Annotated in this window: 50 protein-coding genes and 2 pseudogenes (2 of these 52 cut by a window edge); 18 read left to right on the top strand and 34 right to left on the bottom strand. The window is 66.5% G+C overall.

What is annotated here, in order from left to right; all coding sequences use genetic code 11:
* From ACNA0R_RS12870 to ACNA0R_RS12810, 13 genes are all read right to left on the bottom strand, one after another.
* Positions 1 to 133, bottom strand: partial view of a beta-ketoacyl-ACP synthase gene (locus tag ACNA0R_RS12870; protein ID WP_415826384.1) — the beginning only. It extends 1,067 nt beyond the left edge of the window; 133 of the gene's 1,200 nt are visible here — the first part of the coding sequence; it begins with the start codon at positions 131 to 133; its stop codon lies off the left edge, out of view.
* On the bottom strand, positions 130 to 687 hold the full coding sequence (locus tag ACNA0R_RS12865; protein ID WP_415826383.1) for a hypothetical protein: 558 nt from the start codon (positions 685 to 687) through the stop codon (positions 130 to 132). The genes ACNA0R_RS12870 and ACNA0R_RS12865 overlap by 4 nt, the downstream gene beginning before the upstream one ends.
* A 9-nt stretch (positions 688 to 696) precedes the next feature.
* Positions 697 to 1,953, bottom strand: a complete 1,257-nt coding sequence (locus ACNA0R_RS12860; protein WP_415826382.1) for an NAD(P)/FAD-dependent oxidoreductase — start codon at positions 1,951 to 1,953, stop codon at positions 697 to 699.
* Between the two features lie 2,398 nt (positions 1,954 to 4,351).
* The gene (locus ACNA0R_RS12855) at positions 4,352 to 4,972 is read right to left on the bottom strand and encodes an outer membrane lipoprotein carrier protein LolA (RefSeq protein ID WP_415826381.1); all 621 of its coding nucleotides are present in this window, start codon (positions 4,970 to 4,972) and stop codon (positions 4,352 to 4,354) included.
* Positions 4,969 to 5,394 (bottom strand): acyl-CoA thioesterase, encoded by a 426-nt coding sequence (locus ACNA0R_RS12850; RefSeq protein ID WP_415826380.1) that lies wholly within the window; start codon positions 5,392 to 5,394, stop codon positions 4,969 to 4,971. The genes ACNA0R_RS12855 and ACNA0R_RS12850 overlap by 4 nt, the downstream gene beginning before the upstream one ends.
* A complete protein-coding gene (locus ACNA0R_RS12845) occupies positions 5,387 to 6,313 on the bottom strand; it encodes an LpxL/LpxP family acyltransferase (protein ID WP_415826379.1) in 927 nt (308 codons plus the stop codon). Before ACNA0R_RS12845 ends, ACNA0R_RS12850 begins: the two co-directional genes overlap by 8 nt.
* Positions 6,310 to 7,074 carry a glycosyltransferase family 2 protein gene (locus tag ACNA0R_RS12840; protein WP_415826378.1) on the bottom strand — a complete coding sequence of 255 codons (765 nt, stop codon included), beginning with the start codon at positions 7,072 to 7,074 and terminating at the stop codon, positions 6,310 to 6,312. The genes ACNA0R_RS12845 and ACNA0R_RS12840 overlap by 4 nt, the downstream gene beginning before the upstream one ends.
* Positions 7,071 to 8,807, bottom strand: a complete 1,737-nt coding sequence (locus ACNA0R_RS12835) for an AMP-binding protein (RefSeq protein ID WP_415826377.1) — start codon at positions 8,805 to 8,807, stop codon at positions 7,071 to 7,073. Before ACNA0R_RS12835 ends, ACNA0R_RS12840 begins: the two co-directional genes overlap by 4 nt.
* 11 nt (positions 8,808 to 8,818) lie before the next feature.
* Positions 8,819 to 9,427, bottom strand: coding sequence for a COG4648 family protein (locus tag ACNA0R_RS12830; RefSeq protein ID WP_415826376.1), 609 nt, complete (start codon positions 9,425 to 9,427; stop codon positions 8,819 to 8,821).
* Positions 9,424 to 9,699 carry an acyl carrier protein gene (locus tag ACNA0R_RS12825; RefSeq protein WP_415826375.1) on the bottom strand — a complete coding sequence of 92 codons (276 nt, stop codon included), beginning with the start codon at positions 9,697 to 9,699 and terminating at the stop codon, positions 9,424 to 9,426. Before ACNA0R_RS12825 ends, ACNA0R_RS12830 begins: the two co-directional genes overlap by 4 nt.
* 17 nt (positions 9,700 to 9,716) lie before the next feature.
* Positions 9,717 to 9,977, bottom strand: a complete 261-nt coding sequence (locus tag ACNA0R_RS12820; RefSeq protein WP_415826374.1) for a phosphopantetheine-binding protein — start codon at positions 9,975 to 9,977, stop codon at positions 9,717 to 9,719.
* On the bottom strand, positions 9,958 to 10,761 hold the full coding sequence (locus ACNA0R_RS12815) for a lysophospholipid acyltransferase family protein (protein ID WP_415826373.1): 804 nt from the start codon (positions 10,759 to 10,761) through the stop codon (positions 9,958 to 9,960). The genes ACNA0R_RS12820 and ACNA0R_RS12815 overlap by 20 nt, the downstream gene beginning before the upstream one ends.
* A complete protein-coding gene (locus ACNA0R_RS12810; protein WP_415826372.1) occupies positions 10,758 to 11,480 on the bottom strand; it encodes a beta-ketoacyl synthase chain length factor in 723 nt (240 codons plus the stop codon). The genes ACNA0R_RS12815 and ACNA0R_RS12810 overlap by 4 nt, the downstream gene beginning before the upstream one ends.
* 133 nt (positions 11,481 to 11,613) lie before the next feature.
* Here ACNA0R_RS12810 and ACNA0R_RS12805 point away from each other — a divergent pair, with 133 nt between their 5' ends.
* A complete protein-coding gene (locus ACNA0R_RS12805; protein ID WP_415826371.1) occupies positions 11,614 to 12,369 on the top strand; it encodes a 4'-phosphopantetheinyl transferase family protein in 756 nt (251 codons plus the stop codon).
* Here ACNA0R_RS12805 and ACNA0R_RS12800 read toward each other — a convergent pair whose 3' ends face one another.
* The gene (locus ACNA0R_RS12800; RefSeq protein WP_415826370.1) at positions 12,370 to 13,260 is read right to left on the bottom strand and encodes a LysR family transcriptional regulator; all 891 of its coding nucleotides are present in this window, start codon (positions 13,258 to 13,260) and stop codon (positions 12,370 to 12,372) included. It lies immediately after the preceding gene.
* A gap of 283 nt (positions 13,261 to 13,543) precedes the next feature.
* On the opposite strand from ACNA0R_RS12800, the gene ACNA0R_RS12795 reads away from it, so the two are divergent.
* Positions 13,544 to 14,791: a D-amino acid dehydrogenase gene (locus ACNA0R_RS12795; RefSeq protein ID WP_415826369.1), complete on the top strand. Its 1,248-nt coding sequence runs from the start codon at positions 13,544 to 13,546 to the stop codon at positions 14,789 to 14,791.
* A 135-nt stretch (positions 14,792 to 14,926) separates the two neighbouring features.
* Here ACNA0R_RS12795 and ACNA0R_RS12790 read toward each other — a convergent pair whose 3' ends face one another.
* The 4 genes from ACNA0R_RS12790 to imuA form a co-directional block, all read right to left on the bottom strand.
* Complete coding sequence (locus ACNA0R_RS12790; RefSeq protein ID WP_415826368.1) at positions 14,927 to 21,394, bottom strand: hypothetical protein; 6,468 nt, start codon at positions 21,392 to 21,394, stop codon at positions 14,927 to 14,929.
* A gap of 180 nt (positions 21,395 to 21,574) precedes the next feature.
* Positions 21,575 to 24,805 carry an error-prone DNA polymerase gene (locus tag ACNA0R_RS12785; protein ID WP_415826367.1) on the bottom strand — a complete coding sequence of 1,077 codons (3,231 nt, stop codon included), beginning with the start codon at positions 24,803 to 24,805 and terminating at the stop codon, positions 21,575 to 21,577.
* Positions 24,806 to 24,811: 6 nt separating this feature from the next.
* Entirely contained in the window at positions 24,812 to 26,272 is a 1,461-nt protein-coding gene (locus ACNA0R_RS12780) for a Y-family DNA polymerase (RefSeq protein WP_415826415.1), read from the bottom strand.
* A complete protein-coding gene (gene imuA, locus ACNA0R_RS12775; RefSeq protein WP_415826414.1) occupies positions 26,229 to 27,038 on the bottom strand; it encodes a translesion DNA synthesis-associated protein ImuA in 810 nt (269 codons plus the stop codon). Before imuA ends, ACNA0R_RS12780 begins: the two co-directional genes overlap by 44 nt.
* A gap of 219 nt (positions 27,039 to 27,257) precedes the next feature.
* Between imuA and ACNA0R_RS12770 the strand changes: the two genes are divergently transcribed.
* The 3 genes from ACNA0R_RS12770 (at position 27,258) to ACNA0R_RS12760 (ending at position 28,976) form a co-directional block, all read left to right on the top strand.
* Positions 27,258 to 27,548 carry a nucleotidyltransferase family protein gene (locus ACNA0R_RS12770; RefSeq protein WP_415826413.1) on the top strand — a complete coding sequence of 97 codons (291 nt, stop codon included), beginning with the start codon at positions 27,258 to 27,260 and terminating at the stop codon, positions 27,546 to 27,548.
* Between the two features lie 124 nt (positions 27,549 to 27,672).
* Positions 27,673 to 27,915 carry a HepT-like ribonuclease domain-containing protein gene (locus ACNA0R_RS12765; RefSeq protein ID WP_462935915.1) on the top strand — a complete coding sequence of 81 codons (243 nt, stop codon included), beginning with the start codon at positions 27,673 to 27,675 and terminating at the stop codon, positions 27,913 to 27,915.
* 83 nt (positions 27,916 to 27,998) lie between these two features.
* Complete coding sequence (locus ACNA0R_RS12760) at positions 27,999 to 28,976, top strand: tetratricopeptide repeat protein (RefSeq protein WP_415826366.1); 978 nt, start codon at positions 27,999 to 28,001, stop codon at positions 28,974 to 28,976.
* A gap of 48 nt (positions 28,977 to 29,024) precedes the next feature.
* Here the strand turns inward: ACNA0R_RS12760 and ACNA0R_RS12755 are convergent, their stop codons facing one another.
* The gene (locus ACNA0R_RS12755; RefSeq protein WP_415826365.1) at positions 29,025 to 29,261 is read right to left on the bottom strand and encodes a helix-turn-helix domain-containing protein; all 237 of its coding nucleotides are present in this window, start codon (positions 29,259 to 29,261) and stop codon (positions 29,025 to 29,027) included.
* Between ACNA0R_RS12755 and ACNA0R_RS12750 the strand changes: the two are divergent.
* From ACNA0R_RS12750 to ACNA0R_RS12735, 4 genes and pseudogenes are all read left to right on the top strand, one after another.
* Positions 29,260 to 29,391: pseudogene (locus tag ACNA0R_RS12750) on the top strand (aldehyde reductase); the annotation flags it as partial. The gene ACNA0R_RS12755 and the pseudogene ACNA0R_RS12750 overlap by 2 nt on opposite strands.
* Before the next feature lie 83 nt (positions 29,392 to 29,474).
* Entirely contained in the window at positions 29,475 to 30,143 is a 669-nt protein-coding gene (locus tag ACNA0R_RS12745) for a PadR family transcriptional regulator (RefSeq protein WP_415826412.1), read from the top strand.
* 2 nt (positions 30,144 to 30,145) lie between these two features.
* A complete protein-coding gene (locus tag ACNA0R_RS12740; RefSeq protein WP_415826364.1) occupies positions 30,146 to 30,961 on the top strand; it encodes a siderophore-interacting protein in 816 nt (271 codons plus the stop codon).
* A gap of 71 nt (positions 30,962 to 31,032) precedes the next feature.
* A complete protein-coding gene (locus tag ACNA0R_RS12735; RefSeq protein ID WP_415826363.1) occupies positions 31,033 to 31,881 on the top strand; it encodes a hypothetical protein in 849 nt (282 codons plus the stop codon).
* Positions 31,882 to 31,923: 42 nt separating this feature from the next.
* Here ACNA0R_RS12735 and ACNA0R_RS12730 read toward each other — a convergent pair whose 3' ends face one another.
* The 3 genes from ACNA0R_RS12730 to ACNA0R_RS12720 all read right to left on the bottom strand — a co-directional run bounded on the left by ACNA0R_RS12730 (position 31,924) and on the right by ACNA0R_RS12720 (position 34,335).
* The gene (locus tag ACNA0R_RS12730) at positions 31,924 to 32,901 is read right to left on the bottom strand and encodes a Bug family tripartite tricarboxylate transporter substrate binding protein (RefSeq protein ID WP_415826362.1); all 978 of its coding nucleotides are present in this window, start codon (positions 32,899 to 32,901) and stop codon (positions 31,924 to 31,926) included.
* Between the two features lie 118 nt (positions 32,902 to 33,019).
* Positions 33,020 to 33,880, bottom strand: a complete 861-nt coding sequence (locus ACNA0R_RS12725) for an amidohydrolase family protein (protein ID WP_415826361.1) — start codon at positions 33,878 to 33,880, stop codon at positions 33,020 to 33,022.
* 11 nt (positions 33,881 to 33,891) lie between these two features.
* Positions 33,892 to 34,335, bottom strand: coding sequence for a carboxymuconolactone decarboxylase family protein (locus ACNA0R_RS12720; protein ID WP_415826360.1), 444 nt, complete (start codon positions 34,333 to 34,335; stop codon positions 33,892 to 33,894).
* A 163-nt stretch (positions 34,336 to 34,498) separates the two neighbouring features.
* On the opposite strand from ACNA0R_RS12720, the gene ACNA0R_RS12715 reads away from it, so the two are divergent.
* Entirely contained in the window at positions 34,499 to 35,218 is a 720-nt protein-coding gene (locus ACNA0R_RS12715) for a GntR family transcriptional regulator (protein ID WP_415826359.1), read from the top strand.
* Between the two features lie 25 nt (positions 35,219 to 35,243).
* On the opposite strand, the gene ACNA0R_RS12710 is transcribed toward ACNA0R_RS12715, so the two are convergent.
* The 3 genes from ACNA0R_RS12710 to ACNA0R_RS12700 form a co-directional block, all read right to left on the bottom strand.
* Positions 35,244 to 36,188 carry a LysR family transcriptional regulator gene (locus ACNA0R_RS12710; RefSeq protein ID WP_415826358.1) on the bottom strand — a complete coding sequence of 315 codons (945 nt, stop codon included), beginning with the start codon at positions 36,186 to 36,188 and terminating at the stop codon, positions 35,244 to 35,246.
* Between the two features lie 129 nt (positions 36,189 to 36,317).
* Positions 36,318 to 37,757 (bottom strand): MFS transporter, encoded by a 1,440-nt coding sequence (locus ACNA0R_RS12705; RefSeq protein WP_415826357.1) that lies wholly within the window; start codon positions 37,755 to 37,757, stop codon positions 36,318 to 36,320.
* Between the two features lie 4 nt (positions 37,758 to 37,761).
* Complete coding sequence (locus ACNA0R_RS12700) at positions 37,762 to 38,820, bottom strand: succinylglutamate desuccinylase/aspartoacylase family protein (protein WP_415826356.1); 1,059 nt, start codon at positions 38,818 to 38,820, stop codon at positions 37,762 to 37,764.
* A gap of 184 nt (positions 38,821 to 39,004) precedes the next feature.
* Here ACNA0R_RS12700 and ACNA0R_RS12695 point away from each other — a divergent pair.
* The 4 genes and pseudogenes from ACNA0R_RS12695 to ACNA0R_RS12680 form a co-directional block, all read left to right on the top strand.
* Positions 39,005 to 39,385: pseudogene (locus ACNA0R_RS12695) on the top strand (TonB-dependent receptor domain-containing protein); the annotation flags it as partial.
* A gap of 97 nt (positions 39,386 to 39,482) precedes the next feature.
* Positions 39,483 to 42,536, top strand: coding sequence for a hypothetical protein (locus tag ACNA0R_RS12690; protein ID WP_415826355.1), 3,054 nt, complete (start codon positions 39,483 to 39,485; stop codon positions 42,534 to 42,536).
* A 189-nt stretch (positions 42,537 to 42,725) separates the two neighbouring features.
* Positions 42,726 to 43,058 (top strand): thioredoxin family protein, encoded by a 333-nt coding sequence (locus tag ACNA0R_RS12685; RefSeq protein WP_415826354.1) that lies wholly within the window; start codon positions 42,726 to 42,728, stop codon positions 43,056 to 43,058.
* Between the two features lie 106 nt (positions 43,059 to 43,164).
* Positions 43,165 to 43,860, top strand: coding sequence for a potassium channel family protein (locus ACNA0R_RS12680; protein WP_415826353.1), 696 nt, complete (start codon positions 43,165 to 43,167; stop codon positions 43,858 to 43,860).
* Positions 43,861 to 43,947: 87 nt separating this feature from the next.
* Here the strand turns inward: ACNA0R_RS12680 and ACNA0R_RS12675 are convergent, their stop codons facing one another.
* From ACNA0R_RS12675 to ACNA0R_RS12645, 7 genes are all read right to left on the bottom strand, one after another.
* On the bottom strand, positions 43,948 to 44,649 hold the full coding sequence (locus ACNA0R_RS12675; RefSeq protein ID WP_415826352.1) for an isochorismatase family protein: 702 nt from the start codon (positions 44,647 to 44,649) through the stop codon (positions 43,948 to 43,950).
* Between the two features lie 4 nt (positions 44,650 to 44,653).
* A complete protein-coding gene (locus ACNA0R_RS12670; RefSeq protein WP_415826351.1) occupies positions 44,654 to 45,874 on the bottom strand; it encodes an FAD-dependent oxidoreductase in 1,221 nt (406 codons plus the stop codon).
* Between the two features lie 8 nt (positions 45,875 to 45,882).
* Positions 45,883 to 46,383, bottom strand: a complete 501-nt coding sequence (locus ACNA0R_RS12665; protein ID WP_415826350.1) for a (2Fe-2S)-binding protein — start codon at positions 46,381 to 46,383, stop codon at positions 45,883 to 45,885.
* Positions 46,384 to 46,393: 10 nt separating this feature from the next.
* On the bottom strand, positions 46,394 to 47,257 hold the full coding sequence (locus tag ACNA0R_RS12660) for an FAD binding domain-containing protein (RefSeq protein ID WP_415826349.1): 864 nt from the start codon (positions 47,255 to 47,257) through the stop codon (positions 46,394 to 46,396).
* Entirely contained in the window at positions 47,257 to 48,090 is an 834-nt protein-coding gene (locus ACNA0R_RS12655) for a CoxG family protein (RefSeq protein WP_415826348.1), read from the bottom strand. The genes ACNA0R_RS12660 and ACNA0R_RS12655 overlap by 1 nt, the downstream gene beginning before the upstream one ends.
* 76 nt (positions 48,091 to 48,166) lie before the next feature.
* Complete coding sequence (locus ACNA0R_RS12650; protein WP_415826347.1) at positions 48,167 to 50,467, bottom strand: xanthine dehydrogenase family protein molybdopterin-binding subunit; 2,301 nt, start codon at positions 50,465 to 50,467, stop codon at positions 48,167 to 48,169.
* 87 nt (positions 50,468 to 50,554) lie between these two features.
* The gene (locus ACNA0R_RS12645) at positions 50,555 to 51,532 is read right to left on the bottom strand and encodes a Bug family tripartite tricarboxylate transporter substrate binding protein (RefSeq protein ID WP_415826346.1); all 978 of its coding nucleotides are present in this window, start codon (positions 51,530 to 51,532) and stop codon (positions 50,555 to 50,557) included.
* A gap of 140 nt (positions 51,533 to 51,672) precedes the next feature.
* Here ACNA0R_RS12645 and ACNA0R_RS12640 point away from each other — a divergent pair, with 140 nt between their 5' ends.
* Complete coding sequence (locus ACNA0R_RS12640) at positions 51,673 to 52,440, top strand: IclR family transcriptional regulator (protein ID WP_415826345.1); 768 nt, start codon at positions 51,673 to 51,675, stop codon at positions 52,438 to 52,440.
* Between the two features lie 14 nt (positions 52,441 to 52,454).
* Here ACNA0R_RS12640 and ACNA0R_RS12635 read toward each other — a convergent pair whose 3' ends face one another.
* Both ACNA0R_RS12635 and ACNA0R_RS12630 read right to left on the bottom strand, forming a co-directional pair.
* Positions 52,455 to 53,498: a M29 family metallopeptidase gene (locus ACNA0R_RS12635; RefSeq protein WP_415826344.1), complete on the bottom strand. Its 1,044-nt coding sequence runs from the start codon at positions 53,496 to 53,498 to the stop codon at positions 52,455 to 52,457.
* Positions 53,499 to 53,531: 33 nt separating this feature from the next.
* Positions 53,532 to 54,335 (bottom strand): alpha/beta fold hydrolase, encoded by an 804-nt coding sequence (locus ACNA0R_RS12630; protein WP_415826343.1) that lies wholly within the window; start codon positions 54,333 to 54,335, stop codon positions 53,532 to 53,534.
* Positions 54,336 to 54,703: 368 nt separating this feature from the next.
* On the opposite strand from ACNA0R_RS12630, the gene ACNA0R_RS12625 reads away from it, so the two are divergent.
* The 3 genes in view from ACNA0R_RS12625 to ACNA0R_RS12615 are tightly spaced (at most 55 nt apart) and all read left to right on the top strand, a layout consistent with a single transcriptional unit that may run on beyond the window.
* A complete protein-coding gene (locus ACNA0R_RS12625; RefSeq protein WP_415826342.1) occupies positions 54,704 to 55,813 on the top strand; it encodes a restriction endonuclease in 1,110 nt (369 codons plus the stop codon).
* Between the two features lie 52 nt (positions 55,814 to 55,865).
* Entirely contained in the window at positions 55,866 to 56,081 is a 216-nt protein-coding gene (locus ACNA0R_RS12620; RefSeq protein WP_415826341.1) for a KTSC domain-containing protein, read from the top strand.
* Between the two features lie 55 nt (positions 56,082 to 56,136).
* Positions 56,137 to 56,545, top strand: the start of a protein-coding gene (locus ACNA0R_RS12615) for a P-loop NTPase fold protein (RefSeq protein ID WP_415826340.1). The gene runs 2,036 nt beyond the window's last position; only the first 409 of its 2,445 coding nucleotides appear in the window; the start codon lies at positions 56,137 to 56,139; its stop codon lies beyond the right edge, outside the window.

Below are 56,545 nucleotides of genomic sequence, written 5' to 3'. Positions count from 1 at the left end.
TGCAGCGGCCCGCTATCCAGCCGTCCCGCGGCTGCATGCCGGCGCTGTCGCCCTGCAGCGCCGCGGCGGCCACCGCATCGATGCCGCGTCCCAATGCGCAGACGATGCCGGGCGTTCCGAGCCAGGCCGTCATGGCGTTTCCTTCAGCGGTTCGACACGCCAAATCGTGCCGCCGCCGGTGGTAATCGCGAAGGTGTCGGCGGGAGCGCCGGGCTGCCACACGACGCGCCAACGTACGTTGCAGTCGTCCTCCATGACGCGTTCACGGCCGCCTTCGGCGGTGGCGGCCTGGCGCCAATCCCTGCCGGCATAGGCGCCAGCCAGGGAGGATTGCGGCGTCCAGGCGAACAGGATGGCGGAAAACATGTCGCTGGCCTGGGCGTTGGGCCGCATGAAGCCGTCGTTGCGCCATTTGCCGTCCTGCAGGATCTGCCGCGCCATCGGCATGCCCAGCGGATCGAACATCGACCACCGTGTGGCATCGGGTCCTTCCGCCTGCACGACCAGCAGGGCGTCCTGCCGCGCCTGGCCGGGCGACTGCAGGCTGACGTGGACGCGGCGCGGCAGGCCGAGATCGGCCTGCGCGACCGGCGTGGGCGGTACGCTCGCACACCCGGCAAGCCACAGCGTCGCCACAATGGGCAGGGTGGCAAGCAGGCGGCGGCGGGAGGTTCGGAGTAGCGTCATGGGTAAAGCTTATGCGGCATTCGGCAGCCGGCAGATCTCCGCCAGCGTGCGCAGGCGGCGCGCATGCTCGGCGACGAAAGGGTTGTTCCTGTCCCAGGCATAGCCGGCCAGGATAGATGAAATCATGCGGCGGATGTCCGGCTGCGCGCGTTCATAGAACACGACATCGCGGAAGGCGCCGGTGTACCAGCCTTCCACATAGGTGCGGAAGGTTTCGACGCCCACCATCAGCGGATCGGCGAACTCGCGCTGCCAATCGACGGTCGCGCCGCCCAGTTGCCGATGCAGGGCGTCGGCCGCCAGCTTGGATGAATGCAGTGCGATGGTCACCCCGGATGAAAAGACCGGATCGAGAAATTCCGCCGCATTGCCCAGCAGCGCGAAACCCGGGCCGTGCAGCGATGTCACGCTGGCGGAATAGCCGCCTATCGTATTGGCGGGCGTGTCCCACACGGCATGGGCCAGCAGGCGCTTCAGGCTGGGCGCGCCGTCGACCAGCTCGCGCAGCCGCGCCATGGGATCGGCGGCTTCACCGATCAGCTCCGCGCTGCCCACCACGCCCAGCGAACAGCGGCCGTTGGAGAAGGGTATGGTCCAGAACCATATGTCGGGCTGCTCGGGATGCACGCTGATCAGGATCTTCTGGCGATCGAAGCCGGCGTCGTCGATACGGTCTTCGATATGGGTGAACAGGGCCTTGCGTGGCGGCAGGCCGCTGGGACGTTCCAGGTCCAGCAGCCGCGCCAGGACGCGGCCGTAGCCGCTGGCGTCCAGCACGAAGCGCGCCGATATCCGGCGGATGGGCGCATCCGCCACGCCGGCCGCGCGCACCGACAGCAGCGGCCTGCCGTCCGCCCGTTGCGCGCCGGAGAAATCCGCCGCGACCACTTCCTGTTCGTACCGCACCTCCGCGCCCTGGCGCGCGGCCTCGTCGGCCAGGATCTGGTCGAAGCGGGAACGCAGCACCTGATAGGTCGTGCCGGGACCCGGCGAGAATTTGTCGCGGAAATCGAAGGCCGTGTAGCGCTCGCCCCAGGCGAAGGCGGCGCCGTTCTTTTCCTGGAAGCCGGCGGCGCGCACCGCCGGCAGCATGCCGGCTTCGTCGATGAATTCGATGCAATGCGCCAGCAGGCTTTCGCCGATGGAAAAGCGTGGAAAGCGCTGCCGTTCCAGCACCAGCACATCATGCCCATGGCGACGCAGCAGGCCGGCGGCCACCGCGCCGGCGGGGCCGGCCCCGATGATGACGATTTCTCGGTTTTCCACGGTATGCCTTAGTTATGCTTTGTTGTAGGGAGGGCGGGAGCCGGCCGCGGCGGGANGGGCGGGCTCGTGCCCGGCGCCGGCGCCCGGGCGCACCCATGGCGCCCACAGGACGCAGAACGCCACGCCTATGCCCACCGACAGGCCGAAGTTCGAAATGGCCGGCGTGCTGCTGAAGGCCAGCAATCCGAAGGACAGCATGGTCGTGGCGGCGGCCAGCACGATGCCGACGAAGCTGGCGGCGGCGCCCGCCACGCGTTCGTACATGACGATGGCGTAATCCAGGCCGATCGCGGAAACCAGCAGCAGTCCGAACAGGCTGAATAGCGTCAGCGGCTGCCCGAGCAGGCCCAGCGCGCCCAGCGTGCACGCCGTGGCGGCCAGCGGCACGGCCAGCAGCCGCCACGTGGCGGAGCGGCCCAGCGTCAGCCACAGCAGCACGCCGGCGACCAGATAGGACAGCAGCTTGAGTTCAGCGGCGCGTATGCGGGTCTGGGCGAAGGTCTCGTTCAGCTGCCCGGTGCGATCGACGAAGCTCACGCCTTCCAGCCCCTGGGCGGCGGCCGCGGCGGCGCGGGTATCGTGCAGGCCCTGCAGCGCCACGATGGCCGCCACCTGGCCATGGTCCTGGCCCAGCCATAGCATGCTGCGCGTCTGTCCCAGCGGGCCGCGCAACACGCTTTCCACCGTGACCGGTTCCTGCGCGGCCAGCGCATCCACCTGTTGCAGCACGGCCTGCGCCGGAATGCCGACCGCTTCGAAAGAAGGCAGCAGGCGGGCGCGCCAGTTGGGATCGCGCATCGCATCGAGCAGGGCGCGCTGCGCGCCCTCCGGCGCGACCAGCTGGTTCAGCGATAGATAGCTGTCCAGCGACTTCGCCTGCACCAGCTTGTCCAGCCGGCCGTCCAATGCGTTCTGCCGTTCCCACAGCGCATTGGCATCGGCGGCGCGCACCAGGTAGTACTGGCTGGTCGCCTCGATGCCGGTGATGCGGCGGATCTGCAAGGCCTGTTGCACCAGCGGGCCGGGCAAGGACAGCCACTGGCGCAGATCGTCCTGGATGCGCAGATGCAGGACACCGGCCAGGCATAGCAGCGCCACGCCGGTCGCCAGCCAGGGCAGCGTCGGACGCCGCCCGCTCCAGCGTGCCAGCCGTTGCAGCAGCCCATGCGACAGGCTGCCCAGCGGCATGAAAGGGCGCGGCTGCCAGCCGCGCAGCCAGTTCGGCAATTCGCAGACCGTGCATGCATAGGCGCCCAGCAGGCCCGCGGCGGAGAACACCGCGGTTTGGGTCAGGGCCGGGAAGGGGGTGAAGACCAGCGCCAGATAGCCGACCAGCGTCACGGCCAGGCTGATGGTCAGCCCCGGCAGCACGCGGTGCAGCGCGGGCCAGGGCTGCCAGTCCGGCATGCCGTAGCGCTTGGCCAGCAGGTGCATGGGGAAATCGATGGCGATGCCGATCAGGCTGGCGCCTATCACCAGGGTCAGGACGTGGATGGTGCCGAACAAGGCCACGCAGGCGACCACGCCGCACAGCATGCCCACCGCCACCGGCAGGAAGGCCAGCAGGGAACGCAGGCCGCGCATGGTAAGCAGCAGCACCGCGATGATGCCGAGTATCGCCATGGCGCTGATCCAGGTGCTTTCGCCGACGGCGCGGGCGCGGCCTTCGGCCGCATAGAGCGGCCCGCCCGTCACCAGCATCTGTCCGCCGTCCTTGACGATGGAAGCGCGCGTTTCGTCGACCAGCCGCGCGACCTCTCCGGGCGACGCGGCGTCGAAGGCGTTGCCGCTGGTCTGCGCGCGCACCAGTACCCAATCCTTGTCGCCGTCATGGGCGATCAGGGTGCCGCTGACCAGGTCCAGCTGTACCGTGCCCAGCGTGCGCATCCCGCGTTCGGCGGCGTGCGCCAGACCCAGCAGGTCGTCATTGGCCGGCACCAGCCCCGTCGACGAAAAGGGATCGGCCAGTTCGCGCACCCGCCGCGCGGCGTAGGCCGCCGGGTCCTTGATCAGGGTTTCGCGCGCGCGCGGCGGCAGCAGCGCCAGCGGCTGCGACAAGAGCTGCTGGCGCACCGCGTCGATGTTGACATCGGCGTCCACCTGTACGTCGGTGAACAGCCCGCTGTGCCGCCACAAATGGCCCATGCCGCGCGCCAGCTCGATCGCGCGTTCGCGGTCGCCGGCGCTGACCAGCGCGACGATCTGCCGTTGCAGCGGTTCCTGGATACGGTCGTCCGCGCGCTGGCGCAGCGCGTCGCCTTGCGCCGTGGGCACCAGGTCCAGCAGGCTGGACGATACCGGCCAGCCGTGACGGCACTCCCACAGGCCCAGGCAGACCACCAGGGCCAGGGCGATACGGAACAACAGGGTCAGGCGCCGTTCGCGCGCCACGCGCCGTTCAGGGGTTGAAATCACGGCGCTCATCGTCGTTCAGCTTGGTATCGGCCCGCGTGTTCTTCATTTCCATGACGGTCTTGTCGCCCTGGGTCTCGCGCAGTTCGATGCGCTGGACCAGCTTGCCGCCGGAAATCCGGATGTCGGTAAAGATCTGCTTGAGCAGGGCGGACTTGGGCGTCATGACCAATTGCCAATCGCCGGCGGAGCCGCTCAGCGCCATGTCGAAGTTGTCCTGCAGCGATTGCGTATCGCCGCTCAGCACGGTCAGGAACATGCGCGTTTCGCGGCCGGCGCCCACGGCCTGCGGCAGGGCCTGCCATTTGCCGCCGTCGTCGCGGCGGAAGACGGCGCTGGGCGTCAGCAGCAGGTCCTGGTGCAGCGGGGCGCGCAGCTCCCACAACAAGCCGTCTTCGGTGGACAGGGTGAACAGGCCGGTGCTGGTCAGCGGCTGCGGCAGCGAGCGCAGGAATTTCTGCTGCACGAACTGCCCGCGCACGACCGGCGCGTCGCGCAACTGCGTTTGCAGGGCGGCCAGGTCGAAGGCCCAGGCCGGCGCGGCGCCGGCGGCCAGCAATACGGCGGCGGCGAGGCGACGGCCCCAGCGGAGTGCGCGCCGCATCATGCCAGCACCTTGCGCACGGCGTCCAGCAGAGGGGCGGGCGAGACCAGCTGCATTTCGCGATTGTCCATGCGGACGGCCACCTGCACGGAGCTGGCACGCGTCAGGCGCGTGCCATCCCCGGCGTCGGTAATGAGGTAATGAATCTTCAATCGGTTCTCCCACTCCACCAGTTCGGCGCGCACTGTCAGGCGCTGGCCGAATACGGCGGGGTTCATATAGCGCAATTGCAGATCGATGACCGGCCAGGCATAGCCCGAGGCCAGCATGGCGTCATACCCGTAGCCGATGGCGTCGAGCAGCGCGCAGCGCGCCTGCTCCAGGTATTTCACGTAGTGGCCATGCCAGACCACGTTCATCGAATCCACGTCGAAGAAGGGCACCGTCACGGCGGTCTCCACGGCATAGACACCGCGCTTACGCATGACGCCTCCAGAATGGATAGAAATTGAACCACTGCTGCGGCGCGTCGCGGCATTCCGCCGCCAGGCGGTCGGCGTAGCGCTGCGCCCAATGGCGCACGCCTTCCTCGCGCCGGCGGCGTTGCAGCTCGACGCGGTCGGCCAGGCGTTCCAGCGTGATGCGGTAGCGGCCGTCGATCTTGGTGCAGAACAGCAGGTTCACCGGACATTTCAACAACGCCGCCAGCAGCCACGGTCCTTGCGGAAAGGCCGCGGGCGCGCCCAGGAAGTCGGCCTCGACCGTGCGGCCGCCGCGCACCGGCACGCGGTCGCCGGCGATGGCCAGCCATTCGCCGCGCTCGATCCGCTCGTTCAGCTGCAGCATGATGGCGGCATCCAGCTCCGTGACCTGGATCAGGCGCAGGCGGCTGGCGCCGGCCTGCGCCAGCAACTGATTGAAGGATTCGGCATGGCGCGTGTGCACCAGGACGTTCATCGTCAGCAGGCCGCTGCGTTCCACCAGCGCGCGGCAGACTTCCAGGTTGCCCAGGTGCGAGCCCACCAGGATTTGTCCGCGGCCCGTCCGCATCTGCGCATGCAACTGGTCGGGATCGCGGATGACGACGTCGCCCGCCGTCAGGCGGCCCTGCCAGACGTCCAGCTTGTCCAGGATGGCGTCGGCGAAGGCCTGGAACTGGCCGTACACGGGCCGGCGCGCCGGCAGGGCCTGCGCCGCGTCGGCCTGGCGCAGGCGCCGCTGGTATTCGGCGATGCTGCGGCGCGCGGACGGGCTGAAGCAGTAGAAGTAAAAAACGATCAGCGCCAGCACCGGCCGCAGCGCGCGCCGGCCGAACGCGCGCGCCGCCCACGCCGTCAGGCGCATCAGGAAGGGCGCGCCGCGTTCGCGTTCGGCGGCCCAGTGGCGGGCGGGGGGACTGGTCATGCTTTTGGGTTTCTGAACTTGCGGGCCAGCAGGCCCGGCGCACGTGGCAGCATGCCAAAAAAAAGCCTGGCGTGCATGGCGCTGATGCGCACATTGTCGCGCAGCCCCTGGAAGTGGGACACGCCGCCGGCCGGATAGATTACGCGCGTGGGGCGCCATACCATCGGCACCCCGCGCCAATGCAGCAGCACCAGCACGGCGATGTCGAAGTCCATGCGATGCCCGGGATCGCGGCGTTCCAGCAAGGCCAGCGTGGGCGCCAGCGGATAGACGCGGAAGCCGCACATCGCGTCGGGTATCGCGGTGGACAGCGTATTGATCCACACCCAAACGCGGGTCAGCCAGCGGCCGTACAGCCGGCTGCGCGGCGCGTCGTCGCCATAGGCGGGCGATCCGCCCACCAGGGCGTCGGGGTGGGCCTGCGACGCGCGCACCATCTCCGGAATATCGTCCAGGGCATGCTGGCCATCGGCGTCTATCTGCAAGGCATGCGTATAGCCCTGGCTGCCGGCGTGGCGCAGGCCGTCCTGCACGGCGCGCCCCTTGCCGCCGTTGCCGGCGCGGCGCACCAGCATCGCCTTGCCGGCGGCGGCCAGGGCGTCCAGGCGCGCCGCGCAGGCGGGCGCCGAACCGTCGTCCACCAGGATGCAGGGGATGCCGTACGCGCGGACGCGGTCGACCACCGCGCCCACCGTGTCGCCATGGTTGTAGACGGGGATGACGGCGCACATGCGGTGCGGCCGCTGATCGACGCCGGTCATGATGGCGTTCCCGTCGTGGCCGGGGCGCCGGTCAGGATGCGGCCCGACGAGCAGGGCTGGCCCGACGACCGGTATTCGAAGTACAGCTTGGCCCGCGCCGGCTGCCAGGTAAGCGTCAATTCCAATGGGTCGCCAGGACGCGCCAGACGTTGGAATTTCAGCACCTCCATGCCGTGGAAGCGCAGGTCCGGCCCCATCGGCGTGGCGCCATGCCGGCGCGCCAGATCCATCGCCCATTCGATCTGCGCCACGCCCGGGACGACCGGCATATCGGCGAAATGGCCATTGAAATGCGCCAGGTCCAGCGGCACTTCCATGCTTAGCCGCAGCTCACGCCCGCCTTCGGCGGTTTCCGCCGCCGACAGCAAATGCGCATCGGGTGAACGCGGGCGGATCGCGGCCGCGGCGAAAACATCCTGCGGCAGCTTGCCCTGGGCATTCCAGGGCAGTTCGCGCAGCAGGCGCCAATGGCGCGGTACGCCCAGAGGCGGAACGGCGGCCGCCATGTGGGCGCGCAAGGCCTCCACCAGCGCCTTGCGGCCGTGGTTGCGCAGCATGTGGATGCCGGACGGCGCCAGCGACACCAGGGCGGTCAGGCGCGGCGTGCCGGCGACTATGCCGAGCCGCGCTTCGCGGACATGGGGATGCTCCATCAGCCGCGCTTCCAGCTCCGGCAGCGCGATGCGCTTTTCCTCGATCTTGACGATGCGATCCAGGCGGCCGTGCAGGACGAAACCGGCCCCGGCCGGCGCGGCCGCATCCGCCGTCATGTAGCGATCGGCGTCGTCCAGCCATGGGGATCGCACCCACAAAGCGCCATCGGCGATGCCCGTCGTCACGCCCGGCAGCGCCTGCCAGGCATCGCCGCCGCGGCGGTATGCGACCGCGCCGGTTTCGGAGCTGCCATAGATCTCGATGGGACGGCAACCCAGCCGGTCGGCCAGCATGTCGGACACCGCGCCGGGCAGCGGTCCGCCCGCCGAGAATATCTGCGTGATGCCGCCCGCCAGCGCGGGCCAGTCCAGCTTTTCGCCCAGGCGCTTCAGCAGCGCGGGGCTGGCGATCCACGCGAACGATGCGTGCGCCAGGCTGGCCTGTTGCAGGGCTTCGGGGAAGGCGAGCTGCGCCCGGCCGATCACGCGTCCCGCGGCCAGCGGCCACAATACGCGGAAAGGCAGGCCGTACATATGCTGCGCGCTGACGCTGCCCAGCACGCAGGCGGGCCGCGCCGACCAGGCCCACGACTGTTCGAATGCGGTGATCTCCGCGATCAGCTGGGACCAGCGCTTATGTATTTGCTTGGGCTGTCCGCTGGAGCCCGACGTGCACAGCACGACGCCGCCGTCATGCGGATCCAGCACGCAGGCGGGCAGGGGCGCCGCGGCATCGGCCATGGCGGACAGGGAGTGGCGCCGGCTTTCCGCGACGGGCAGCGTCGCCAGGTCGGTCAGCCACAGGTCCACCCGCGAGTCGATCGGCGCGCACGAGGCCGGCCGCGCGTCGCCGGCCAGGTTGGCGACCACGCCGGCGCGCCAGCAGGCGAACAGGGCGATCGCCAGCATGGCGGCGTCATCGAACCACAGTCCCGCCTGACGGGCGCCTCGCGCCCGCAGCCCGGCCGCCGCCGCCAGTACCTGGCGCACGAAGGCATCATGGGTAAGCCGGGGTTCCCGCGCGTAGAGCACGTCCGGGCGCGCGCCCGTCAACAGCCCGGTGGGGTCCATCCACGTCATGGCGCGCGTTCTCAACGGCCGTCGCGCGCGACGGCGCGTGCATCCATGGCCTGGACCGGCACCGGCGCAGCGGCTTGTTTACCGGGCGCCGGCCGCACCAGCCACTCGCCCGCCATCAGCAGGCCGATCAGTACGTAGCTGATGACGCCGTTGTACAAGGTCCACCAATGCCAGGGCGCCCACAGCGATAGCGCCGCGGACGTCAGTCCATTCAAAGCGAAGAAAGCGGCCCAGACCTGCGTGACGCGCCGGGTATAGGCCACGGCATGGGGCGGCAGCTCGGGATGGCGCAGCCGCGCGAAGCGCTCCACGACCGGCATGCCGCGCCACAGGCTGGACGCGAACACAGCGAACATGGCGGCATTGACCAGGACCGGGTAGCCGCGCAGCCAGCGGGCGTCATCCAAAAACACGACGATCGCGCAAAACGCCGTCACGATCGCCGGCAGCAGCCAGCCGCCCGCCACCCGCTTGCGATCGGCCAGCGCGCGCGCCAGCCACAAGCCCGCCAAGGGCAGCAGCAGCCACCGCGCGGCGCCGTTCTGCAGGTTCGCGTGCACGAAGAAGGGGTAGGCCACGCCGGCCAGGAGCAGGGCGATCGCGAGGACGGCCCGCGTCATGCGGCCGATTCCCGCTGCTGCTGCAATTGTTTCTGTTGCTCCCATACGGCGTCGACCACGTCCTGCACGGTGCGCACGGTGCGGAAGTTTTCGGCGGCCAGCTTGTATCCGGTCACGCGCTTGATGTGATCGAGCAGGTCGATGGCGTCGATGCTGTCGATCTCCAGGTCGGTGTACAGATGCGCCTGAGGCACGACGCGTTCCGCCGGAATTTCGAATAATTCCACCAGGGCTTCGCGCAGGACGCTGAAGATGTCTTCCCGGGTTTGCATAACACTAGCTCCGTTGCTCAGGCGCCACGCTGGGCGGATACGAATTTGCTCAGATTGGCCACGGTGGCGAAATGGTCGCGCATATTACGCGTTTCCGGATCGATGGCAATTCCGTAGCGTTTCTGCAGGGCCAGCCCCAGTTCCAGCGCGTCGACGGAGTCCAGCCCCAATCCGTCGCCGAACAGTTCGGCATCGCTGGCGATATCTTCGGGCGTGATATCTTCCAGCCCCAGCGACTCGATGATGAGTCGCTTGATTTCACTTTCCAACTGTTCCATCCAGGCCTAGCTCCGTTTCGAAATAGTGATGTAGATGTTCGTTCATGCGCCGTCCGGCGATGGGCGCGGGATGGCGCTCCGTCCATTGCCGGGGATCGATGTCCGCGCCTGCCTCGAAGACATAGTGCATGCGGCGATGGGGAATGCGGTACCACGGCTCGCCCTTGGTCAGGCTGCGCGTGTTCATGGTGATGACGACGGGCGTAATGACGCTGGCGCCGCGCACGGCGATGGCGCAGGCGCCCCGGTGAAAGCGCGGCGCCGCGTCGACCGGGGTGCGCGTGCCTTCCGGAAAGACGATCAATGTTTCGCCGTCGCGCAGCACCTGGGCCGCGCGCTCCAGCATGTCCATGCTCTCGTCGTTGGTGATGTAGCCCGCGTTCAGGATCGGCCCGGCGGTGAAGGGATTCCTGACCAGGCTGTGCTTGACCACGCAGTTCGCGTTGCGCACGTGGGCGATCAGGAACACCACGTCCAGCAGGGACGGGTGGTTGGCGACGATCATCTGGCCCGGGCGGCCCAGGCGTTCGACGCCGCGGAACTCGTAGGTCAGCACGCCCATGCCGACCAGCAACCGCACGAAGCGATAGAAGGTCCAATTGATGACGGCGCGCGAGCGCCGGTGACGCCGTGCCGGGTTGGCGATCAATAGGCGCTGCGCGGGAAACACCACCAGGCGCAGGAACAGGCCGCCCAGGCCGAACAGGCTGAAGGCCACCGCGGTGGCGATCAGGCGCAGCAGCCAGGCATCCTGGCGCGCGGCGGTGGCCGGCATGGCGTTCATCGTGCGCGCCGCCATTGCCAATCGGCGGCGCGGCCGGGGTGCATCCATACGGGCGTACCCAGCAGGAGATGCCGCAGCAGGCTCAGGGAGTGGGGCCAATCGGCGGCGGCGCGGCCGGCCGGGTCCGCCGGACGCAGGTCCAGCTGGAATTCATCCCCCTGGCTGACGCGCAGGGCGAGGGCATAGGAGAACGGGACGTCGTCTATCCATGGGCGGTAGGCGGCGGGCGGGGTCTCCTCCGCCAGGATCACGAGCGCGTCGGGGTGGCCCGCGTCCAGCAGCAGGCAGGCTTCCGCGATGGCGCTTTCCAGGCCGTCGCCGCTGGCCGACAGGGCGACCGATTCGACGGTTTCCTTGCGCAGGATGGACCACATGCCGGCCGTCGCGTTGTGCACGGACAGGCTGAAGGAGGTCGGCGACAAGGCCTCATCGCGAGCCAGGCACTGCAGCAGTTCGAAGCTGCGCGAGGTTTCGCCATGGTGGGACGCGTAGACGACGGGCATGGCGGGACGCCCGTCGGCCAAGGGCCAGGCGCAGGCGACGGCCATGCGCGCCAGCGGACTGAGCCGGCGACGTTGCAGGGGCGGCAGAAAACCCAGGTTGGGCGGCGCGGCGCCGACATCGGGGCGGTACGGCGTACGCGCCCAGGTCTCCCATGCGGGAAAATCCTCGATGCCTGGCGCCCAGGCGTGCCATGCGGAAAGTGCGAAGTTGAACATGCGCGGAAGTGTACCGGTCCACCGGACCCGATAGGGGCTTTGTTGTTATCGTTCAAACCATGTTCGCCCTCGTTATTCTCCCCATTCCAACGTTTTTTCAGCGAGTTGTAAGGATGCGAAGGGGGACTTCGCCTTGAACGGCCTCTTGACCCTGTGGTGGGGGGACCCGGCGCTGGCCGGCTGGTATCGCGCCGATCTGTTGCATGGCGCCGACAGGCCGCGCGCGGAAACGGCGCGTTCGGCCCGCGCCGAGCTGGATTGGCGGGTCAGCCGGGCCGTGTTGCAGCAGGCCTTGGCCGCCGGCGCCGGCGCCGATGCGGCCGGCCACGCTCACGTCGAAGCCGCCTCCCGCGCCGCCCCTGAAGCCGCCGGGTTCGCCATGTCCGCGGCGCCGGCGGTGTCGATCAGCCATTCGCGCGGCCACGCGCTGGTCGCCACGGCGCCCGCCGGCTGGCGCATCGGCGTGGACCTGGAAGCCATCCGGCCGCGTGACACCGCGCGGCTGGCGCCCTGGTGCTGCGCCGAGGATGAAGCGCGCGCGCTGGCAAGCTGCGAAACCGACGCCGAGCGCCTGCGGGCGTTCTACGCCTTGTGGACGATCAAGGAATCGTTCGTCAAAGCCGCCGGTCTGGCATTCCCGGCCGATATGCGTACGGTGGGCCTCGCCGGCGCCGGCCGGCCGTGGACGGGTTGGCGGCTGCGCGCGCCCGGCGTCGGATGGAGCGCATGGTCTGCGGTCATCGATGACGTTTGGCTGGCGTCCGTGGTCTGGCGAAGGTCCGATGCGCCGGTGCAACCCGCGTTGACGGCGCCGCCGGACGCGCCGCTGTGGCGCACGGCCCGGGGCGCGGCCGAGCCCCGCATCGTGCCGGCCGGCCGCTGGCCCTGATCAGGGCGCCAGCGCCTGGGCGACTTCCGCGCAGGCCAGCCGCAGGCACTGCACGAAGCCATGATGCAGCGCCGACATGGGATCATCCGCATGCACCAGGGCGCCGATATGGAAATGCACCGGCGGCTCCAGCCGGCGTATCGACAGGCCGGGCCGCGAGATCCCATGCGCGCTGTAGGCGTCCACGATGGCATCGCCGCAACCGGCTTCCACCATGGCGCAGGCCATGTAATGGGTCTGCACCTGCAGGGCCGTATTCATGCCGACCCCGTGCTCCGCCAGCGCGGCCTGCAACAGGTTGCCGAGCGGATCGTGCGGATTCATGGCGATCAGGTTATCGGGCCGCACGGCCGCCAGGGGCACCGGCTGCCCGCCCGGTTCCCGGCTGACGTAAACCATCTCGGAGCGATCCAGATCGATGCGCGCGATGCCGGGGTGGGACGGCGGCTCGTAAGTGACCGCCATGTCGATCTCCCGCGCCAGCAATCCGGCGATCAGCTCATCCGTATGATGGGTCTGCAGGCTGAAGGTGATGTCCGGCTGGCGGCTGCGGCTGATCCCCGCCGCGCGCGGCACCACGCCCAGGCCCAGGCTGGGCGCGCAGCCGATGCGCAGATGGCCGCGCGGATGGTGCCGCAGATTCGCCGCCAGCTTGCGCACGCTTTCCAGATCGCGCGACAGGCGTGCGATATCGGGGGCCAGGATGTCGGCCTCCCGCGTGGCGCGGAGGCGGCCCTTTACCCTTTCGAACAGGCGGAATCCCACCTGTGCTTCCGCGTGCGCCAGCATCTTGCTGGCGGCCGGCTGGGATATATGCAGGGCCTGGGCGGCGCGGCTCAGCGAGCCGGTGGCCCGGATGGCCTCGAAAAGTTCGATATGACGCAGGCGCACGGTTTGGCCTCGGACGGGACTGGATAGCAAAAGGTTATATCGGATCGCTATCTCGCGCACCAAGTAAAGGGCGGCGCGTTGCGGGCGGGTGCAGATGGCCGGCCGCGCCTCCGCTCTCCAGTGCCGTGCGCGGGGGCGCCATGGGGGGCACCTGGTGCGGGAATAGGGCCCCCGGCGAGGTAGAACATAGCCAAAGGTTATGCATTCCGGTGGCTTTGGCATTTGCCGCCGTCCGTGCGCGTGGCCAGAATGCCTCCCTTGTGAATGATTTCAGGATGGTGCGATGCGCGTGTGCGTGATCGGCGCGGGCGTGGTTGGCGTGGCGTCGGCTTATTTTCTGGCGCGCCAGGGCTACGAGGTAACGCTGCTGGATGGCCGGCCCCGTCCCGGCGAGGAGACCAGCTACGCGAACGGGGGCCAGCTCAGCTACAGCTATGTCGCGCCGCTGGCCGGTCCCGGCGTGCTGCCCAGCGTCCCCGCATGGCTGCTGCGCGATGATTCGCCGCTGCGATTCCGGCCACGGCTGGACCCGCACCAATGGCGCTGGTGCCTGCAGTTCGCCCTGGCCTGCCGCGGGTCGGTCTCGCGCAGGGTCACCGCGGAAATGCTCACGCTGTCGTACCTGAGCCGCGACGTGATGCATGCCCTGCTGGAACAGGAGCCGCTGTCCTTCAGCCATCTGCGCAACGGCAAGCTGATCGTCTACCGCAGCAAGGCGCTGCTGGAAAAGGCGCGCGCCCTGGTGGCGTATCAGGCCGGCCATGGCGCGGAGCAGCAGGTATTGAGCGCCGGCCAAACCGTGGCCATGGAACCCGCCCTGGCCGGCATGCGTGCCGATCTGGCGGGCGCGGTCTACACGCCCGGCGAAGAGGTAGGCGATTGCCTGCGCTTTACCGAAGGCCTCTTCGAGCGCCTGGCGCGCCAACCCAAGGCGCGGATCCTGATGAGCACGCGGGTGTCCGCGCTGCGCCGGGAAGGCGCGCGCATCGTGGCGGCGCACACCACGGCCGGCGATATTGAAGCCGATGCCTATGTGGTGGCGTCCGGCATGGGCAGCCGCGCCTTGCTCCGATCCCTGGGGCAGGATGTGCCCATCTATGGCCTGAAGGGCTACAGCCTGAGCGTGCCGATGAAGGACGACGATGCCGCAGGTCCCGCGATCAGCGTGACCGACTACGAACGCCGCATCGTATATGCGCGGATAGGCCCGGTGCTGCGCCTGGCGGCGATGGTGGACATCGGCGGGGATGCCGCCATTGATGAGCGGCGCATCGCCCTGCTGAAGCGCCAGGCCGCCGATACCTTTCCCTCATTGCCCCTGGCCGCCGCGCAGCCCTGGGCGGGCCTGCGTCCCGCCACGCCGTCCGGCAAACCGATAATCGGTCCCAGCCGCGCGGCGTCCAATCTGTGGATGAACGTGGGGCAGGGCGCGCTGGGCTTTACCCTGGCCTGCGGCAGCGCGGCGCTGCTGACTGCGCAGATGGCGGGCATTCCGACGCCCATCGAGCCGCGGCCGTTCCTGCCGGCTTGATCCAAGAAGCGAGGCCTGCTTGAGCAGGATGCTCAAGCAGGCCCCGTTTTCGGCTGGAAAAAGTTGCCAAGGCGCGTCACGCGCCCGCGGAAACGAAAAGGCCCGCCTGGACGGGCCTTTCACTACACGGACTTATCAGCGCTTCTGGTCCGAGCCCTGGCGCTGCTGGCCTGGCTGCTGGTCGGACCGGTTCTGCTGCTGCTGTTGCTGCGAGCGTTGTTGGTTCTGGTTGTGCTGCTGGCCGCCCTGGCCTTCCTGGCTATGCTGGCGCTGGCCTTGTTGGTTTTGCTGGTTCTGCTGGCTGTTTTGCTGCTTCATTGCTGGCTCCTTTTGCATGAATGCGCCCGCCGCTTCCGCGTCGCTGAGCCACGCGTCCGAGGCGGGGAAAAATGCGGAACGGATCCGCGCCTGCTGGGCAGCAAACGCTGTGCCGGTGGGGTCGTCTTCCCGCCGCTCCCGGCGGGCCGCGGGGGCGTCGGCCGGCGTATCCGCCGGGCGCCGCCGCGCCGCCGGCGCGGGCGGGGAGCCTGCCGTATCCTCGGCCGGCCGCTGCATGGCGGCCGCCGCCATCGGCCGCCGGATGGGATGGATCGACTCCAGATGGAAATCCTGCCTACGGCAATAAAGCTCCAGTGCATCGAGGCCGCCCACGGCGTTTATCGCCTGCATGGTTTCGGCATTGAGCCGGCCATGGGACAGATCGTTGCCATCGCGGCCCCCGGCCGCATCGATCTGCCGCTCGCTGAACGGCACGGCCGAAAGGCGCGGCGGAAGCTCCCAATCCGTATCGCTCAAGGCCATCTCGGCACAGATGCGCTCCACGATATATCCGATGCCCGTGCGCTCGCCTAGCGCCCGTGAGTCGATCGCGCCGTCCGTCGGGGCGGGGACGGCGCGAGGCTGGGGCGGGGCGATGTCGTGCGTCATCATCCGGGCCAGGTTTTCCGCGGTGACGCGGGGAGTCTGCCGCGCGTACACCGTCCCCGAGCGGGACACATAGTATTCGCCCTGGATATGCTCGGGCTTGGGTATGGGTATCTCGACCCGCCGCTCTTCCAGATGCACCGAGGGCGGACTTTCGTATACCGCCAGCGCATTCTCGACGCGTACGGGCAGGACGACCTGGAGCCGCCATTGCCCGCCCCCAGGTTCATCGCCGTCGCCGTCCGCGACGCGACTCCGGTCCATCATGCGGTTCGCCAGCCTGCGGAAGGTTTCCGAATGATCGTAAAGGCGCATCAGGCTGTGCCGCAGCCGCGCGGAAATAGCGCTATGCAGACCTAGTTGGCCGGCTTCCGTGGCCAATTCGGAAAACTCCGCGGCCAGATACGACAGCCGCAGATCGCTGACACTGATGGTGAAGCGTTGGTCGAAGTCCCTGGCCCACGACGGGTCGACAGCCGCGTTGGGGGCGGCTTCCAGCACTAGCATGGCGTCCCTGACGGTTTCGCTGCGCAGGAAGTTCAGCCGTTCGGCTTCGTTGGCCTTGGCGATGTCGGGAACCGGCACCAGCCTTGGTATCGGCGCGAGCAGCGGAATCGTTGCCGGCGTGTGCTGGATCGATGTCAGCGATGTCATTACCGGCACGAGCATGGGAACAGGCACGCGCGGCGGCGCCGCATCGCGCTTTCCATAGCGAGCATCCAGATACCGGTTCTGCGCCTCGATGTAGAGCTTCAGTGTCTTAGGGCCGCCCGCCGCGGCGATGGCGGACTTCATCTCCTGCGCGCCCGCTCGCGCCGCGCTGTCGAAGTAAATCGGCGATAGGTGGAAGTCCGCTTCCATGCCGAGTTCCTGCAGGATGCGGTCCGTCAGGAATTCGATCGCGCCTCTTTCACCGAGGCCGAAGCTTTTGATTTTCCTGGCCGCCGGCGCTCCGGGCGGCCCCCAGCGTCTCAGGTCGCTGCCGTGGATGCGCGTCAAGGCCTGCACCAGGTTGCGGATAACGATGCGGTCCGTGCGCATCGGCAGCAGATCCCCGCTGGTGGACAGATGAATGCGATTGGCGACGCGCAGGTCCGAAGGCGGCGGCACGCGCAAGGTACGGTTGGCCAGATCGACGGCGAACGTTTCCGTGCCGAAGTCGATAGCCCCTTGTTCGTTCGTTGCTCCCGGGCCGGGCAGGATCAGCCGTATGGTCCACCGCGTCCGCTGGTCATTCCCGATGTGTCCCATCGCAAGCGCGCGCCGCAGTAGATCCTGGAAGGTCGGCGAGCGCCATTCGAGCGAAAAATAGATGGTTCTAAGCAGGTTTTCGGCGGCGTGCGGGTTATGGGCGTGAGCCGCGCCTTGCGCCGGTGGCGCGGGTAAGGGCGTGTCGGCGGCGACGATCGAAAAGAGTTCGTCCAGATTCACGCTTTGAAGTGCATGGGCGGCCGGCGCCGTGTGCCAATCGAGGATGCGGCAGGTGTCCACGACGGTTTCGGTTTCCGCGATCAACGGAGACCGGTCGGTCCGCGTGCTGGCGTTGGAATAGGGGTAGGGGACCGGCACGTTGAGCTCCTGCAGCAGCACGCTGTCCCGGCCGGGACGGAATGGGACGGGTGATGGCGCCGCCGCCGCGCCCGTCGCCTGTATGACGGTGCCCGCCTTTGCCGAGGAGGTCGTTGGGATGTCGGGCGCCGGTGTCGATACCTGTGTCGAACTTGCGGTGGGCGGCGAGCTCGCCGTCGAAACCGACGCCGATGCGGTATCCACGGCCGTCGCCGTCGCCGTCGGCGTCGGCGTCAGGACCACGTCCGGCATGCGAGGCGACAAGGGGATGACGTCCGCCCCGTCGATCGGAAAGACACGGTCCAGGTAATCATCCTGCAGCTTGACGTAGCGCTCCAGCGCCGCGAAGCCGCCGGCGTCATCGATCGCCTGCAGCGTCATAACGTTCCACTGGAAAAGCGCCACGACGTCGTCGCTGCCCGTGGAGGCCCGCATGGTTCCCGCGTAGTAGCCAAGCGCTTCGTCCACCGGCAAGTGCGATAACAGCGGCATCATGGGCGATGCGATCTCGCGCATGATCCGCTCGGCCAGGTAGTGCAGCGGCCCGCGCTCCCCCAGTCCCGCGGTCTTGAACGTTTTGGGATCGATGCGTCCGCCTTGCAGCCATGGCACCAGACTGGGCGTGGTCTCCCCTGTCAGCATCGCCACGTAATTGCACACGACCGTTCTTTTGGGTGTCAGGGGGATAAGGCGACCCTCCTTGGAAATATGGAACGGCGGTTTGTCGACGGGGCCGCTCAGATGCGGCAGCGTGACCACCCGTTGACGGTGATCCACGGGATAGCGCCCGGGCGCGGGCCTGTTCTGGCCTTGAACCGCTTGAGCCGCGCCGGGCAGCACCACCTGCAAGGTCCATCTGGTGTTGGACGTGCTGCCCAGGCGTCCTTCGGCGATGGCGCGATTGAGCAGCCCTTGGAATGTCGCCGATCCGGCCAGCGCCTGGAAGAAAGCCTGCGTCTCGCGATAGACGTTCTGGTACAGCCCCAACTCATCGCCGGCGTCGGCCAGGTGCGGCTCCGGCCTGACCAGGCAGGCTCTACCGTTGTTGTCGACCATGAGGTCGAAGTACTCCGGGAAGGCCTCCTGCCAGGGCACCCGCGCCGTAATGTCGGTGGTCAGTTCGAGTATCCGGCTGGCCAGCGCCACCGTTTCGGTTTGCCAGATCTTGCCCTGCGGCGCGTGGTACAGGCCCAGGCGGTCCTGATAAGGCATCCGGCCGCATCTGATCCCTGGCGGAATATCGACGTCGCCTTCGCCCGCCGCATCCAGGTTGACCCGCCGGCGCAAGGCTGGGCCGCCGCCCGGGACCCCGACCGCGCCGTGAACCTCCCAGCCCGGCCGGCCGCGGCGGATCGGGACGGCCGGCGCGCTCGCCTTATCCGGGTGAACCACGCGCCAGCTGGCGTTGTCGCCGTCCCAGCGCACCAGGAACCAGTCGCCGCCCTGGTGGATGAAATGGGCGCTGCCCTGTGCCTCGCGGAACAAGGGAAGCTCGCCGGGCAGCAGCACGGCCTGTCGCGGCGGCGCGGTGCGATAGGCGGCGATGCCGGCCCGTCCGAGTCCCGCCAAGGGCAGGGAGGATATCGAACGGGGACCGCCGGGGACGGCGTGGATATGTGCCGCCACGTCGTCCGCGTCGATGGCGTAGCGGCCCGCCAAGGCTGCCAGGGAAAGCCCGTTCACGCACAAACGCGTGTCGCACAGCAGCGCGCGAAACAGCAGCCGCGCCGCCGCGGCATTGGCGGGAGCCAGCTTGCGCAAGGGCGCCGCAAGCCGCGCCAGGACATCCTCGCGGTCGTCCTGTGTCTCGCATGCGGGGAGCGGGACAGTCTCGCCTTTGTCATCGCTCTCTTGCACGCGGCGCGGGACAGTCTCGCCTTTGTGGTCCCCGTCTTGCACGCGGCGCAGGACTGCCAGGGTCTCGTCCACCGTTGCTTGCGGTATGGGCATGGGCGCCAGTCCCAAGGCTTCCAGCGCAAGATGTTCGTCCGGCGTAAGCGCGGCCGTGGCGTTCGCGCCAGGCTCGGGGAGCGCGCGCGGTTTCACGGCGGCGGATGTCCGGCCGTCGGTCCGCCGCGGCGTAGCGGCCATCAGGCTGTTTTCTTCTTCGGTGGACTTTGCGGCGACGGCCCGCATCAGTGCGCGCGCCATCCGTTCGAGCTCGTCCGTCCGCCGCTGTTGCGCGCCATTGCCCGAGCGGGCGAGGCGCAGCAGCGCCATGACGCGGCCGCCATAAGCGTCCAGCACGTCACGCAGCTGAAGGATGGCGGCATTGTCCAGCGCTTGCAGCGCGTCGTCGAAATAACGCGCGGCAGGCTGGCGCGACCGCGGCATGGTCGGGTGTCCACCGCTGTCCGCGCCCGCTCGCGGCCGGCACATGTCCAGCACTTGCACGATACGGCCGGCGTGCGCGGGGCCCAGCGCCAGCATGGCATGCAGGAATCGGCCGTCGCCCAGCAGCGTGGCCGCCGCGTCCACCGGGTCGTCCATGCGCATAGCGTATCGGTCCGCGTCGCGATGCCGCAGGAAATCGGCGTAGCGATCGCCATAAACACATAGTGCGCCGTGGCGGATGGCCGCGGCGGCCTGCGTCCACGGCAGGGTGCTGGCTTGATCGGCCGAAGTCCACCTTTGCAGCACGGACGACAACCTTCCGGCATCATCCTCGGGTCGCTGCGATAGGACCCAGCCGCCTTTGGCGGCATCATGGATCAGACCGCTGCTGGAATCCCGGGGCCGGTCTCCCGACGTGGCCATGGTATGGGCCGGGGTGGTTGCCACGCGCTTGTCCACGACCGGCGCGATCTCGATATAAACGCCGGCGATGCGGGCGAAGATGCGGCCGTCCACGGAGATGCCGCCGTCGTCGCCGGCGGGCGTACGCCTGAGGCGTTCCAGCATGGCGGGATCCTTGACGGCGCGGCTCGCGAGTTCCGCAACGCCCAGGGACGGAAACAGGCGGCCGCCATCGCCCGCCAGAAGGACCGCGCCCACGGCTTGCAGCCCATAAGAATCGAAGCACGCATAGCCGTTGCCGATGCGTCGCAGCCACTGCGTGCCGCCATCATCCCGTATCGCCTTCACGAAATGGGGATGGACGTCCTGGATACCGGGCCGCGATACGGATACGCAGGACCCGCGGTTGTCCTCGCGGGCAGGACGCACCGGCAGCGCGAGCCGCATGGGCGGCATGGGCGGCATGCCCGATGGCATACATGCCGCGGCGCGCGCGCGGATTTCCGCCGCCAGTCGCGGGTACGCGCCGGCGAGGGCGGTCGCCAGTTCGAGGGCGCCGATCGCCGTCGTTCCGCGCGATGCGGCGTCGGCCATCGCATCCGCCAGGCCGGTGATCTCATCGCCCGCCAGCGTGGCGGGATCGAGACCGATGGCGATGGCGTCCTGTATGCCGGCACGCAGCATTTGCCACCCGTGGCTGCCGTGGCGGATCGTGCGCGGCGGTATGAGCGATAGCGTCGGATCGTCGGCCAGGGCCTGCCTTAACTGCGGAACGATGGCCGCCAGGCACGGCGCGAGACCGGCGTCGCGCAGCGCCTGCAGGATGCGGGCGTCCAGCGCGGCGGCGGTGTCCTTGATCGACAGGTCCCCGGCATGGTTCGTGTCGTTGTCCAGGGCCTCGCGCCAATCGACATCGGAAGTCAGCGCCAGGACCAGCGCATCGGCCAGCAGGCGCCGATGGCCGGCACGCAAGTCCGTGGCGGCGGGTTCGCCGGCGAACAATCCCGATACCGCGGTCAGGCGACACATCAGCCGCGAGTCGCTTTCCAGCCAGCGCTGGTCCGTGCCGGCATGGGGCGCGAGAAAGGCCTGGATGATTGCCGCATCGTCCGCATCGGCGGGCATGGTCACCGTGGCGCGTGCATGGTCGATGAAGGCCGCGGCGAGCCGTGCGCATAGCGCCTGCCGGCGATCGGGGGCGCCGGCGGGCAGGGTACCATCGTCGGCCGGCGCGTTCGTCCTGTCCGCGCATGGGTGCCGGGATGGCGCGGCATCGGCACCGTCAGCGGCATCGGGCGCCGCGATATCGTCTGCCTGGAATACCTGGTGAAAATGGATACTTGCCGGTATGGGTAGCGTATGGACGGCTTGCACGGGGAAAGGCTCCTGGAAAAGTACAACCGACCCGGAAGGGCCAAGTGCGGCATGGGGTTACGGTGGTCGCAGGCCGGTTCCGTGCGATGGGTCCGAGATGGCCGCGACGGCCGCGACGGCCGTCACAGTGGCTTTGGCGGGGCACCGCCGCATGCGGCGACCGCGGCGACCGCGGACTTCTCAGTGGAAGTCCCGGCTGGCGATCGATAGCGTGCCCAGCAGCGGCGTCAGGTCGACCAGGCGGTGGGCGATCAGGTGGCGCACGTTGCTGACGTTCTGCCAGACGCCATACACGCCCAGTAGCGTGGACGCCAGCAATTCCTTGCGCTGCCTGTCTATCAGTTCTCGCCGCACCACCACATTGACCGCGCCGGTTTCATCTTCGATGGAAACGAAGATCGTGCCGTTGGCCGTACCCGGCCGCTGCCGTACCGTGACCAGGCCGCAAGCGCGCGCCAGTCGCTTGTCGGGATACGTGCTGAGCGCTTCCGCCGTTTCGAAGCGGCGCGCCTTCAGCTTGTCGCGCAGCAAGGCCAGGGGATGGCGATGCAGCGTGAAGCGCAGCGAACGGTAATCGTCGGCGATGGTTTGCCCTTCGGTGGGCAGGGGCAGTTCAGGCGCCTGTGCTTCCACGATGGCGGCATCGCGCAGCAGCCCTTTGGCGGGCGGTCCCGCCGCCGCTTCCCAACGCGCCTGGCGGCGATGGCCGGCCAGGGCAAGCAGGGCATCGGCCGCCGCCAGTGCGTCCAGGTCGTGGCGGCTGAGATCCGCGCGCCGCGCCAGGTCGGCGGTGTGCGCGTAAGGCTGTCGCAGCCGCGCGGTGGCGATGCGCAAGGCCGCTGCTTCGGACATGCCCTTGACCAGGTTCAGGCCCAGCCGCACGGCGGGCCGGCCGTTGGCGGCGGCATGGGTAAAGTCCAGCCGGCTGTCCCAATCGCTGGCGCATACGTCCACCGGCAATACCGTCACGCCATGGCGGCGCGCGTCCTGGATCAACTGCGCCGGCGCGTAGAAACCCATGGGCTGCGAGTTCAGCAATGCCGCCAGGAAGGCTTCCGGTTCATGCCGCTTGATCCATGAGCTGGCATAGGCCAGCAAGGCGAAGCTGGCGGCATGGCTTTCCGGGAAACCGTATTCGCCGAAACCTTCGACCTGGCGGAAGATGGCCTCGGCGAATTCCTTGGTATAGCCGCGTATCAGCATGCCGTCGACCAGCTTGTCGCGGAACTTGTGCACGCCGCCCTTGCGCCGCCAGGCCGCCATGGAGCGGCGCAGTTCATCGGCTTCGCCGCCGCTGAAGCCCGCCGCCACCATGGCGATCTGCATGACCTGTTCCTGGAAGATGGGCACGCCCATGGTGCGTTTCAGGACCGCGCGCACGTCTTCGCTGGGATAGGTTTCGTCTTCCAATCCCTGCCGCCGCCGCAGATAGGGATGCACCATGCCGCCCTGGATGGGACCGGGCCGCACGATGGCGACCTCGACCACCAGATCGTAGAATTCGCGCGGCCGCAGGCGCGGCAGCATGGTCATCTGCGCGCGCGATTCGATCTGGAACACGCCTATCGTGTCGGCTTCGCAGATCATGTCATAGGTGGGCGTGTCGTGCGGCGGAATGTCCTGCATGGCGAAGGGCCGGCCGCGCCGCAGCGAGATCAGCTCCAGCGCGCGGCGGATGACCGACAGCATGCCCAGGGCCAGCACGTCCACCTTGAGCAGATGCATCGCATCCAGGTCGTCCTTGTCCCACTGCACCACGCTGCGGCCTTCCATCGCGGCGTTTTCGATGGGCACCAGCCGCGACAATTTGCCGCGCGAGATGACGAAGCCGCCCGGATGCTGCGACAGATGCCGCGGAAACCCCATCAGCAGCGTGGCCAGCGCCGCCCATTGCCTGGCCACGATGGATTCGGGATCCAGCCCGCAGGCCTGCAAGCCGTCCAGCAAGCCTTCACGGCTGTCCCACCATTGATGCGCCTTGGCCACCGCGTCGACGATGGCCGGATCCACGCCCAGTGCCTTGCCGGTATCGCGCAGCACGCTGCGCGGCCGGTAGGTGATCACCACCGCCGTCAGCGCGGCGCGCGCGCGGCCGTATTTTTCGTAGATGTACTGGATGACTTCTTCGCGCCGCTGGTGCTCGAAATCGACGTCGATGTCGGGCGGTTCGTTGCGTTCCTTGCTGATGAAGCGCTCGAACAGCGCATTGCCGCGCGCGGGATCGACTTCGGTGATGCCCAGGCAATAGCACACCGCCGAATTGGCGGCCGATCCGCGCCCCTGGCACAGGATGCCTTGCGAACGCGCGAACTTGACGATGTCGTAGACCGTCAGGAAATACGCTTCGTAGCGCAGGTCCTGGATCAACGCCAGTTCCTTTTCGATCTGCGCGGCGATGGCGGCGGGTATCCGTTCGCCGAAGCGGCGCTGCGCGCCGGTATAGGTTTCGGCCCGCAGGTAGGAGGCCGGCGTGGTGCCGGGCGGCACGATTTCGTCGGGATACTGGTAGCGCAGTTCGTCCAGGTTGAAGGTGCAGCGGCGGGCGATTTCCAGGGTCTGGCGCAGCGCTTCCGCGGGATAGAGGCTGGCCAGCTGCAGGCGCGAACGCAGATGGCGTTCGGCATTGGCGGCCAGCGCGTAGCCGCATTCGCTGACCGGCTTGCCCAGGCGGATGGCGGTCAGCGTGTCATGCAGCGGTTTGCGTGAACGGACATGCATTTCCGCCAGGCCCAGGGCGGTGATCGGCAGCCCGCCGGCGCGCGCGGCGTCGTCCACGGCGGCGCGATGCAGGTCGTCGCGGGACTGGTGCCTGGCCATCAGGCCCATCCATGCGCGGCCGGGAAATACCCGCGCCAGCCAGCGCGCCTGGGCGGCCAGGCGATCGGCGGCGATGCCTTGCGCCGGCGCCAGGATGGCCAGGCATTCGGGCACGCCCGCCAGGTGCGCATAATCCGATGGCGGCCGTTCCAGCTGCGAAGGCGAAAGCAGGTATGAGCCTTTCTTGGCCGCGCCGGTACGCGCCAGCGTGATCAGTTCGCACAGGTTGCCGTAGCCTTCGCGGGTCTGCGCCAGCAGGATCAGGCGCGTGGGTTCCTGTTCCTGGTTCGCGTCCGGGTCGTGGCGTAAGTCGCGGCTCGATCCCTTGCTGGAGTCGGCGTGCGGATCGTCGCTCAACTCGAAATAACTGCCGATGATCAAGGGCAGCTTGTACGTTTTCGCTTCGGTATGCGCGCGCACCACGCCGGCCACCGAGCATTCGTCCGTGATGGCCAGGGCGGTATAGCCCAGTTCCGCGGCGCGCATCACCAGTTCTTCCGCGTGCGATGCGCCGCGCAGGAAGGTGAAGTTGGTCATGCACCCCAGTTCGGCGTAGGCGGGGATCATGGAGCTGGATGCGTGGGATGCATGCATGGCGTTTCAGGCATACAGCCCGTGCAGGTACCAGCGCGCGTCGGTGACCCCGCGTTCGCGGTAGACCCAATAGCGCGCGGCATGGGCGTCTTCCGCCACGAAATAATCGCGTACCGCCGCGGCTTCGTCCCACCAGCCGCTTTCGATGCGTTCCGGGCCGCGCACCAGTTTCAATGGCGTCCCGTACACCGGCCGGTGGCGCCGCACTTGCAGTGGCTGCGGCGGATTGAGCAGCCAGAAGGGGCGATCCAGCATGGGCGCCGGCTCGCTTGCCGCGGGCGCATCGTGCACGCCCGTCCAGTGGTTGGCGACTTCGGGCCGGTGATCGGCGACGGGATCGGGCCGCAGCACCCGGTCGGCGCCCAGGCGGGCCGTCAGCATGTCCAGCAGGCGCGCGCGTTCGCTGGCCACCTGGGCCGGTTCGGGAAACAGCGTGGTATTGGCCGCGGGTTGCGGCACCGTGTGCGGCGCGTCCAGCACGACCGCGACGACCGGCGCCTGCAGCGTCATGCGATCCAGCCGTTCACGCAGCAGGCCCAGCAGATGCGCCGGCTGCCAGGCCGGTTCGGCCAGCGTCAATTCCAGCAGGCTGGGCGGCCGCGCATGGCGGCCGCGTTCGTGCTCCAGGGCCAGCGTCAGCCGCGGCACGGCACGCTGGCGCGCGGTCAGCCAGCCGCTCATCTGCTCCACCAGGATGCGCGCCACCGCCAGTACCGCATCGGTATGTTCGATGCGCTCGATCAATTCGAAGCGGCGCTTGAAGGCCAGCGGAGGCGAAATCCAGGCATGCGCCTGCGGCGCGTCGCCGTAAGCGGCGTCCAGGGTTTTCAGCAGCGCCGTTCCGCAGCGGCGTTGCAGGCCGCCGCGAGGCAGGCGGCGCAGAAAGCCGAGCTGGCGGCAACCGATGCCATGCAGCCATTCCAGATGGGGCTGGGCTTGCGGCAGCAGGGCACAGGGCAGGGCATCCAGGCGCCGCGCCAGGCGCGTGATCGCCAATGCATGGCGCGGTCCGGTATCGGTTCTGTGCGCCAATATCCATGCGCCGCCCGCGGTGGGAGCGATACCCAGCCGCGCCTGCAAGCCCAGCGTGCGCAGGGTATCGGCGACGCGGCGCGCCAGGGCGCGTGGTCCGCGGAATACGCGCAGGCTGGCGCCCACGTTCAGCAGCAGGGTGTGCCGTTCGCCCAGCGCGACATCCGGCGTGTATTGCAGCAGGGCCAGCGCCGCGCCTTCCAATGCCGAGCCTTCGGCCGCCGGGTCGCGGTCCAGCAGGATGGCGTGCGGCGCCAGGGCATGGGCGCCGGCGCGGCGCATGCCCAAGGTAATGCCATGGCTGGCGGCAGCCGGCGTCAGGGTCATGACGCATTCGTGCTCGACCACCGCGCATGCCGTGACGTCCAGCGGCCACGGCGGATGCAGGGCATCAAGCGCCAGCCTCGGCAGGTAGACGGCTATCCAGAGTTGCATGGTCATCAAAAAGGTCGGGCGCGGGCCGCGCCATGTCGAGTTCGCGCTGCGCTTCCCGCGTGGCAGGGAGTTCCCCTGGCGAGGACTGGGAAATTTCGCGTGGCGTGGCATCGCCGGCGTCCCGTGGCGCCGGATGAACGACTTCCCGCGCGGGCGCGCGCCGCTCCAGCGCGATATACAAGGAATGCCCGCACACCGGTCCGCGGCGTTTGACGATATCCACCTGCAATCCATCGCCGGCCGGCGCCAGCGCCAGCCGCAAGGGCGCTGGCGACGCCTGGGCGCCGGCGCGCGCCGGCCGCAGGCAGAAAAACAAAGTGGCGCCGGCCTGCGCCGCAAGATGCAGCCGCCGCAAGGATTCCGGCTGCGCCTGCGGCAGCCAGCACAGCAGCGCGGCGCAGCTGCCGTTTTTCAGCACCTGTTCCGCCGACCACAAGGCGTCCGCCGGACGTTCCGGATTCACCCATAGCAGCCGGGCCGGATCCAGCCCCCAACTGCTCCATGCCGCGATATGCGGCACACAGGGCGGCTGCACCAGTACGATGCTGCCTGCGTGGTCCAGCGCCCGCAGCGCCGGCCGCAGCAAGCGCATCTCCCCGATGCCCGGCCGCGGCAGCAGCAGCTCATTCAAGGCCCCGGGCGGCCAGCCCCCGCCGGGCAATTCCTTCTCCAGTTCCGGATACCCCGTAGGCACCGCCACCCGAGCCGCGCGCGCGAACTGCGTCCCCCGCCACAGGGCGGGATGGATCTGTTCGGGCGGCGGCATCGAAAGCGACGGCATGGCGGCGGAGCAGGGGCGGAAACGCCCGGCGGGTTCAGGGCCGGGCGCGATGATTCAGGCTGATATTTACTGGACAAATATACAGTAAAATGGCCGCATTACTGCTTCGCTTGGTAAGCCTTAATTAAGGCAGAGCAGGTCCCGATGATTGAGGCGTTGCGCACCTATCAACTACTATTGACACGTTTTAATGGAGCCACATCTATGCGGCCGTCAATAGCTCTCGCACAGAAGCGCAATGCCATCCGTGAAGCGGCCGGCCGTTTTCGTACATCGAATCCGCGAGTATTCGGTTCAGTACTCCATGGCACCGATAAAGAAGGCAGTGACCTCGACCTGTTGGTCGACGCGATGCCCGGAGCCACATTGTTTGATCTTGGCGGCTTGCAAGATGAGCTGGAAACACTGCTCGGTGTTCACGTTGAATTATTGACGCCGGGAGATTTGCCCCCCAAGTTTCGCGAACAGGTGCTGGCGGAAGCTTTGCCTGTATGAATGAGCACCGCCTCATCGACTACTTGGCACATATTCGGCAAGCTGCGCAAGACGCATGTGACTTTATCGAAGGCCAAAACAAAGAAGATTCCTTGCCGACAAGCGAACTCAGCAAGCCGTCATCATGAGTCTTGTCATTATTGGCGAGGCAGCTACCAAAGTAATGGACCGGTATGTTGATTTCACACTGGCCCAATCGCAGGTTCCATGGCGCAGCATGCGCGGGATGCGGAATCGCATTGCCCATGGGTATTTCGACATAGATCTCCACGTCGTATGGGAAACGGTTCGGACGGCATTGCCGGAGCTTCTGCAGCAGTTGAACCGTATCCACAGTTCCCTCGATGGATACGGCGATCAGCAGTAAATTCGAGATGATTGCGTTCGCCGCCTATTGAACTTCCACGGTTCGGCGTCATCTCATTCGCATTGACGGGAGGAGGATTCCCCATGCGCTCCATTTATTCAAAATCCATCGCCGGCTCGATGCTGCTGTCCGCCTGCCTGCTTTTTGGCGGCAACGCGTTTGCGGCGGAGGCCACGCCCGATCAGGTGTACCAGGCGGCCCAGGCGGGCAATTATCGCGAAGCCCAGGCGATGATGGACCAGATCCTGCGCGACCACCCCAACAGCGCCAAGGCGCATTTCGTGGAAGCCGAATTACTGGGCAAGCAAGGCAAGCTGCAGCAGGCCCAGGCGGAACTCAATACCGCGCTGCGCCTGGACCCCAGCCAGAATTTCGCCCGTCCGGGCGCCGTGGATGAATTGCGCAGCCTGATCGCTTCAGGTAGCAACGCATCGCGCGCGCAAGGCACGCTTTCCGGCATTCCCTGGGGGCTGGTGCTGGCGATCGCGGCGCTGTTGATCATCGTGTCGATGATCATGCGCGCACGCAGGCGCGCAAACTCCGCGGGTGGAACGGGGCCCTATGGCGGCTATGGTGGTTATGGTGCCGCGCGCACGCCGACGCCATACGGCCCGCAGGGCGGCCCCGGCGCCGCTCCCCAAGGCGGATACGGCTATCCCGGCGGCGCCGCGCCCACCCAGGCCGGTCCCGGCATGGGCTCCGGCATACTCGGCGGCCTGGCCACCGGCGCGGCGGTGGGCGCCGGCGTGGTCGCGGGCGAGGCTTTAATGGATCGCGTGCTGCATCGCGGATCGGACAATGCGGGCAACGTCGGCAACGCCGATCCCGCACGCGACGCCGGCGTGGCGAATGCCGGCGAACAAGGCTACGACATGGGCGGCAACGACTTCGGCCTGCGCGATGCCAGTTCCTGGGACGACGACGAAAGACGCAAGCTCGCCAGCAACGACGGCGGCGACCAGACCTGGAACGTCGGCAATCCCTGGGACGATGGCGGTTCTTCCAGCGACGGCGGTTCCTGGGACGACGGCAGCAGCAGCGGATCCGACGATTGGACCTGATCGACTGACGGATCGCTGCCTGACTCACCTGACGGATCGCCGCCTGACCTACTGAGCCACCGTACCGGAATCGGCTGTCCGCATGGCAATCCGGTACGCCTTGGGCGACTTGCCGGCAACGCGCTTGAACGCGGTGCTGAAGGCGCTTTCGGATGCATATCCCAGCGACAGGGCGACCGCCGCCACGGGAGCCTTGTCCTCCCGCAGTGCGCGTTCGGCAAGCCGCATGCGCCACTGGATAAGATAAGTCAGCGGCGCGACGCGGGGGCCGCCCAACGCGCGCATGAACGCCACGAGCGAGAAGGCCATTCGCCTGCTGGGCTGGGCGCCCCGGTCCAGCGAAGAGGCCATCGTGGCCACGGCGGAGAGCCTGATTCGGCCGGGCCTGCTTGGCCAGTCGACATGCGCCCGGTAAGGCCGCCATATTCAACCCGGCTGTTGACACGCCGCCCCGGTCTCTATATCGTACGATATATGTCTTACGATATAGAGGACGCCATGCACTTTCCCTTTCATCATTGGTTTTTCATGCGCCGCGCCGTGGGCGGCTGGGGCATGCATCACGCCATGGTCGGTCGCCACGGCGGCGGACATCACGGGCGCCACGGCCATCACGGCGATGACGGCGATCACGAAGGCGGCGATCGCGGCTGGATCCGCGGCCGCAAGTTCGGCGGCGAAGAACTGCAGCTGATGCTGCTGGGCATCCTGGAAAAGAATCCCAGCCACGGCTATGAGCTGATCAAGGCCCTGGGCGCGATGAGCAGCGGCTTCTACACGCCCAGCCCCGGCATGATCTATCCCGCGCTGACCTATCTGGAAGAAATCGGCTACGCCACGGTCGAACTGGAAGGCAGCAAAAAGCGCTACCACCTTTCGGAAGAGGGCCGCGCGCATCTGGACGCCAACCGGGACAGGCTCGATCTGCTGTTCGGCAAGCTCAAGCACGTGGCCCGCAAAATGGAATGGATGCGTCGCGCATGGACCGGCCAAGCCATGGAGGCCGGCCCGGAGGGCGAGGACGTCGCCACCGGATGGGTGCCCGAGCTCGTACAGGCCAGGCAGGCGCTGAAGCAGGCCGTATTCCGCCGCGAAGACGCCGATCCCGCCGAACAGCGCCGCATCGCCGCCATCCTGATGCGCGCGGTCCGCGAAATAGAAGGTTAAACATGACCTCACCCGATCTATCCGTTCAACGCGTGCGCCATGACCTGAAGATGCGGCTGCTGCAAGTCGTCCGCACCCGGCTGGTATCGCCGCAATTGCTGTGCGTCACATTGACCGGCGACGGCCTGCGCGGCTTCGTGTCGGCCTCGTTCGACGACCACGTCAAGGTGTTCTTCCCCGAGCCGGGACAGGACAAGCCCGTGCTGCCCACCGTCGGCCCGGACGGGATATCCATGCCGCCCGGCGTGCCGCGTCCCGCCGCTCGCGACTACACGCCGCGCCGCTACGACGCCGAGGCCAATGAGCTCGACATCGAATTCGTGCTGCATGGCGACGGCCCCGCGTCCACATGGGCCGCGCAGGCCCGTCCCGGCCAATTCATCGGCGTGGGCGGGCCGCGCGGTTCCTTCATCGTGCCCATGGCCTTCGATTGGCATCTGCTGATCGGCGACGAAACGGCCTTGCCGGCCATCGCCCGCCGGTTGCAGGAACTGCCCGCGTCGACGCGCGCCATCGCCATCGTCGAGGTCGCCGATGCCAGCGCCGAACTCGCGCTGCCATTGCGCGACGGCGTGTCCCTGCAATGGCTGCACCGCGACGGCGCCCCGGCCGGCGACCCCGCGCGCCTGGAACACGCGGCGCGGCAGGTCGAACTGCCGCCCGGCGAAGGCTATGTGTGGGCGGCGGCGGAATCCGCGGCGGCCAAGGCCGTGCGCCGTGTGATGGTGGAAGAACGCGGTATCGCCAAAACCCGCATCCGCGCCTCCAGCTATTGGAAGCGGGGCGCGTCCGGCGTGCATGAAACGCTGGACGATTGAGGCGGGCCGGCCGCAAGCTGAACGACGTCCCATTAACGGCGTCTTAAAACTCGACGGTTAAAACATCGAGCATGAGCCATTCGACATTCGCGCCTACCCTCGAAGCGCCCGCCCCGGCGGCCATTCGGCAGGACATTCGGCAGGACATTCGGCAGGACATTCGGCAAGCCATTCCGCAGCCGATTCCGCAGGACATGCCGGGGGCCATCTACAGCCGGGACTTCTTCGACCTCCAGCTGCTGTTCGCGCGCGCCGTCACGCGCTGCGCCGGCATCCCCCTGCCGCAGGCCCTGATGGAATACACCAACCTGTATATCCGCTTCGGCCTGGGGCGCGGCTTCGATCCCGGCCACCCTGTCTGGCGGGAATATCTCGCCGGTGTCCGGCGCGAATACGACCTGGGGATATGGACCCATGGTTTCTACCAGTCGCGCCTGCCGGACAGCGGTACGCCGGAGGTCATCGCCTCGGTGGGTTGTTTTTCTTATGCACGCTTGCGTTCAGGCGCCATCCACATCCACTTCAGGAACGCGGAAGCGAATGGCGCATCTCCGCTGAAAGCCGCGCGCTACGAGCAGCGCATGGCGGAACTGCGTGAGCTTTTCTCCTTGATACGCGAGCAGGAAGATGCCGCCACCCGCGTGCAAGGCACTTCCTGGCTCTACAACCTTCCCGCGTATCGCCGGCTGTTCCCGACGCACTACATCGCTTCCGCGATGCCGATCGAAGGCAAATTCCGCAACGTCTCGCTATGGGGGCAGTTCATCGGCCGGGGCGGTGAATTGCGACCCGCGCCCGCCAGTGTGTTCAAGGCCAGGATCGCGCGCCAGGACAGCCTGGACGGCTTGAAACGCTGCTTTCCGCTGCCGGCGCTGGCCGTCAGCGCGCCGCTGGCGGTATTCAACGAGTTCTACGCCTAGGCCTCACCCGGGCCTTATCGGCGATGCCAGCGCCGGCGCGGCCTATCCCAGCTTCAGGTTGGTGGCCTTGATGATCTTCCCCCACTTGTCTTTTTCCGAGAGGATAAAGCGCTGGAATTCCTGCGGGGTGTCGCTGACCAGATCCACGCCGGTGGCCTTGAACTTGGCGATGACGGCGGGATCCGCCAACACCTGGCGCACCGCGGCGTTAAGCCGGTCGACGATAGCCGGCGGCGTGTGCGCCGGCGCGACCAGCCCGAACCACGCATCGGATTGGAAGCCCGGCACGGTTTCCGCGATGGCCGGGATGTCGGGCATGCTGGGCAGCCGATGGCTGGACGCCACGCCCAGCGGCTGCATCGTTCCGGCCTTCACCTGCGGATAGGTGGTGGGCGAGTTGTCGAACATGACCAGGATCTGCCCGCCGATCAGGTCCGTGGCCGCCGGTGCGCTGCCCCGATAGGGAATGTGCTGCAGATCCATGCCCGCATCCAGCTTCAGCAACTCCATGGTCAGGTGGCTGGTCGTGCCGCTGCCTTGCGAACCGTAGGCGACCCGGCCAGGATGCGCTTTCGCATAGGCGATCAGCTCGGCCACGGTCTTGAACGGCGCTTTCATATTCGACACCAGCATGATGGGCACCGACGCCAGCATCGATACGGGCGCGAAATCCTTGATGGGGTCGTAGCCGGGGCTGGCATATAGCTGCTGGTTGATGCTCAAGGGGCCGGCGCTGGAAACCATCAATGTGTAGCCGTCGGGCTTGGCGCGCGCCACATAGGCGGCGCCGACGTTGCCGCCGGCGCCCTGGCGGTTTTCCACGATCACCGACTGCTTCAGGATGGGGCCGAGCTTTTCGGCCAGCACGCGGGCGATCACATCGGTGGTGCCGCCGGGCGGGAAGGGTACGACGATATTGATGGGCTGCGCCGGCCAGGTGTCCGCCCCGAAGGACGGTGCCGATGCAAGGGTGCACGCCATCACAGCGGCCGTCATCGCGTGCCGCAGCTGCTTCAACATGGTTTGTCTCCGTGATTGTTGATTTTTTTGTGCTGCTGCTTGTGCTGCCGGAACTGCTTGTACTGCTGTTGCTGTCGCCGTTGTTGTCGCTGTTATGCCCGCTATCGCCGATGCCGGCTCAGAACCCGTAAAGCGCCGCGGGATTGTCGACCAGCATCTTGCGCCGCACCTCCGGATCCGGCGTCCACAGCGGAATCAGATCGACCAGATCGCCGTCATTCGGCATCGGCACATCGCAGATCGGATGCGGCCAGTTGCTGCCCCATATCAGCCGATCGGGCCAGCGCCGCGCGGCCTCATGGATCATCGGCAGCATGTCGGCGTGCGGATAAGGTTCGCTGGACAAGCGATACAGGCTGGCCAGCTTGATCCACGCCCGGCCGGTATCCATCAAGCCGGCCAGCGCATGAAAAGCCGGGCTGTCCACGCCCTCATCGGCGCGGATGCGGGCAAGATGATCCAGCACCACGTCGACCCGCCGCGCGCGCAGCCTCGGCGCCAGATCCACCAGCTCGCTGGATTTCTTGAAATGCAGCACCAGATGCCAGCCCAGCTCGCGGGCTTCCCCGGCCAGCGCATCGAAGGCATCGAAACCCACGCCGCCGCCCACCACCGTCGACATGCGATAACCCCGCATGCCCAACTCGTGCATCGCCTCGCGTTCCGCCGCCGGGCGGCCCGGCGGGATGACCGCCACGCCGCGCGCCCGCGGCCCCATGCGCCGCAAGGCGTCCAGCGTGGCCGAGTTGTCGGTGCCATGGGCGCCGCCATGCACGATCACGGCGCGGTCGATGCCCAGCGTCGCGAGCAGCTTTTCATAGTCTTCCACCGTGCAATCTTCCGGCGTGTAGCTGCGCTCCGGCGAGTACGGAAAGCGGTGCGCGGGGCCGAAAATATGGGCGTGGCAATCGCAGGCGCCTTCCGGCATCCGGAAGCGCGGCGCGCGCGTGTTGCGGTCGGGACCGGGGCAGGCGTGCATGGGGCTCCCCGTCATTCCGCCGTGCCGGCCGCCGCCTGCGCTTCGCGTTCGGCGATGCGCGCCAGGATTTCCGCGCCGCGATTGGCCGCGGAGACGCCGCGGAAGAGGTACGCCATGCTGACCACGGCCTGCATCTCTTCCCAGGTGGCGCCGGCGCGGCGCGCCGCAATGCCGTGGATCATGGCGGCATCGCTCAACTCGACCACCAGCATGCCGAAGATCATCAACTGGGCGGTCTTGGTGTCGAAGCAGGAGGGATTCATCGCATGCGCCCGCACTTCTTCCTGCAGACGCACCAGTTTGGGATCCAGCGCCCCGGTGACCAGCAGGCGCGACTCCACGCGAGGCGGCAGGTAGCCGAGCAGGGCGCGATACGAATCGGCCAATTGCGCCACGCCTTCGTGCGGCTGTCCCATGGCCTTGCGGGTGATGTCTTTATCGATGCGGGCCGACATGTTGATTCCTCCATCCACGGTGACCGGCGCCGGAGCCGGCGCGCGCAGCGGCTATCTTTGGTCAAGCCATAATCGAAGTCAATAAAAAAATCGATTTTCTTGGAATTTATCGATCCTTGGTCCGGCCGGGGTAGAATCCCGCGATGCAAGGACGACCCGCCGCATGAAGAACCCTCTGGAAGCGCTGACCGCCGACACCAATGCCGAAACGGGCTCGTCGCTGACCGCGTCCGTCGCCATCCAGGTGCGCGCGGCGATCCTGCAGGGCATTTACGCCCCCGGCACCAAGCTCAGGCTGGACGATCTCCGCCGCGAATACGGCGTCAGCCTCAGTCCGCTACGCGAAGCGTTGACGCGCCTGGCCGCGGAAGGCCTGGTGCAGATCACCGACCAGCGCGGCTATCGCGTCGCGCCGGTGTCCGCCGCCAATCTGCAAGAGGTCACCAAGCTGCGCATCCAGCTGGAAGTCATGGCCTTGACGGAATCATTGGCGCGAGGCGACGACCGTTGGGAAGACAGCCTCGTCGCCGCCTACCATCGCCTGAGCCGCCTCGAGCGCGAAGGCACGCGCGGCGAAAGCTGGGAAAAAGCGCATCGCGCCTTCCATCTGACCTTGTTCGCGGCCTGCGGCATGCCCTTGCTGCTGCGCTTCTGCGGCACCCTGCATGATCTCAGCGACCGTTACCGGCGCCTGTTCCTGGTGCGGCATGCGCCCGATGCCAATGTGCCCGGCGAACACCAGGGCATCTTCGACGCCGCCATGGCGCGCGATGCCGCCGGCGCGGCGCGGATCCTCACGCGGCACCTGGAACGCACGGGCCGCAATGTGATGGCGATACTGAACGAAGCCGAAGCGGCGGATACGGAGTCCGCGGCCGGATAAGTCCCGCGCGCCGTCTCCCTATCGATCAGGGGCGGCGTTCATCGGCGTGACGAGAAGGCGATCGACCCTTCACCGTATCGGTAAAGCGCGCCAGCGCAGGATTGGCCGCATGCTTGTCGAAGGTGAACACCAGCGGCATGTCGATCGACAGGTCGCTCAACCGCGCGAACCGCGCCAGCGCGGGCGGCCGCCCCAGGTTCGCGGAGTTCACGATGGCCGCGCCTATGCCGGCGCACACCAGCGCCAGCATGGCGGCCTCGGTCGATACTTCCTGCACGACGCGCAGCGTCACGCCCAGCTCCTGGCAACTGCCGATTAACTTGTCGAAATAGATCGGATAGACGGCGCGCGGAAAGGTAACGAAGGGCCAATCGGCGATCTTGCGCAGCGATACGCTGGCCAGTCCGCCGGCGGCGCCGCCAGGCGATGTTTCGATCGGCAGCTCCCACGCCAGCGGCGCGGCAAGCAGCACGTTGTTCGTGGCCAGCGGCAAGGCATCGAACGCAGCGGGCAGCGGCGCGTATTGATAGACAAAACCGCCATCGAGCGAGCCCGCTTCGATCTGCCGCAATTGATCCGGCGTATTCATCGGCACCAATTCGATCCGCACGTCCGGCACTTCCCGCTGGAAGCGCCGGAATATATCCGGAACGATGCCGTCCCAGGCGCTGTTTTCCACGAAGCCCAGGCGCAGATAGCCCTGGGTGCCCGACGACAGCCGCCTGGCCGTACGCGCGGCCGATTCCAGGTGGGCGATGGCGGAGCGGGCCTCGCGCAAATACGCCTGTCCGGCCACCGTCAGCTTGAGCCCCCGTGGCGTACGCTCGAACAGCGTCAGGCCCAGTTCTTCTTCCAGATCCTGGATCTGTCGCGAGATCGCCGGCTGGGTGACGTGTATCCGTTCCGCCGCGATACGGATGCTGCCCGATTCGGCGGCGGCGATGAAATAGCGCAGGTGCCGTAGTTCCATCTGGGTGCCCTCGATACCATTCCTCTCGGGCAACGATGATGCCATAGCGCCGTGCGCTTACGGTTTCAGGGCCTCCAGGTTGTAGGCGACCGGCAGCCAGCGGGAATCCTTGCCGGCGCGCCGCGCATTTCAAGCCTTGGCGGCTTCCATGGATGCCACCCTGCGTGCCGCGAACCAGTAAAGCAGCGCGCTCAGCGCGGCGGCTGTCGTACCGACGACGGCCAGGGACATGGCGAGTCCGGCGCGCGGATCCGCCAGCCATTCGTTCATCCTGCCGACGGCGTACGGGCCCAGCCCGCCGCTGATGGCGTTGGTCAGGAATACCAGCAGGGCGAGCGAGCGGCCGCGCATGCGGTTGGGAATGGCGATCTGCAGCGGCACGGGCGCCAGCGCCATGACGATGCTGGCGGCATAGGCGCACAAGCCATACAAGGTCAGGGTCACGGAAAGCGAAGACGCCAGGGGCGCGAAACAGGCCGCCGGTATCAGCAGCGTCGCGGCCCAGGCGGCGATGCGCAGCACCTTGCGCAATGCGCCGTTGTCGCTGACCTTGCCGACCAGGAAGCTGGCGCTGACCACGCCGGCCATGCCGCCCAGCATGTAGATCGGTCCGGCCAGCTTGCCCACTTCGCTGGCGCTCAGTCCGAAGCGGCGGATGATCATGGTCGGGAACCACGCCGAATGCGAGTAGAACAGCAGGATCAGCGCGACATAGCCGAAGAAGTAGGGCAGGCAGAAGCGGTTGCGCACGAACAGTTCGCGCAGGACTTCCTGCAAGGGCGGCGCGCTCTCGGACGCGCCGGCAGGTATTCCGCGGCGCGCCGGTTCCTTGATCGTCAGCGCGACCAGCGCGGCAAGGATGAGGCCGGGAAGTCCCAGGACGAAGAACACCATCTGCCAGGCCCGCAGATCGTGTTGCGCCAGCCACGCGCCCATGTCGGGCGTATCCATCCAGCCCAGCAGCGCGCCGCCGCCCAATAAGGCGACCCCGCCGCCGACGTAGGGACCCAGCATGAAAACACTGCTGGCCCGCGCCACCTTGCGCGGCGGAAAGAGGTCGCTGAAGATCGACAAGGCCGCCGGGCTCAGCGCGGCCTCGGCAATGGCGGTGCCGGCGCGCCACACCAGCAGCTCGGCGAAACTGGTCGCCGTGCCGCACATCGCCGTCGAGATTGCCCAGATGGCCACGCAGGCCGCGCTCAGCATGACGCGGTTGGAACGGTCCACCCTCCGCGCCACGAAAACCCCCGCCGTCGCGTAGCACATCGTGAAGGCGATCCCCTGCAGCAGGCCGATCTGCGTATCGCTCAGCGTCAGGCTGGCCTTGAGCGGCTGGACCAGGATGCTGACCACCTGCCGGTCGATATAGGAGAACACGAAACACAGGAAGAACATGCCGACGATGTAGGCATGGGATATCGCGCCTGCCTCGGCGTGTGGCGGGACGGTCGCGGCGCCTGGCCCGGCGGCCGTCGCGGCGCCGGATGCGGGAAGGCTCGCGGGCGCGGCGGCGGACGCACGTGGCGGGCTCGCCGGCACGGCACTGGCCGGAGTATCGCTGTTCATCATGGCATCACCATTGCGCGGGAGCCGCCAGCAAGGCGATGCAATCGCCCGGCTCGACGCGTGCGTAGGTCCGGGCGCACACCACCATGCCGGCCCCCGCGAAATGCAGCTCGCGCGCGGGCTCCCAGGGCGCGTGCGGATCGAACAGGCGTCCCGCCAGGTCGCCGGCCCGGACGTTCTGTCCCAGGCGGAAGCAAGGCTCGAAGACGCCATGGCGCGGCGCGAACAGATAATGCCTGGCGCCTTCCACACGTATCAAGGTGGTGTCGCGCGCCGGCGCCGGCGGATCGTCATCGACGGTCAGTCCGGCGGCATGCAGGAAACGGCGCACGCCGTTCTCGACGATGGCCACGCCGTCCACGCTGCAGGCCGCGGCGCCGCCGAACTCGCCGCACAGGAACAAGGCGCCGTGGCGTTCGGCCGCCGCGCCATAGGTGCGGTCTTCGCCCAGCAGATCCATGATCATCGTATGCGGCGCGGCGAAGGCGTGCACCAGCTTCAGGAATCGCGCGTGTTGCGTGGCGTCGCCGGGCAGGGCCGCCAATAGCGTCGGCATGTGGTTGAACGACGCGCCGCCCGCATGCAGATCCAGCGCGATGTCCGCGCGCGGCAACAGCTCGGTGTCGACGTAGTGCGCGATCATGGCCGTCAGCGAACCATTGCGTTCGCCCGGGAACATCCGGTTCAGATTCCCCTGGTCGATCGGCGAGGTGCGCGACCCGTTCAGGAACGCCGGGAAATTCAAGGCCGGAATCACGATCAGCCGGCCGCGTATCCGCATTTCCGGTATGCGCCGCAGCAGCTTCATCAGCGCCACGGGACCTTCGTATTCATCGCCATGGTTGCCGCCGGTCAGGAGCACGGTCGGGCCGTCGCCGCGTTTCAGCACCGCCACGGGGGTGGGTATGTGCCCGTAGGCGGAGCGGTCGTGCGAATACGGAATCCGCAGGAAGCCGGTCTGGAAGCCCTCGCGGTCGTAGTCGACGTCGGTCGAAATCAATGATTTCCGCGCAGGCGCGGATGCAGGCTGCGCCTGGATCGCAGGTTCGAGCAGGGTGGCGGTCATGTCCTTATCTCCATGCGGTTCGGGCGCTGTCTCTTCCGGCCCATGCGCGAACTATTGACCATTTGAGCCATGCCGACAATTGCTGTTATTTGCGGATAGTGATGCGTTTCAGGCATCACACGCCATGAGTGGCGAGACCCCATTCTTGTTAATTGCGAATGAATATCAATTGCGAATAACATTCGGCACCAGCCTGATGTTCCTGGCGTCCGAGTACCGCAAGGGCGCCGACTACGTCGGCAACCGCGTGGCCGGCGCGCCGACATTCGTCGCCGCGGCCCAGGCCACGTACCACGTGCCGTGGGTGCCGGGCCTGAAGCCGCGCACCGACGCCAAGTACACCGGCGCCACCATGCTGGGCGCGTCGAACGACGTCAAGGTGGGTGACTACACCATCGTCAACATCGGCGCCGTCTACGACACCCGCATCGCGGGCTACGACACGACCTTCCGCGCGGGTATCAATAACGTCGCCGACAAAAAGTACTGGCTTTTCCAGTCCGCGGACTACGTCAAGGCGGGCGATCCGCGCACCTTCATGATGAGCGCCAGCGGGCGATTCTGAGATATAGGACGCGGGAACCTTCAAGGGTTAACGCCCCACAATGGCATTTTCTTGCCCCGGCTCGGCTGGCCCGGTCGCCGGTCTACAGGAAGGTGCCGTGTCCAATATCAGCTCATACCAGCCTCTGGCGGCTCCCTCCATCGCGACGCAGGCCGGCTTCGCGCCGGGTTTCTTCCAGCGCTACGTTGCCGAGGCGGGCTCCGCGGATGGCCGGATGGCGGATGCCGCGGAGCGGGGCGGCATCCGGTATTGCGAGGATGTCCACGGCCCGCACGCGGACTTCTGCCTGGGCGCGGATTTCCCCGAATACCGCCGGCAGGTGCGCGCCAACCTGGATCTGCTTCACGACTTCTGCCGGCGGCACGCCGCCGCGGAAGCCGAAGCGATCGCGGCCAGGTTCGATCTGTTCTACCGGCGCCGTTTCACGGCTTCCTACTTCGACAAGCACGAACACCTGCTGGATAGCCGGGGAAAGCAGGCCCTGGACAACTTCTGCGAGTTGATTCGCGACGCGCGTATCGCGCCGGACAAGAAACTCGCGGCGATACGCAATCTTTCCGAAGGCGTCGGCGTATGCGCGCCCGGTGTCGTATCGAACCTGATACTGGCGGAGGAGGAACTGGTCATGTCTTCGACCGGTATCCGGGCCGCCTTGTGGAAGGTAAAGCACGACGTTGCCAGGGCCGTCATCCTGCGCGAGGTCCACCAGGCGTTCCACAGGAATCCAGGCTACGTCGGCTACGAAACCCACTACGTCAGGACCGTGTGGAATCATCTTGCCGATGCGATCGGCCTGGTGCCGGAAGAAGATCCGTTCACGCGCCGCCTGGCCTTGCCATTTCTGCAGGCCTGCCTGGAAAAGGTCCGCCTGGCGATCACGCCGGATACGTTCGCGCGCATGCTCGCCGACCAATGGCGGTCGATGTTCGGCAGCGGCCTGGCGCAGCGCCGGATGGCCCTGTCCGCGGATTGCTCCGCGTCCATCAACGAGGACTTGCTGGACATCCTGGCCGGGATACGGCGGGAGTGCCAGCTGACAACGGAAAGCCTGCGATTGCACGCCTTCGTACGCCTGGACGACGACGGTGCCCGTTATTGCCTGCGCGGCGACGTCACGCTGATCGCGCTGGATATCCTGCGCATCATGCGCGCCGAGTCCCTGCTGGAAGGCGAGCCGATCGATCTTGGACAGTGGACGGACGGCGACGGCGCGCGTCACGCCATGCTGGCCTTCGGCAGCCTGATATGGCGAGCGGATCTCGCCGCGGCGCCGTCCGCGTCGGATGGCGGTCTGCACGCCTGCGCGGACCAGCTGACCATCCCGGATCTTCTGGCATGGTGCGCGGCCTACGGCGTGCCTGGCCACATGCTGCCGTCAGCGGCATTGACCCAGGCGCTGGACGGCGCCGACCGGGCCGCGGTCGACAGCATACCCGCGAGCTGGCTGATCGATGTCGGCAACCTGCTGGCCGTGCTGCCCCGCATGACGCCGCAGGTCGCCCGGCAAAGGATGGATGCCAACCTGGAACACTATGGCCGTCATCTCTCCATCCAGGCACGCTCCGATTTGATAGATCGCGCCATGGGGATGAACGCCGCGATCCTGGTGCTGGCGCAGGCCTGGTACAGGAATCCGTGGCAGCTGCTCGGCGAATCGCTGGATGCCGCGCGCGGCTCCAGGTTGCAGTACTGGATGGCCACCGACAATGGATCCGCCATCGATGCCTTGCAGCAGCCGCTCGACGGGCGCGTCTATCTGACTACCGGCACATATGCGTCCGACGTGGAAATATTCCAGACCCTGCGTGGATCGGAGTCCCGGCCCGCGCTGAACGTCGCGATGGAAGCCGGCAATATCTATGCGCTCGCTGCCTGGCGGCGCCTGGTCAAGGCGCCCGGGGTGCTGGACCGCATAGGCAATCGCTTGACCGAACTGCTGTTGGCCAGGGCGTCCAGCCTGGGGCTGACGGCCTTGAGAAAAGCGATGGGCGCCGGCCGCGCGGCGGCGGTGGAAGCCTTCTTCGACTTGCTGGCCGATCCGGCGATCACGCCGCATATCCGGAACACGCTGCCCGAACTGCTGCTTGCCCGCACCGCCCTCAAGGTGCCGGGCCTGCTGTTCGCGATGGAACGTGGACATACGTCGGCCGTGCAGGCGTATCGAGCCGTGCTGGTCCATCCCGCCATTTATCCGCATATCAAGCGCGACCTGCCGGTGCTGGTGGGATGCCGTTGCGCGAAGGGCACGGCGACGGAGGGCGCTTCGGCACTTGGCCAGGGGATGCAGTTCGGCCGCGCGGCGGCCATACGCGCTTATCACCAGATGATGGTGGATCCACTGATACTGCCGCATATCGGGCGGATATTGCCCCGCCTGATGACCGATAAGCGGAACGGCAGGCCCTGCCTGGCGGCCGCCATGTACTTCGGCTATGACGGCGCGATCCGCGAGTTTCACGCCATATTGGCGGACCCCTTGATCACACCGCTGATCAGGCGCGTGCTGCCCAGGATCGTGCTGGCGCGGATCTCGGCGGGCGAGCCCAGGGATGTGGCCCGTGCATCATCCAGCTGCGGCCAGCCGGGCCTGGGCGTTGCGCTGGCAGCGGGATACGTGGCGCCCATCAAGGCATTCCACGAGTTGCTGGCGGACCCGGCAATACTTCCCCACGTGGGGCGCATACTGCCGAAGGTGTTCGTCGCCATCAACCGCGAACGCACGCCCGGCCTGGTGCTGGCCTTGCGCGGCAATCATGCCGCGGCCATCGACGCATATAGCGATGCGCTGGCGGATCCGGCCATACTGCCGTTCCTGCGCCACGTGCTGGCCAGATTGCTGGAAGCGCGGGACGCGTCCGGTACGCCGGGGATATTGTCGATCGACCAGGAAGCGAACGCCGCCGCTGTTGCCGCATACCGGCGCATGCTCGACAGGCCGGAACTTGCACCGTATATCAAGCCGGCGGTGCTACAGAGATTGCGAGCCATGGCGACCGTGCAGGCCCTTGGCGAGGCCGCGTCCATGGCCGGGCGGACCACGCGGGGCCCGATGGAGTCGGCGGCCGCCGCCGCTCCGTTGGGCGCGCCGCTGGCCGGTATCGTTCAGCGCCTGGTGCGGCGCCTGACCTTGCGGGTGCCGCGCGCGGGTTGATGCGCCGCTACGGTGGATAACCGTCTCCCCGGCGGACCCGGGGGGCGCAGCCTCGCCGTCCCAACGACCGGACCGGCTGCGGCGTACGAGCGGAGTGAGCCATAATTGACGGAATCGCCCTGGCTTCCGTCATGCCGGCCGCCGCCGGCCTGGAAAGCGAAGGCCGTCTGCCGCAGGAGGTATATCGCCATGTTCCAGGACTTCGATCCGCACCGCCCCGAACCTGCCCGTGAAACCGTCGATGCCATGAAGGGCGCCGCGGTGCTGGAATTCGGCGCCAACTGGTGCCCCATCTGCCAGGGGACCCAGCCCATCATCAAGGCCGCCATGACCCGGTATGCGGACGTCCGGCACATCAAGGTGGAAGACGGCAAGGGCAAACCGCTGGGCCGTTCCTACAAGGTCAAGCTATGGCCGACCTTGATCTTCCTGCAGGACGGCCAGGAGGTCGCGCGCCTGGTCCGGCCCGACGATCAGGGCGACATCGACAAAGCCCTGGCGGGCCTGCGTACCGGCGGCTGATCACTTGCCGGTGGCCGATCGCCACGAGATCAATCCGGCGCTGTGCGCCCGGCGTCCAACTGCATCCAATCAGAGCGAAGCGCGCCACGCGCGAGGGGAGACAAGCATGCCACATTCAAGGCGGTGGCTGGAGCGTTCCGCCATGCTGCGACTGGGCAGCATGGCGACCCTGCTGTTCGTCCTGATCCTGAGCGTCTTCATCGCGCCGGTGGCCGTGCCCCCGGATTCCGCCGCCGGCCAGATCGTCGAAGACGTCCTTATCTCCCTGATCCTGCTGAGCGGCGCCATCGCGGTGTCCGATCGACGCCTGGCCTTCATCCCGCTCACGCTCGTGGCGGTGGTCGTGATCGCCGTGCGCTGGGCCGGCTGGTTCATGCCATCCGGCGCCGCCGAGCTGCGCGCCGTCGCATTGCTTTTCGCGCTGCTGATGCTGGCGCTGGTGATAGGCGCCAAGGTCTTCGGGAAGGGCGCCCAGGTGCGCGACCGCCTGTGGGGCGCGATCGCGCTCTACATGCTGCTGGGCGTCATCTGGGCCGCGGCCTATGAAATCGTGAACCTGCGCGTACCCGGCGCCTATACGGGCATGGAGGGGCATGCCAGCCTGGCCTATCCCTGGGTCTGGATCTACTTCAGCTTCTCCACCTTGACCACGGTCGGCTACGGCGACATCACGCCGGTGGCCCGCGTCGCCCGGTCCCTGTCGAACATGGAAGCACTGATCGGCCAGCTTTATCCGGCCATCGTGCTGGCGCGGCTGGTGTCCCTGCCGGTGGAGGATACGCGGCCGGATGAGGACGGATAACGTCGCGCCGGGCGGCAGATGCGGCTGCCGGCGGAGAGAACCGCGGCGTACCGGCGATGCCGCGACCGTCTCCTTGCAATGCACCCGTTAACGCGTAGCCCGCAGCAAATCGACCAGCTCGGCCGTGGGCATCACATCCGCGTACTTGCTCGCCATATCGAACAGGTTCACCGCATGGGATACCTGGGACCGGTCGTAGACGGCGTCCTGCGGCACCACCACCTTGTAGTTCAAGGCGCAGGCGTCGACCACGGTGGCCCGTACGCAGCCGCTGGTCGTGCAACCCGTGACCACCACGGAGTCGACCTGCAGACCCACCAGATAGCTGGCCAATGAGGTTCCCTGGAAAGCGCTGGCCTGGCGCTTCGGAATCAGGATGTCGCCTTCGCGCGGCGCGACGTCCTTGACGAAGTCGTAGTCCGGGGCGGCGACGTCCATCACCCCCGGCACCTTGGCCTCGAACTGGCCGCGGTCGTGCGACAGCTTGGGCGCGACGTGCGGATACAGCACCGGCGCGCCCATCTTGCGAAACGCCTCCAGCAGGCGCGCGATGTGGGGCACCGCCCGCCAGCCGTATTCGCCGCAGCTGGTCGACATCGTCTCGATGGCCTGTTCGATGGGCATGGGCTCGTAGCACATCGAGCGGTATTGCACGTCGATCACCAGCAGGGCGGGCCGCTGGCCGATGCCCGTCGGCGCGCCCCAGCCCGCCTTGCGATAGATCTCCAGCTCGTTCTCGGGAATGATGCCATCCCAGGGGCGTGCACGTTGTTGCAGAACTTCGGTCATGTCTTCAGATCTCCACGGACGTCGCGTCGTACTGCAGCAGCCAGTCGTAGCGTGCGCGGACGGCTTCGTTCGACCATTGCTTGTTGATATAGGGCCATGCGGTGGCCTCGTCGCCCAGTTCGGGGCTATGGAAGATGCCGAACATGTTCAGCGACTCCGCCTTGGTGCGGTTGGCGCGATCGATGCGCGCACGGTCGTAGCGCCGCAGGGCCGCCGGAATGTTGTCGGCCCCTTGCTCCAGGCAGCGCGCCAGGACATAGGCGTCCTCCATCGTCAGGTTCACGCCCATGCCCAGGTAGGGCGTCATCGAATGGCAGGCGTCTCCCACCAGGGTGACCCGCCCCTTGGACCAGGTATCCAGCGGGTCGCGCACGAACAGGCCCCAGCGGAACAGGTTCTCCGAGCCCACGAACAGATCGATGATGTCCTGGTGCCAGCCTTCGAAGTCCTTCAGCGCATCGGCCAGATCGCCTTTCTCCGACCACGATTCCGTGTGCCAGGTATCGCTGTCGACCTGCGCGGAAAAGCTGACGAACAGCTCGCCATTGCGCTGCACGGGATAGGTCGTCACATGCGCCGTGGGTCCGACCCAGGTCGACGCCAAGGGCTCGCGATGCTGCGGTTTCAACTTGCCCATGGGCGCCAGTCCACGCCAGGCGAGGGCGCCGGTATAGCGCGCCGGCGCCGGGCCGAACATCGACTGCCGCACCCGCGAATGCGCGCCATCGCAGCCGACGACCACGTCGCCTTCGATATGGCTGCCGTCATCCAGCAGCAGGCGCGCCCGTCCGTCCACCGTATCCGCGCCCACCGAGCGCACGCCGAAATGCACCGCGTCCGGCTTGAGCGCGATGACCGCTTCATACAGCACGCGCTGCAGTTCGGCGCGCAGCACCTGGATCAGCGTATGGTCGGCCTTGGACGCCTTGTCGTCGCGGTTGTAGACGGACTTGCCTTCGCCCGTCTTCCAGTAGCGGATCAGGCGATCCTGCGGCGGCAGATTGATGGCTTCGAGCTTTTCCTTCAAGCCCAGCGCCGCCATGACCTTGGCGCCGTTGGCCGAGATCCACAGGCCCGCGCCGACTTCCCGCAGCTCCGGCGATTGCTCGTAGATATCGACATCGAAGCCTTTCTTCAGCAGCGCCAGCGCCAGCGTCAGGCCGCCCATCCCGGCGCCCGCGATGATCACGTGGGTGCGCGGCCCGGTATTCCTGGAGTCAGACATGGGTTCTCCTATTGATAATTGTGTGGGTTATGGATGAGGTCCATGACGGCCTCAAGAATCTTGACGTAGCCGGTGCAGCGGCAGATGTTGCCGCGCAGATAGTGGCGCACGGTCTCTTCCGCGGGCTTGTCGTGGCGCGCCAGCATGGACTTCACCGCCAGGATCATGCCGGGCGTGCAGAAGCCGCATTGCAGGGCGCCGTGGGCGATGAAGGCGCGCTGGACCGGGTCCAGCCGTTTGCCCTCGGCCAATCCTTCTATGGTCGTTACCTCGCGCCCGTGCGCATCGGCGCACAGCGTCGTGCAGCTGGAGGCCGGATTGCCGTCGACCAGCACGGTGCACGCGCCGCATACCTGCACGTCGCAGGACCGCTTGGTGCCCTTGAGCCGCAGCCGCTCGCGCAGCACGTCGATCAGCATCTCGCATGGCTCCACGTCGACGGACGTCGGCGCGCCGTTGAGCTTGAAGTCCACGCGCATCATCGGAAATTCGGTATCGGTCTGGCTCATTCGATTTGGCTCACGGCAGGCACGCTTTGATGGCTCGTTCGGCAAGAACGGAAACGAGATGGCGTTTGTAGTCGGCGCCGCCATGCAGATCGTCATGGGCGTCGATGGCCTCGGCATCCGCCGCGACCGCGGGACTCAGCCGCCGCCAGATTTCATCGGCGGGCAGATCGGCGGCCAGCCCGGCCGCCGCTTCCTCCGCCCGCGCCAGCCGTACCGGGCTGGCGGCGATCGCGCCGGCCCACAGGCTGAGACGCTGCGGATTGTCCGTGGACCACACGGCCGCGACGCCCACCGCCGGCCGCTCGGTATGCCCGAAAGACCGGTAGGCCGAGCGCGTGCCGGCCGATTGCGGCGCGATCTCTATGGCGACCAGGATTTCGTCATCCTCACGCGCCGTCACGAACTCGCCGAGGTGGAAGTCCCGCGACGGGACGTCCCGCTCGCCATCCGGTCCCAGCAACACCACCCAGGCGTCCAGCGCACACAGCATGGTCGGCGCATCCGCATGCGGCTCGGCGAAGCACAGCACGCCACCCAGCGTGCCGGCGATGCGGACGCGGATATTGGCCACGTGTTCGCTGAGTTCGGCATAGCCGGGCAGGCACTCGCGGATGACCGGATCGTTGGCCAGCGTGTCGTGCGACGTCAGCGCGCCTATCGATATCGTGCCGTCATCCTTGATGCGGACGCCCCGGAGCTGGGTAATCTGCTTCAGATCGATCACATGCTGGTATTGCAGCACGTGCGCCTTCAGCGCAACCAGCAGTTCCGTACCGCCTGCATGAAATGTCGCGGCATCCCCGTGCGCGGCTTTCAGCGCGATGGCCTCGTCCAGGCTGCCAGGCCGATGCAGAAAGAATTTCCTGGCCCGCATCAGCCGCCTCGCTTGCCCAGGCTGGCGGCCACGCCCAGCAGCGGCGCGGCCAGCCACCACCACGGCGACTGTCCGAACGCCACCGCGCCGTGCGCCACGCCGATGGCAACCGCGACATTGATGCCCAGCCGCGGCCACAGGAACACGAGCTCCGTCGTGCCGGTCTTGCGCTCGTCTCCGCCCGCCGCCGCATGCCGCGGCGCGTGGCGTTGCGGGCCTCGCGGCGACGTTTCGATCTGGCTAGTACCACCGGCCGTGTCAGCCGACGTCGGTTGCGCCTCCGGCCTGGCCGCCGCCGTCGGGACGCCGGTCATCGCGGGCCCGGCCGCAGCCGCGACAGCACCGGCTTCCGCGGACGCGGACCGGCCGCCATCGAACCCCGACAGCTCCGCCCGCAGCCGCGCCTCGAACTCCGCGAACAGCTGCTCCGACCGCTTGCGCACAATCGGATAACCCAGCGACGCCAGCCGGCCCGCCACCTGCATGCTCGCGCTGACGTCCAGCTTGCACAGGACCTCCGCGCCGTCCCGCTGCTCGTCCAGATTCACCACCATCCTGACATCGATGGTCGTACCCGTCGCCTTATCGGTGCCCAGCGCTTTCAGCGCCACCTGCCGCTCGATCTCATACGATTCAATATCGATCCGCGTCGGCACTTCCAGCTTGAACGGCCCGATCTTCTGCCGCATCACGGCGGAGAAAGTCTTGAGTTTTTCAACCTCGACAACGTTCTCGCAGCCGGGGATCAGCGTAGCGACCCGCCTAACGTCGAAGAAAATCTCCCACAACTGCGAGGCGGTCGCGGGCAGCAAAGCATCGATTCTGAAGTCCATGGCGTCGTTGTCTATTTATCGGAATTCTTGAAGCCGCTGGCGTCCATCATGACCGGCATGAAGGCACCGCGGCGGTTCATTTTTTGTCGGTCAGGTTCTTGTCTCGCAACGCACGCCAGACCCGTTCCGGCGTCAGGGGCAGCTCCTTCAACCGTATCCCCCATCCCTGGAACAGCGCATTGGCCACCGCCGGCGCCACGGGCAGGATCGCTCCTTCGCCACCGCCTCGCGCGCCGAACGGCCCAGGCCCGTCGCCGCTTTCTATCAAGGCGGTGCCCACGTGCTCCGGCACTTCCTCCATCGTCGGCACCTTGTAATCGAACAGCGTCCCGTTCACGACCTGGCCGTCTTCGTAGATGTATTCCTCGGACAGTGTGTGCCCCAGGCCCATCACCATCGCGCCTTCATCCTGGCCTTCCGCCGCCTTGGGATTGATCACATGGCCCAGGTCCGCCGCGCCGCCCGCGCGCAGGATGCGGATCGCGCCGGTGCCTTCGTCCACCGCGATCTCGAACGCGCCCGCGCCGGTTTCCCAGAACAGCGGCTGCAACTTGAACGCCCCATCCTTGGTGTTCGGATTCACGCGGCCCACGCCCAGGAACTCGCCCGCCGCCATGCCATGGAAGCGCCGCAGCAGTTCTATGAAGGCGATCGGGCCATTCGGTCCCTGGACGGCGCCTTCGATCAGCGTGTAATCGTCGGGCGACCCGCCCAGCTCCTGCGCGGCGATGTCACGTACTTGCCGCGCGATGTCTTCGCAGGCCAGCTGCACCGCCAACCCGATGATCACGGTCGAGCGGCTCGCGCCCGTCCCCCAGTCATAGGGCGCCTGCAGCGTATCCGGCTGCGCGACGGCTATCATCCGCAACGGCTGGTTCAGCACCTTGGCGGCAATGATGCGCAGCACGCCGCGGCTGCCTTGGCCGATCTCCACCGTATTCGCGGAGACATTCACCGAGCCATCCGCCCGCAGCCGCACGATGGCGCCGCCGATAGGCATGATCCCCGGATCGGTCGCACCCACCGCGACGCCCAGCCCGCGACGGCCTTCGTACTCAGGTTCCGGTAGCTTCTTCAGCGTATCCAGCGCCGCCCGCAGCGAGCGCCGCATATCGACATCGAGAGGCCGCAGGTCATGCTTGATCGTCTGGCCTTTCTCCGCCAGATTCAGCATGCGGAACGCAATGGGGTCATGGCCCATGGCGTCGGCGATGATGTCCATCTGCGACTCCGTCGCCCAGACCGCCTGCGGCCCGCCGATGGAGCGGAACGCCGCGCCCGGCACGGTGTTCGTGTACACGCCTACGGCTTCCAGCCGCAGATTCGGTATGTGATACGGCCCGATGGCCCGGATGGCGGCCTTGACCGCGATCGCGGGACCGGTGTCCGCGTAGGCGCCGCCGTTCACGACCGCGCGCACTGTCTTCGCCACGATCTTGCCGTTGGCGTCGACCGCGGTTTTCAGCGTCACTTCCGCATCCAACCGACGGCAGGTCAGCATCGATTCCGCAATCGTCAGGCAGACACGAACCGGCGCCCGCGCCTTCCACGACAGCGCCGCCACCAGCGGATCGATCTTTACCGACGCCTTCCCGCCGAAGCCCCCGCCGACGTAAGGGGAGTGCACCCGCACGCAGGCCAGCGGTATCCCCAGGATCTCCGAACACACCCGCTGGACCGCGGTGGGCGTCTGCCCGCCGCTCCATATCTCCAGCGAATTCGGCTTCCAGTGCGCCAGGCAGACGTGCGGCTCCATCGCATAGTGGAAAACCATCGGGAAGGTAAAGGTATCCTCGAACACCTTCACGTCGCCCGCGAACGCCCGATCCACGTCGCCGCTCTCATAGGACCACTGCTGGAACTGATTGGTCCCCGGCACCGGCGTGCAATGACCCCTGAAGTAATAGTCCTTCAGGACCTCCATATCCTCATGAACCAGCGCCGCGCCTTCGGCCAGCGCTTCCCGCGCGGTAGTCGAATGCGGCAGCGTCTCGTAGCTGACCACGATCGCGTCCAGCGCCGCTTCCGCGGTCGCCTCATCGACCGCCGCCACCGCCGCGACCGGATCGCCCACATAACGCACCTTGTCCAGCGCGATCACCGGCCGATCGCGCAGCGACAACCCCCAGCGGATCTCCGTTCCTGGCATATCCTTCAGGTCCTCGCCTGTCAGAATGGCGACGACGCCGGGAATGGCCAGCGCTGCGCTGGTGTCCAGCCTGGCGATGCGCGCGTGCGGCACCGTGCTGCGCAGGATCTTCCCGTGCAGCATGTTGGGCACTTCCACATCGCTGGCGTAGACCGCCGTACCGGTCACCTTCTCCAGGTAATCGGCACGCGGTTCGGCGCTTAGGGAGAACTGAGGCTTGGAATGCATGGAGGGGGCCGGGCCTGAGTGGTCTTGGTGGGCTAGTTGGTCTTAGTAATCGTCGTGGTCGCCGTGATCGAGGCGGCCTTACCGGCTTCAGTCTTCGAGCGAGATCTTCGATCGCGCGATCACGTCCTTCCACAAAGCCGTCTCATCCGCCTGACGCTTCACCACGGCCTGCGGCGTGCTCGACGCCGGCTCCACGCCGACGGCGCCCAGGCGTTCCTTCACTTCCTTGGACCCCATCGTCTTCGCGATCTGCGGCACGACCTTGTCCAGCACGTTCTGCGGCACTCCCTTGGGCGCATACAGCGCGAACCAGGTCACGGCCTCGAAACCAGGCAGCACCGTTTCCGCCAGCGTGGGAACGTCAGGCAGGGCTTCCGAGCGCTTGGCCGTCGTCACGGCCAGCGCCTTCAGCTTGCCGGACTTGATATACGACAGCACCGCCGGCCCTTGCTCGATCGCCATCACCACACGCTCGGCGATCAGGTCCACCACCATGGGCGAGCTACCCTTGTATTGCACCGGAAACACATCCACGCCAGCGCGCTGCTTGAACAGCTCCATGAACACATGCTGCGAAGTGCCCGTGCCCGCCGACCCGTAGCCGAACTTGCCGGGATTTTTCTTCAGATAGGCGATCAGCTCCTGGATGTTGTTCACCGGCAGCGCGGCCGGCACAACCACGTACGAGGGGTTGAAGCCCAGGATGGAGACGGGCTCGATCTTCTGATAGACCCCGTCCATGCGCTTGCTCAGCAGCGGCAGGATGGAGAACATCGACGACGCGCCGATGAGCATCGTGTAGCCGTCGGCCGGCGCGCGCGAGACGTAATCGGCGCCGATGATCCCCGAAGCGCCGGCTCGGTTGTCGACCACGGTGGACTGACCCAGCTCGCTCAGGCCCGCCGCGACCGACCGTGCGTACAGATCCGTCGCGCCGCCGGGCGGGTAGGGCGCCACGATCGTGATGGGTTTGCTCGGATACGTATCGGCGGCCTGGGCGCTGCCCATCAGGCAAACGCCGCACGCCAGGGCCGTGAAAGCCTTCTTCCATCCTGCGTTGATCATTGTTAACTCCCCTTGAAAGTTGCCCATGCCGGGCGTCGGCAGGGCCTGCTTCGCCCTGCACGTTCTGTTCAGAAGAACTGTATTCTGCGGAACGGTACGCTACAATGTCAACTAGGACATGCACTAAATCGAGCAAAAAAATGTCGGAAGAACCAGAAAGCGACACCAAGGCCGGTGGCGTCGCCGCGGTGGAACGGGCGATCGCCATACTCAACGCCTTCCGCGCGGGCGACAGTTCGCTAACGCTGAACGAGCTTGCGCGCCGCACCAAGATGTACAAGAGCACCATCCTGCGGCTGCTGACGACCCTGGTCCAGGAGCACTGCATCGTGCGCCTGGACGACGGCAGCTATCAGCTGGGTTCCATGCTCTTGCATTGGGGCGGGCTGTATCAGTCGTCCTTGCGCCTGGACGATCATGTGCCGCCCATCCTCCGTCGCCTGGTGCAGGAAACGGAAGAGGGCGCGTCGTTCTTCACGCGCGAAGGCAATCACCGCGTCTGTCTATTCCGCGTCGACTCGCCGCGTTCCATCCGCGATCACATCCGCGCCGGGGACCTGGTGCCGCTGGACAAGGGCGCCGCAGGCCGCGTCCTGACCGCGTTCGACCCGACCATGACGCCGCCGTCCAGGACGCCGGAGCAGCCTTACATCATTACCGTGGGAGAGCGCGAACCCGACATCGCGGCGATCGCCGCGCCTGTATTCGGCCCGCAAAAAAACCTGCGCGGCGCACTGGCCCTGTCCGGCCCGGCCGCGCGGTTCTCGGTGGAACTGCTACCGTCCATGTCCACCCGCCTATTGGCCGCCGCCGCCGACCTGACGCGGCGGCTGGGCGGGGATGCTTCGATATTCGAGAGCTGGCAGGCTAAGAGCCGCCCTGCGGCCTTGGGGGAAACCGCAGGCTGACCGCGCGCGGCAGCTTAGGCGTGCCGCTCGACCCGCATTTCAGGATGGACGACCTCGCCATCCTGCAGAATCTGCGTATCGTCCAGCCAAAGGCTGCACTGCCGCATCGGCAAATCCAGATGGCAGGCCGTATCGTTATCCCCGCCAACCTCCAAGTTGGGGCCTAGCGAGAACAGCACATTCCCATAAAACGCCAGCGCGTTCATCACATGCTCGGTCGGCAACTGACGCGTCACGGCGAACTGATACCACCGCGCCTTCTCATTCAGTCCCCAGCCGATATGCGAGATGGCATAAGCCCGATCATCATGGAAGCTTTTGATATAGCTATCGATCAGCTGAGCGTCCATCCCTGATCCGGATATGTCGGTGACATAGCCGTCCTTGATCTTCAGCGTCACTGGCGATTCCACGTACTTCTTGAAGGCGCAGAGCACATCGCCCGGTTGCAGCACCACCGTGCCGTTCACCCCGCCATCATTGCCCTGCGTGAATGAAAACCCAGAAGGGAAGTGATCCCACCGGCCGGGCTCGTAGGTGTATCCGTACTCGGAAATCACCGGGTATTGCCCTAGCTGATACGTCACGTCAGTACCGGCGGCGGAGGTGAACCGAAGTTGCTTCGCCTGCTCCATGATCTGCTTCGCATACTCCACCCGCCGCCGCAGATCCTCCGTCGGGAACATCTGCTTCAGCACATGGAACGGCTCCATCACGCGGAGAATCCGCACACCCGCCGCCTGAATCTCCGCCTGTTCCCGCGAGAACAGCAGCCCCACCATATCGATCACCATGTCGGCTGATTTCAGCGTCTTCATGGCGAGCTCATTGCCGACTAGCGGATGACGACCCTGCACCCCCACGGCGTTCTGCTGCTCACGCCGCACGTTCAAGTTGAAGGTCTTGGCCCCCAGCCGCTGGGCCGCGGCCATGAAGGCATAGGCGTTCTCCTGCCATTCATCCTCGGCCGTCAACACGATCACCGTCTCGCCGGTCTTTACGCGGCACAGTGATAGTTCTTTCGTGAACAGCTCCAGTACTTCCGCATCGAGTTTCAATTGCGGTCCCCTCTATGTTTGGAAAGTGTGCGGCTAGGTATGCCTGGAAAGAATCCCGGCAAGCGCTTGCTTGAATGCTTCGAAATTCTCAGCCTGCATCTGGTGGCCGACGCCGGGGAGGCGGACAGCGTGCAGATCGGTGCGTAGTTGCTTCATTTCGGCGATGTCGTCGTCGGAGACTACGCCGCCTTCGCCAGCGCAAAGCAAGGAAACCGGCTCCTTGGTCTGCGCCAGGTCGGCAAAGATGTCCTGGTTATGGAAGTCGTCATAGGCGACATGCACCGCACGTTCATCGCAGGTGGACAACCATTCCGCCCGCAGCCGCTGCAAGTCGTCCGGCCATGGAGCGGCTTTGCTCCGCTGAATTGCTTCCAGCGCTTCGCCACGCTGCGCGGCCCTCAGCAGATCGACCGTCCTGGCTTTGGGAACAGGGTAGGGACGGCGGCCTGGGCCGCTGGTAGGCGGGTCGATCAGCACCAGCCCACCGAAGACCCCAGGTGCCTTCGCCGCTGCCCGCAATGCAATACGTCCACCCATGGAGTGGCCCAGCACGACGGGCTGATGGAGGTTGCGTGCCTGGATAAACGACACCACGTCCCGCGCACAAGCATCGACGCCATAGTCCAAATGCGGCCCAGCCTCGCTCAATCCGCGGCCGCGAACGTCCATGACATAGCAATCATGGTGATCAGCCAGCCAAGCTCCAACGTGGCTCCATAGGATCGCCGGACTGACGATGCCCGGAACAATGACCACGGCAGGGCCATCGCCGGCGAAGTGCAGGTAGTGCTGCCGGATGCCGTTCGCACGGATATGCGCGCCTATTCCTTGAATCACACTTTTTCCTTGGTAGCTCTGCTGCGCGCCAAGGCCGAGGTCAGCGTCAGCGTCAGCGGACGCGCAGCGGCCAGTGTTATATCCACGCGTTATGTACAACAGAACGATATTCTATCAAACAGAAGGCTTTGGTCAATGGAAAGCTAGCCGTTGCCCGCACGCCTCATTTCGTTTTGAAAAAACACCCTTCCTCCGGCCACCCGGTTGAGCATCTGTATCTGCCTGCATAGGATGTGAACAAATGTCTCAGCGACTGTAGTGAAAGGCCAGACTTACGCGAATCAAGCCACCGATAGGGGACAAGCGCTTTGATTTACCAGTGCGGCAACTGCAGCAAGACCACCTTCGAAACGACATGCCCCACATGCATGCCGTCGCTGACCGCCGCGCCCGCCACCAACCTTCCGCCCTCGCAGCTCATTCCGCTGGACCCGTCCTTCTATCCCGAATTCCAGTATCAGTCCAAGGGCTTCATCAAGGACTTCCTGGGAAAGAAGAAAGAGCAGGCTCAACTCAATGAGCTGCTGAATAGCGTATTGAGGAAGTACGCCGAGCTCAAGACGCCGTACTTCACCAACTTCATCCACACCACGTCGATCCTGGCCCCCGAGGGCGACGACGCCAGCCGCCCTCGACCGAGAATGAATGGCGTGTACTCGGATCGCGAGCTATTCCGAGAGGTCCTCGTTCGCAGAGGCTTTAGTGAGCTTGAGGGGCATCCCGCCTTAATGGACAAGCTGCTCCTCACAACGGCCTTCAATGCGACCTACGCCGGCTTCTCCAGAGAACTGGCTCGGCACATGAAACCGACCCTGTCGGAGAGCCTGAGGTCCTGGATCAACGAAGCCGGCACCAGCTTCCGCTCGGACCTGAGTCTTTTCTTTTACTTCTGCTGGGAAAACGATATTCGATATCCAGAAATCGAATTCGACCCGCAAGCCGCCAGCACCGTAGGGATCGCTTTAGTTCCTGCGGCAGCCTTCCAGAAATGGCTCCAGCATTGCGAAGTCATTCACTTCGACATCCTGGTCGAACGGCTGGCCACACGCTTGGAAAACTTCAACCCCAGCCTTTTCGTCACCATGTATGCGGTCGACGCGATGGACGGCTTCCAGTTCGAGGAATTCCTCGTCGATATATTCCAGACGATCGGCTATGACGTGAAGGGAACGAAAAAGACTGGCGACCAAGGCGCCGACCTGTTCGTCAGCCGATTCGGCAAGGACACGGTGATCCAGGCAAAGAATTATTCCGGCGTCGTCGGGAATTCAGCCGTCCAACAAGCGATTGCTGCGAAGGCTTTCTATAACTGTGATGAAGCGATGGTGGTGACTAACTCGTACTTTACGAAGTCGGCGAAGGAACTGGCCGATTCAGCCGCCGTGCGGTTAGTTGGACGCGTTGAATTGCAGAAGTATCTGGACGACTACAACCATCGGATCATCGAGCAGTTTCAGGTCGAGGTGGTAGAGGACTGATAAAGGGGCTACTTTTTTCAGAGCCTTAGACGTGAATCGTAGAGAGAGGGAGATGGAGATGATCCCGGTGCGATCTCGGGCTATTACGCCAACGGGATATGACCCCGCCACTTACCGAATGAAGATCACATTCAAGCAGAGCAACTACGATTTTTGCGGCGTTCCCGCGGAGGTATACCGAGGGCTCACAGGCGGCCTCAGCGACAACGGCCGACGGTCATTGCATCACCACGCAGGGTATAAGCGCCTTTGGTCTGATCCAACGTAGAAAGATATACGTAATGAGGTCGCGGATGACGGCCACCAATCTGTGAGTGGGAATTATGGATGCAATTGAGAGCATACTTTCAGCTTGTCGCAATCTCAAGTTGGCCGATGCGAATGAAGCGGCGACTAGACTAAAGGTTGTGGATCGCGTGTTGCGTGAAGTTCTCGGTTGGAGCGATAGCGATATCAATCCCGAAGAGCATGTTTCCGAGGATGGGAACAGTACATTCGCTGACTATGTCCTAACAACAGCGAATGTCGGTGTCGTGGTCGAAACAAAGAAGATTGGCGCCGCCTTCAGTATACCAATGTTAAGACGGAAAGAACGTCTAAATAAATCCTTCGTCGTGGGCGCACTGGGTGAGGCAATTATTCAGGCGCGAGACTACTGTCGGGGTCTCGGTATAGATTTTGCCGTCGTCACAAATGGGGATGCCTGGATTATTTTTCCGGCCCAGCGGCACG

Source organism: Bordetella sputigena, assembly GCF_965137885.1.
Lineage (GTDB): Bacteria > Pseudomonadota > Gammaproteobacteria > Burkholderiales > Burkholderiaceae_B > Bordetella_C > Bordetella_C sputigena.
This window is presented reverse-complemented; position numbering and strand designations above follow the sequence as displayed.

Bases quoted from the DNA above. Each gene is read 5' to 3' on its own strand.
- ACNA0R_RS12620 (WP_415826341.1), top strand. From the start codon at position 55,866: ATGGAGATGATCCCGGTGCGATCTCGGGCTATTACGCCAACGGGATAT.
- ACNA0R_RS12770 (WP_415826413.1), top strand. From the start codon at position 27,258: ATGCGGCCGTCAATAGCTCTCGCACAGAAGCGCAATGCCATCCGTGAA.
- ACNA0R_RS12675 (WP_415826352.1), bottom strand. From the start codon at position 44,649: ATGACCGAAGTTCTGCAACAACGTGCACGCCCCTGGGATGGCATCATT.
- ACNA0R_RS12855 (WP_415826381.1), bottom strand. From the start codon at position 4,972: ATGATGCGGCGCGCACTCCGCTGGGGCCGTCGCCTCGCCGCCGCCGTA.
- ACNA0R_RS12715 (WP_415826359.1), top strand. From the start codon at position 34,499: ATGAAGAACCCTCTGGAAGCGCTGACCGCCGACACCAATGCCGAAACG.
- ACNA0R_RS12840 (WP_415826378.1), bottom strand. From the start codon at position 7,074: ATGACCGGCGTCGATCAGCGGCCGCACCGCATGTGCGCCGTCATCCCC.
- ACNA0R_RS12815 (WP_415826373.1), bottom strand. From the start codon at position 10,761: ATGAACGCCATGCCGGCCACCGCCGCGCGCCAGGATGCCTGGCTGCTG.
- ACNA0R_RS12665 (WP_415826350.1), bottom strand. From the start codon at position 46,383: ATGAGCCAGACCGATACCGAATTTCCGATGATGCGCGTGGACTTCAAG.
- ACNA0R_RS12660 (WP_415826349.1), bottom strand. From the start codon at position 47,257: ATGCGGGCCAGGAAATTCTTTCTGCATCGGCCTGGCAGCCTGGACGAG.
- ACNA0R_RS12820 (WP_415826374.1), bottom strand. From the start codon at position 9,977: ATGGAACAGTTGGAAAGTGAAATCAAGCGACTCATCATCGAGTCGCTG.
- ACNA0R_RS12725 (WP_415826361.1), bottom strand. From the start codon at position 33,880: ATGCACGCCTGCCCCGGTCCCGACCGCAACACGCGCGCGCCGCGCTTC.
- ACNA0R_RS12810 (WP_415826372.1), bottom strand. From the start codon at position 11,480: ATGTTCAACTTCGCACTTTCCGCATGGCACGCCTGGGCGCCAGGCATC.
- ACNA0R_RS12710 (WP_415826358.1), bottom strand. From the start codon at position 36,188: ATGGAACTACGGCACCTGCGCTATTTCATCGCCGCCGCCGAATCGGGC.
- ACNA0R_RS12680 (WP_415826353.1), top strand. From the start codon at position 43,165: ATGCCACATTCAAGGCGGTGGCTGGAGCGTTCCGCCATGCTGCGACTG.
- ACNA0R_RS12670 (WP_415826351.1), bottom strand. From the start codon at position 45,874: ATGTCTGACTCCAGGAATACCGGGCCGCGCACCCACGTGATCATCGCG.
- ACNA0R_RS12730 (WP_415826362.1), bottom strand. From the start codon at position 32,901: ATGTTGAAGCAGCTGCGGCACGCGATGACGGCCGCTGTGATGGCGTGC.
- ACNA0R_RS12755 (WP_415826365.1), bottom strand. From the start codon at position 29,261: ATGCGCGCGTTGGGCGGCCCCCGCGTCGCGCCGCTGACTTATCTTATC.
- ACNA0R_RS12625 (WP_415826342.1), top strand. From the start codon at position 54,704: ATGCCGTCGCTGACCGCCGCGCCCGCCACCAACCTTCCGCCCTCGCAG.
- ACNA0R_RS12865 (WP_415826383.1), bottom strand. From the start codon at position 687: ATGACGCTACTCCGAACCTCCCGCCGCCGCCTGCTTGCCACCCTGCCC.
- ACNA0R_RS12835 (WP_415826377.1), bottom strand. From the start codon at position 8,807: ATGACGTGGATGGACCCCACCGGGCTGTTGACGGGCGCGCGCCCGGAC.
- ACNA0R_RS12795 (WP_415826369.1), top strand. From the start codon at position 13,544: ATGCGCGTGTGCGTGATCGGCGCGGGCGTGGTTGGCGTGGCGTCGGCT.
- ACNA0R_RS12830 (WP_415826376.1), bottom strand. From the start codon at position 9,427: ATGACGCGGGCCGTCCTCGCGATCGCCCTGCTCCTGGCCGGCGTGGCC.
- ACNA0R_RS12705 (WP_415826357.1), bottom strand. From the start codon at position 37,757: ATGATGAACAGCGATACTCCGGCCAGTGCCGTGCCGGCGAGCCCGCCA.
- ACNA0R_RS12655 (WP_415826348.1), bottom strand. From the start codon at position 48,090: ATGGACTTCAGAATCGATGCTTTGCTGCCCGCGACCGCCTCGCAGTTG.
- ACNA0R_RS12785 (WP_415826367.1), bottom strand. From the start codon at position 24,805: ATGCATGCATCCCACGCATCCAGCTCCATGATCCCCGCCTACGCCGAA.
- ACNA0R_RS12765 (WP_462935915.1), top strand. From the start codon at position 27,673: ATGAGTCTTGTCATTATTGGCGAGGCAGCTACCAAAGTAATGGACCGG.
- ACNA0R_RS12685 (WP_415826354.1), top strand. From the start codon at position 42,726: ATGTTCCAGGACTTCGATCCGCACCGCCCCGAACCTGCCCGTGAAACC.
- ACNA0R_RS12735 (WP_415826363.1), top strand. From the start codon at position 31,033: ATGAGCCATTCGACATTCGCGCCTACCCTCGAAGCGCCCGCCCCGGCG.
- ACNA0R_RS12740 (WP_415826364.1), top strand. From the start codon at position 30,146: ATGACCTCACCCGATCTATCCGTTCAACGCGTGCGCCATGACCTGAAG.
- ACNA0R_RS12720 (WP_415826360.1), bottom strand. From the start codon at position 34,335: ATGTCGGCCCGCATCGATAAAGACATCACCCGCAAGGCCATGGGACAG.
- ACNA0R_RS12780 (WP_415826415.1), bottom strand. From the start codon at position 26,272: ATGCAACTCTGGATAGCCGTCTACCTGCCGAGGCTGGCGCTTGATGCC.
- ACNA0R_RS12745 (WP_415826412.1), top strand. From the start codon at position 29,475: ATGCACTTTCCCTTTCATCATTGGTTTTTCATGCGCCGCGCCGTGGGC.
- ACNA0R_RS12845 (WP_415826379.1), bottom strand. From the start codon at position 6,313: ATGACCAGTCCCCCCGCCCGCCACTGGGCCGCCGAACGCGAACGCGGC.
- ACNA0R_RS12700 (WP_415826356.1), bottom strand. From the start codon at position 38,820: ATGACCGCCACCCTGCTCGAACCTGCGATCCAGGCGCAGCCTGCATCC.
- ACNA0R_RS12640 (WP_415826345.1), top strand. From the start codon at position 51,673: ATGTCGGAAGAACCAGAAAGCGACACCAAGGCCGGTGGCGTCGCCGCG.
- ACNA0R_RS12850 (WP_415826380.1), bottom strand. From the start codon at position 5,394: ATGCGTAAGCGCGGTGTCTATGCCGTGGAGACCGCCGTGACGGTGCCC.
- ACNA0R_RS12650 (WP_415826347.1), bottom strand. From the start codon at position 50,467: ATGCATTCCAAGCCTCAGTTCTCCCTAAGCGCCGAACCGCGTGCCGAT.
- imuA (WP_415826414.1), bottom strand. From the start codon at position 27,038: ATGCCGCCGCCCGAACAGATCCATCCCGCCCTGTGGCGGGGGACGCAG.
- ACNA0R_RS12760 (WP_415826366.1), top strand. From the start codon at position 27,999: ATGCGCTCCATTTATTCAAAATCCATCGCCGGCTCGATGCTGCTGTCC.
- ACNA0R_RS12645 (WP_415826346.1), bottom strand. From the start codon at position 51,532: ATGATCAACGCAGGATGGAAGAAGGCTTTCACGGCCCTGGCGTGCGGC.
- ACNA0R_RS12825 (WP_415826375.1), bottom strand. From the start codon at position 9,699: ATGCAAACCCGGGAAGACATCTTCAGCGTCCTGCGCGAAGCCCTGGTG.